Annotated in this window: 48 protein-coding genes and 3 pseudogenes (1 of these 51 running past the window's edge); 38 read left to right on the top strand and 13 right to left on the bottom strand. The window is 60.2% G+C overall.

Translation table 11 applies throughout. The annotated features are described in order from the left end of the window. The 7 genes from GQE99_RS10515 to GQE99_RS10485 form a co-directional block, all read left to right on the top strand. On the top strand, positions 1-172 hold the end of the coding sequence (locus tag GQE99_RS10515; RefSeq protein ID WP_161351569.1) for a GFA family protein. Its footprint begins 311 nt before the window's first position; the window shows 172 of its 483 coding nt (coding positions 312-483); its start codon lies beyond the left edge, outside the window; its stop codon occupies positions 170-172. 85 nt (positions 173-257) lie between these two features. Then, positions 258-1,979 (top strand): urease subunit alpha, encoded by a 1,722-nt coding sequence (gene ureC / locus GQE99_RS10510; protein WP_161351568.1) that lies wholly within the window; start codon positions 258-260, stop codon positions 1,977-1,979. Between the two features lie 8 nt (positions 1,980-1,987). Next, positions 1,988-2,461, top strand: a complete 474-nt coding sequence (locus tag GQE99_RS10505) for an urease accessory protein UreE (RefSeq protein ID WP_161351567.1) — start codon at positions 1,988-1,990, stop codon at positions 2,459-2,461. After that, entirely contained in the window at positions 2,451-3,089 is a 639-nt protein-coding gene (locus GQE99_RS10500) for an urease accessory protein UreF (RefSeq protein WP_161351566.1), read from the top strand. The genes GQE99_RS10505 and GQE99_RS10500 overlap by 11 nt, the downstream gene beginning before the upstream one ends. Beyond that, a complete protein-coding gene (ureG, locus tag GQE99_RS10495) occupies positions 3,086-3,721 on the top strand; it encodes an urease accessory protein UreG (protein WP_161351565.1) in 636 nt (211 codons plus the stop codon). Before GQE99_RS10500 ends, ureG begins: the two co-directional genes overlap by 4 nt. Positions 3,722-3,819: 98 nt before the next feature. After that, entirely contained in the window at positions 3,820-4,041 is a 222-nt protein-coding gene (locus tag GQE99_RS10490; RefSeq protein ID WP_161351564.1) for a hypothetical protein, read from the top strand. 255 nt (positions 4,042-4,296) lie between these two features. Beyond that, complete coding sequence (locus GQE99_RS10485; protein ID WP_161351563.1) at positions 4,297-5,496, top strand: thiolase family protein; 1,200 nt, start codon at positions 4,297-4,299, stop codon at positions 5,494-5,496. 72 nt (positions 5,497-5,568) lie between these two features. Here the strand turns inward: GQE99_RS10485 and GQE99_RS10480 are convergent, their stop codons facing one another. The 4 genes from GQE99_RS10480 to GQE99_RS10465 are packed head-to-tail and all read right to left on the bottom strand — an operon-like array spanning position 5,569 to position 9,578. Continuing rightward, positions 5,569-6,570, bottom strand: coding sequence for an MBL fold metallo-hydrolase (locus GQE99_RS10480; protein WP_161351562.1), 1,002 nt, complete (start codon positions 6,568-6,570; stop codon positions 5,569-5,571). A 13-nt stretch (positions 6,571-6,583) separates the two neighbouring features. Continuing rightward, a complete protein-coding gene (locus GQE99_RS10475; protein WP_161351561.1) occupies positions 6,584-7,897 on the bottom strand; it encodes a TRAP transporter large permease in 1,314 nt (437 codons plus the stop codon). After that, a complete protein-coding gene (locus GQE99_RS10470) occupies positions 7,894-8,448 on the bottom strand; it encodes a TRAP transporter small permease subunit (protein ID WP_161351560.1) in 555 nt (184 codons plus the stop codon). The genes GQE99_RS10475 and GQE99_RS10470 overlap by 4 nt, the downstream gene beginning before the upstream one ends. A gap of 50 nt (positions 8,449-8,498) precedes the next feature. After that, entirely contained in the window at positions 8,499-9,578 is a 1,080-nt protein-coding gene (locus GQE99_RS10465; protein ID WP_235917193.1) for a C4-dicarboxylate TRAP transporter substrate-binding protein, read from the bottom strand. A 104-nt stretch (positions 9,579-9,682) separates the two neighbouring features. Here GQE99_RS10465 and GQE99_RS10460 point away from each other — a divergent pair, with 104 nt between their 5' ends. The 4 genes and pseudogenes from GQE99_RS10460 to GQE99_RS10445 all read left to right on the top strand — a co-directional run bounded on the left by GQE99_RS10460 (position 9,683) and on the right by GQE99_RS10445 (position 13,533). Next, positions 9,683-10,354, top strand: a complete 672-nt coding sequence (locus GQE99_RS10460) for a TetR/AcrR family transcriptional regulator (RefSeq protein WP_161351559.1) — start codon at positions 9,683-9,685, stop codon at positions 10,352-10,354. Positions 10,355-10,382: 28 nt separating this feature from the next. Then, positions 10,383-11,354: a fumarylacetoacetate hydrolase family protein gene (locus tag GQE99_RS10455; protein ID WP_161351558.1), complete on the top strand. Its 972-nt coding sequence runs from the start codon at positions 10,383-10,385 to the stop codon at positions 11,352-11,354. 391 nt (positions 11,355-11,745) lie between these two features. Beyond that, a pseudogene (locus GQE99_RS10450) lies at positions 11,746-12,228 on the top strand (replication initiation protein); the annotation flags it as partial. 178 nt (positions 12,229-12,406) lie between these two features. Beyond that, positions 12,407-13,533 (top strand): annotated as a pseudogene (locus GQE99_RS10445) (IS3 family transposase). 88 nt (positions 13,534-13,621) lie between these two features. Here the strand turns inward: GQE99_RS10445 and GQE99_RS10440 are convergent. Next, positions 13,622-14,092 carry an acyl-CoA thioesterase gene (locus tag GQE99_RS10440; RefSeq protein WP_161351557.1) on the bottom strand — a complete coding sequence of 157 codons (471 nt, stop codon included), beginning with the start codon at positions 14,090-14,092 and terminating at the stop codon, positions 13,622-13,624. Positions 14,093-14,185: 93 nt separating this feature from the next. Continuing rightward, positions 14,186-15,832 (bottom strand): flavin-containing monooxygenase, encoded by a 1,647-nt coding sequence (locus tag GQE99_RS10435; protein ID WP_161351556.1) that lies wholly within the window; start codon positions 15,830-15,832, stop codon positions 14,186-14,188. 318 nt (positions 15,833-16,150) lie between these two features. Here GQE99_RS10435 and GQE99_RS10430 point away from each other — a divergent pair, with 318 nt between their 5' ends. Then, positions 16,151-17,641, top strand: coding sequence for an NAD-dependent succinate-semialdehyde dehydrogenase (locus tag GQE99_RS10430; protein ID WP_161351555.1), 1,491 nt, complete (start codon positions 16,151-16,153; stop codon positions 17,639-17,641). After that, a complete protein-coding gene (locus GQE99_RS10425; protein ID WP_328794087.1) occupies positions 17,638-18,876 on the top strand; it encodes an iron-containing alcohol dehydrogenase in 1,239 nt (412 codons plus the stop codon). Before GQE99_RS10430 ends, GQE99_RS10425 begins: the two co-directional genes overlap by 4 nt. Positions 18,877-18,924: 48 nt before the next feature. On the opposite strand, the gene GQE99_RS10420 is transcribed toward GQE99_RS10425, so the two are convergent. Then, positions 18,925-19,647: a GntR family transcriptional regulator gene (locus GQE99_RS10420; protein WP_235917192.1), complete on the bottom strand. Its 723-nt coding sequence runs from the start codon at positions 19,645-19,647 to the stop codon at positions 18,925-18,927. Positions 19,648-20,037: 390 nt separating this feature from the next. Here GQE99_RS10420 and GQE99_RS10415 point away from each other — a divergent pair, with 390 nt between their 5' ends. The 7 genes from GQE99_RS10415 (at position 20,038) to GQE99_RS10385 (ending at position 28,406) form a co-directional block, all read left to right on the top strand. Continuing rightward, the gene (locus GQE99_RS10415) at positions 20,038-20,958 is read left to right on the top strand and encodes an MBL fold metallo-hydrolase (protein WP_161351553.1); all 921 of its coding nucleotides are present in this window, start codon (positions 20,038-20,040) and stop codon (positions 20,956-20,958) included. A gap of 23 nt (positions 20,959-20,981) precedes the next feature. After that, positions 20,982-21,698, top strand: coding sequence for an SDR family NAD(P)-dependent oxidoreductase (locus GQE99_RS10410; protein ID WP_328794086.1), 717 nt, complete (start codon positions 20,982-20,984; stop codon positions 21,696-21,698). 99 nt (positions 21,699-21,797) lie between these two features. Next, positions 21,798-22,517 (top strand): SDR family NAD(P)-dependent oxidoreductase, encoded by a 720-nt coding sequence (locus GQE99_RS10405; RefSeq protein ID WP_161351551.1) that lies wholly within the window; start codon positions 21,798-21,800, stop codon positions 22,515-22,517. A 77-nt stretch (positions 22,518-22,594) separates the two neighbouring features. Continuing rightward, positions 22,595-23,788, top strand: a complete 1,194-nt coding sequence (locus GQE99_RS10400) for a substrate-binding domain-containing protein (RefSeq protein WP_235917191.1) — start codon at positions 22,595-22,597, stop codon at positions 23,786-23,788. A gap of 63 nt (positions 23,789-23,851) precedes the next feature. Continuing rightward, on the top strand, positions 23,852-26,395 hold the full coding sequence (locus GQE99_RS10395; protein ID WP_161351550.1) for an ATP-binding cassette domain-containing protein: 2,544 nt from the start codon (positions 23,852-23,854) through the stop codon (positions 26,393-26,395). 15 nt (positions 26,396-26,410) lie between these two features. Beyond that, the gene (locus GQE99_RS10390; protein WP_161351549.1) at positions 26,411-27,409 is read left to right on the top strand and encodes an ABC transporter permease; all 999 of its coding nucleotides are present in this window, start codon (positions 26,411-26,413) and stop codon (positions 27,407-27,409) included. Positions 27,410-27,524: 115 nt separating this feature from the next. Next, positions 27,525-28,406 (top strand): BKACE family enzyme, encoded by an 882-nt coding sequence (locus GQE99_RS10385; protein ID WP_161351548.1) that lies wholly within the window; start codon positions 27,525-27,527, stop codon positions 28,404-28,406. A 170-nt stretch (positions 28,407-28,576) separates the two neighbouring features. Here GQE99_RS10385 and GQE99_RS10380 read toward each other — a convergent pair whose 3' ends face one another. Next, positions 28,577-29,272 (bottom strand): TetR/AcrR family transcriptional regulator, encoded by a 696-nt coding sequence (locus GQE99_RS10380; RefSeq protein ID WP_161351547.1) that lies wholly within the window; start codon positions 29,270-29,272, stop codon positions 28,577-28,579. Between the two features lie 106 nt (positions 29,273-29,378). Between GQE99_RS10380 and GQE99_RS10375 the strand changes: the two genes are divergently transcribed. The 16 genes from GQE99_RS10375 to GQE99_RS10300 all read left to right on the top strand — a co-directional run bounded on the left by GQE99_RS10375 (position 29,379) and on the right by GQE99_RS10300 (position 50,213). Beyond that, complete coding sequence (locus GQE99_RS10375) at positions 29,379-30,164, top strand: SDR family NAD(P)-dependent oxidoreductase (RefSeq protein ID WP_202530723.1); 786 nt, start codon at positions 29,379-29,381, stop codon at positions 30,162-30,164. An 11-nt stretch (positions 30,165-30,175) separates the two neighbouring features. Then, the gene (locus tag GQE99_RS10370) at positions 30,176-31,378 is read left to right on the top strand and encodes an acyl-CoA dehydrogenase family protein (RefSeq protein ID WP_161351546.1); all 1,203 of its coding nucleotides are present in this window, start codon (positions 30,176-30,178) and stop codon (positions 31,376-31,378) included. A gap of 23 nt (positions 31,379-31,401) precedes the next feature. Beyond that, the gene (locus GQE99_RS10365; RefSeq protein ID WP_161351545.1) at positions 31,402-32,967 is read left to right on the top strand and encodes an AMP-binding protein; all 1,566 of its coding nucleotides are present in this window, start codon (positions 31,402-31,404) and stop codon (positions 32,965-32,967) included. Then, positions 32,964-33,971, top strand: a complete 1,008-nt coding sequence (locus GQE99_RS10360) for a phosphotransferase family protein (RefSeq protein WP_161351544.1) — start codon at positions 32,964-32,966, stop codon at positions 33,969-33,971. The genes GQE99_RS10365 and GQE99_RS10360 overlap by 4 nt, the downstream gene beginning before the upstream one ends. Before the next feature lie 271 nt (positions 33,972-34,242). Continuing rightward, positions 34,243-35,067, top strand: coding sequence for an IclR family transcriptional regulator (locus GQE99_RS10355; RefSeq protein WP_161351543.1), 825 nt, complete (start codon positions 34,243-34,245; stop codon positions 35,065-35,067). A gap of 142 nt (positions 35,068-35,209) precedes the next feature. Then, positions 35,210-36,364 carry a thiolase family protein gene (locus tag GQE99_RS10350; RefSeq protein ID WP_161351542.1) on the top strand — a complete coding sequence of 385 codons (1,155 nt, stop codon included), beginning with the start codon at positions 35,210-35,212 and terminating at the stop codon, positions 36,362-36,364. Beyond that, positions 36,361-36,717, top strand: coding sequence for a Zn-ribbon domain-containing OB-fold protein (locus GQE99_RS10345; protein ID WP_161351541.1), 357 nt, complete (start codon positions 36,361-36,363; stop codon positions 36,715-36,717). Before GQE99_RS10350 ends, GQE99_RS10345 begins: the two co-directional genes overlap by 4 nt. Before the next feature lie 4 nt (positions 36,718-36,721). After that, on the top strand, positions 36,722-38,785 hold the full coding sequence (locus GQE99_RS10340; protein WP_161351540.1) for an acetate--CoA ligase family protein: 2,064 nt from the start codon (positions 36,722-36,724) through the stop codon (positions 38,783-38,785). Positions 38,786-38,809: 24 nt separating this feature from the next. Then, positions 38,810-40,258 (top strand): NAD-dependent succinate-semialdehyde dehydrogenase, encoded by a 1,449-nt coding sequence (locus GQE99_RS10335; RefSeq protein ID WP_202530721.1) that lies wholly within the window; start codon positions 38,810-38,812, stop codon positions 40,256-40,258. Positions 40,259-40,286: 28 nt separating this feature from the next. Further along, positions 40,287-41,324: an alcohol dehydrogenase gene (locus GQE99_RS10330; protein ID WP_328794085.1), complete on the top strand. Its 1,038-nt coding sequence runs from the start codon at positions 40,287-40,289 to the stop codon at positions 41,322-41,324. A gap of 351 nt (positions 41,325-41,675) precedes the next feature. After that, the gene (locus GQE99_RS10325) at positions 41,676-42,755 is read left to right on the top strand and encodes a substrate-binding domain-containing protein (RefSeq protein ID WP_161351538.1); all 1,080 of its coding nucleotides are present in this window, start codon (positions 41,676-41,678) and stop codon (positions 42,753-42,755) included. 25 nt (positions 42,756-42,780) lie between these two features. Further along, positions 42,781-45,267 (top strand): ATP-binding cassette domain-containing protein, encoded by a 2,487-nt coding sequence (locus tag GQE99_RS10320; protein ID WP_161351537.1) that lies wholly within the window; start codon positions 42,781-42,783, stop codon positions 45,265-45,267. Further along, positions 45,264-46,340, top strand: coding sequence for an ABC transporter permease (locus GQE99_RS10315; RefSeq protein ID WP_235917190.1), 1,077 nt, complete (start codon positions 45,264-45,266; stop codon positions 46,338-46,340). Before GQE99_RS10320 ends, GQE99_RS10315 begins: the two co-directional genes overlap by 4 nt. Before the next feature lie 39 nt (positions 46,341-46,379). Then, positions 46,380-48,050 carry a flavin-containing monooxygenase gene (locus GQE99_RS10310; RefSeq protein WP_161351536.1) on the top strand — a complete coding sequence of 557 codons (1,671 nt, stop codon included), beginning with the start codon at positions 46,380-46,382 and terminating at the stop codon, positions 48,048-48,050. 20 nt (positions 48,051-48,070) lie between these two features. After that, the gene (locus GQE99_RS10305; RefSeq protein WP_161351535.1) at positions 48,071-48,979 is read left to right on the top strand and encodes an MBL fold metallo-hydrolase; all 909 of its coding nucleotides are present in this window, start codon (positions 48,071-48,073) and stop codon (positions 48,977-48,979) included. Between the two features lie 127 nt (positions 48,980-49,106). Beyond that, positions 49,107-50,213 carry an alkene reductase gene (locus GQE99_RS10300; RefSeq protein WP_161351534.1) on the top strand — a complete coding sequence of 369 codons (1,107 nt, stop codon included), beginning with the start codon at positions 49,107-49,109 and terminating at the stop codon, positions 50,211-50,213. Positions 50,214-50,521: 308 nt separating this feature from the next. Here GQE99_RS10300 and GQE99_RS10295 read toward each other — a convergent pair. The 5 genes and pseudogenes from GQE99_RS10295 to GQE99_RS10275 form a co-directional block, all read right to left on the bottom strand. Further along, positions 50,522-51,074 (bottom strand): annotated as a pseudogene (locus tag GQE99_RS10295) (CoA-transferase). Continuing rightward, positions 51,071-51,643 (bottom strand): 3-oxoacid CoA-transferase subunit A, encoded by a 573-nt coding sequence (locus GQE99_RS10290; protein WP_161351533.1) that lies wholly within the window; start codon positions 51,641-51,643, stop codon positions 51,071-51,073. Before GQE99_RS10290 ends, GQE99_RS10295 begins: the two are co-directional and overlap by 4 nt. A 213-nt stretch (positions 51,644-51,856) precedes the next feature. Then, a complete protein-coding gene (locus tag GQE99_RS21970) occupies positions 51,857-52,090 on the bottom strand; it encodes a WGR domain-containing protein (RefSeq protein WP_161351532.1) in 234 nt (77 codons plus the stop codon). 134 nt (positions 52,091-52,224) lie between these two features. Next, positions 52,225-52,899, bottom strand: coding sequence for a helix-turn-helix domain-containing protein (locus GQE99_RS10280; protein ID WP_161351531.1), 675 nt, complete (start codon positions 52,897-52,899; stop codon positions 52,225-52,227). A gap of 269 nt (positions 52,900-53,168) precedes the next feature. Continuing rightward, complete coding sequence (locus GQE99_RS10275; protein WP_161351530.1) at positions 53,169-53,684, bottom strand: hypothetical protein; 516 nt, start codon at positions 53,682-53,684, stop codon at positions 53,169-53,171. 336 nt (positions 53,685-54,020) lie between these two features. Here GQE99_RS10275 and GQE99_RS10270 point away from each other — a divergent pair, with 336 nt between their 5' ends. After that, complete coding sequence (locus GQE99_RS10270) at positions 54,021-54,263, top strand: hypothetical protein (protein ID WP_161351529.1); 243 nt, start codon at positions 54,021-54,023, stop codon at positions 54,261-54,263. 138 nt (positions 54,264-54,401) lie between these two features. Next, positions 54,402-57,257 carry a VapE domain-containing protein gene (locus tag GQE99_RS10265; RefSeq protein WP_161351528.1) on the top strand — a complete coding sequence of 952 codons (2,856 nt, stop codon included), beginning with the start codon at positions 54,402-54,404 and terminating at the stop codon, positions 57,255-57,257. Positions 57,258-57,671: the final 414 nt, after the last annotated feature.

The raw sequence follows: 57,671 nt of genomic DNA, 5'->3' as shown, positions 1-57,671 counted from the left end.
GAGCGTGATCGACACGCCGCTGCCGGTGCCGCCGAAGCTGACGCACATCTTCATGGCCGACAAACCCCACTGGGTCACGCCGGAGATCGGCGCCTGGGACGAGGTATTCGACGCCTACCCGGAGCTGTCGCTCGCCGACTGGCACGAGGCCAACGGGTGCTGGGTGGCGTGATGGACGCAATGACTGACAGGGCCGCGACCTCGCGGGGAACGGCGGCCGGGACGAACGAGATTTTCAGGTCCGAGGGGACAGAGTGATGCCAGCAACCATCAAACGATCCGACTATGCCGCGATGTTCGGCCCCACCACCGGCGACAAGGTGCGGCTGGCCGACACCGACCTCATCATCGAGGTCGAGCGCGACCTCACGGCCGATGCCGACGGCTACGGCGACCAGGTGAAGTTCGGCGGTGGCAAGGTGATCCGCGACGGGATGGGGCAGAGCCAGCATCCGCGTGCGGGCGGTGCGGTCGACACGGTCATCACCAACGCGCTGATCGTGGACCATACCGGCATCTACAAGGCCGACGTGGGGCTCAAGGACGGGCGGATCGCCGGGATCGGCAAGGCGGGCAACCCGGACACGCAGGGCGGCGTGACGATCATCATCGGCCCGGGCACCGAGGTGATCGCGGGCGAGGGGCGCATCCTGACCGCCGGGGGCTTCGACAGCCACATCCACTTCATCTGTCCGCAGCAGATCGAGGACGCGCTGCACTCGGGTCTGACGACGATGTTGGGCGGCGGCACGGGGCCCGCGCACGGCACGCTCGCCACCACCTGCACGCCGGGGCCGTGGAACATCGGCCGGATGCTCCAGGCGGTGGACGGGGTGCCGATGAACATCGGCTTCGCGGGCAAGGGCAACGCCTCGCTCCCCGCCGCGCTGGAAGAGCAGGTGATGGCCGGGGCCTGTTCGCTCAAGCTGCACGAGGATTGGGGGACCACGCCGGGCGCGATCGACTGCTGCCTGTCGGTGGCCGACGACCTCGACGTGCAGGTGATGATCCACACCGACACGCTGAACGAGAGCGGCTTCGTGGAGAACACGGTCGCTTCGATGAAAGGCCGCACGATCCACGCCTTTCACACGGAAGGGGCCGGGGGCGGCCATGCGCCGGACATCATCAAGATCTGCGGCGAGGAGCACGTGCTGCCCTCGTCCACCAACCCGACGCGGCCCTTCACGGTGAACACGCTCGAAGAGCACCTCGACATGCTCATGGTGTGCCACCACCTCGACAAGTCGATCCCCGAGGACGTGGCCTTCGCGGAGTCCCGCATCCGTCGCGAGACCATCGCGGCCGAGGACATCCTGCACGACATGGGCGCGTTCTCGATCATCGCGTCCGACAGCCAGGCGATGGGGCGCGTGGGCGAGGTCATCATCCGTACCTGGCAGACCGCCGACAAGATGAAGAAGCAGCGCGGGAAACTGGCCGAGGAGACCGGCGACAACGACAACTTCCGGGTGCGCCGTTACATCGCGAAATACACGATGAACCCCGCCATCGCCCACGGAATGAGCCATGAAATCGGGTCGATCGAGGTGGGCAAGCGCGCCGACCTGGTGCTGTGGAACACGGCGACCTTCGGCGTGAAGCCCGAGATGGTGCTGATCGGCGGCATGATCGCCGTGGCCCAGATGGGCGACCCGAACGCGTCGATCCCGACGCCACAGCCGGTCTATTCCCGCCCGATGTTCGGGTCGATGGGCCGCGCCGTGGAGAACTCCGCCGTGACCTTCGTGAGCGCGAGCGCGCATGGCTCGTCCATCGCCAAGACGCTGGGGCTGATGAAGAACACGGTGCCGGTGACCAACACGCGCGGGATCGGCAAGAAGGACCTCGTCCTGAACGACGCCACGCCCGAGATCGAGGTTCACCCGGAGACCTACGAGGTGCGCGCCAACGGCGAACTCCTGACCTGCGAACCGGCGACCGAACTGCCGATGGCGCAGCGGTACTTCCTGTTCTGAGGTGTGAGATGACCCTGCCGATAGCCCAGACCACGGTGCACGAGCACCACCCGGACCTAACGGTGGTTCTGACCTATGACGAGCGGTTCCTGCGGCGGAAGGTGCTGATCGCTGCGTCGGGCGAGCGGTTCCTCGTCGACCTGGCGCAGACCACAAGCGTGAACGCGGGCGATGCCTTCGTTCTGGAGGATGGGCGCACCGTGGGCGTGGCCCCGGCCGAGGAGGCGCTGCTCGAGGTGACGGGGCCGGACCTGGTACGGCTCGCCTGGCACATCGGCAACCGCCACACGCCGGCGCAGATCGCGCCGGGGCGCATCCTGATCCAGCGGGACCACGTGATGGCGGACATGCTCGCCCGGCTGGGGGCGACCACGCGCGAGGTGGTGGAACCGTTCACGCCGGAAGGCGGGGCCTACGGGCACGGGCGCACGCACGGGCACGATCATTCGCATTCGCACGGAGGGCACGAACATGCGCACTGATGCCGTTCTGACGCTGAACCAATGGCTGTCTCCGGCCTTTCCGGTGGGAGCCTTCACCTATTCCCACGGGCTGGAAGCGGCGTTCGAGGCCGGGTGGATCACCTCGGCCGCCGATCTGGAGACGTGGCTCACCGATCTGCTGACGCTGGGAAGCGCCAACGCGGACGCGCATTTCGTGGCCGCCGCCTATCATGGTCGCGCGGCCCTCTCCGAAATCGACGCGGCCGCGCGCGCCTTCGCCCCCTGCCGCGAGCGGTTGCTGGAGGCCGAGGCACAGGGGCGGGCGTTCTGCGACGTGGTGGGCCATGTCTGGGATGCCGACCTTGCCGGTCTCACCTACCCGGTGGCGCTGGGCCGCGCGGCGGCGATCGAGGAGCTGCCGCTCGATCTTGCCCTGACGCTCTACCTGCAGGCGTTCGTGTCGAACCTCGTTTCCGCCGCCCAGCGGTTGGGTCCGATCGGGCAGACCGAAGCACAGACGGTGATCCGGGCGCTCGCCCCCGTCTGCGCGGAGACGGCCGCCGAGGCTGCGGATGGCGAGCTCACGCATATCGCGTCGTCGTCGTTCCTGTCGGACATCGCGGCGATGAAGCACGAAACCCAGAGATCGAGGATCTTCCGCACATGAATGGACCGCTCAGAGTAGGCATCGGTGGCCCGGTCGGGGCCGGAAAGACCACCCTGACCGCAGAGCTCGCCCGCGCGCTCAAGGATCGATGTTCGATGGCCGTGATCACCAACGACATCTATACGCGGGAAGATGCCGAGGCGTTGACCCGGATGCAGATCCTGCCCGCCGACCGCGTGGTGGGGGTGGAGACGGGCGGCTGCCCGCATACCGCGATCCGCGAGGATGCCTCGATCAACCTCGCCGCCGTCGCGGACCTGACCGATCGGCACCCGGATCTCGACCTGGTGCTGATCGAAAGCGGGGGAGACAACCTGTCGGCCACCTTCAGCCCGGAACTGGCCGACATCACCCTCTACGTCATCGACGTGGCAGCCGGGGAAGAGATTCCCCGCAAAGGGGGTCCGGCGATCACGCGGAGCGACCTTCTGATCATCAACAAGCGCGACCTGGCGCCCCACGTGGGGGCCGATCTCGGGGTGATGGAGCGCGACGCGACCCGGATGCGGCACGGCAAACCCTTCGTATTTTCCGCGCTGCGGCATGGCGAGGGTGTTGCGGAAATCGTCCAGCATATTGAAAACATTGGGGGATTGAGGTTGCGTCCGGAGGGGTCTGCAAATGCTGCATAGCGGCATTGCCGAAGTGTCTGTTTTTCGGGAACGCGTGCTGACCTAGTTAGTTCGGCGAGGGGGGAAACCCTGAGCAACACTAATCTGAGGTTCCCAAGATGGCCTATACTGCAACCAACTCCGATTTCGCCGCGTCGCATCCGATCTTTGCGCGCATCGCCGACCGCCTGAAAGCGTTTGGCAAAGCCTACGTCGAGGCGCGCTCGCGCCAGGCCGAGATCGCCGCTCTCGAAGCTATGACCGACGACCAGCTGGCCGAACGCGGTCTGACCCGTGACGGCATCGTCCGCCACGTGTTCGCGGACACCTACTACCTCTGATCCCTGATCGGACGGTGAAGCGATGGCCGGGCATGATGCCCGGCTTTTTGCTTTTTCGGGGCCACGCGTCCCGGTCGGGCCGGCATCGGCTTGACATTAATGTTGGCTCTCAAACAATGTGCGCCCGCGGCGCATCCGGCGATGTGCCGGACGGGAGGATGAGGGGCAGATCCCTTGCACGGCCCTGTGCCGTGATCCTGCGCGTCACGTTGAACACCGGCGGTCACGCACGCGGACCCACAGACAGAGAGCGACATGACAGCATTCATTCCCTACGGGGCCTATTGGTCGACACCCTTCGCCCGCTGGCAGGGGTCCTTCGCCCACCTGCATTCGATCGAGTTCGCCGCGCACGTGGCCAAGTCGGCCCTGGCAGAGCGTGACCTTTCGGTCGAGGATTTCGATTTCGCCGCCTACGGCATGACCGTCCCGCAATACCGCAGCTTCTACGGCACCCCGTGGTTCACCGCGATGATCGGCGCCGAGCACCTGGCGGGTCCCACCGTGAACCAGGCCTGCGCCACCGGCGCGCGGCTCGTGGCCACGGCGATGGGCGAGATGGCGACCTCGGGCGTGCAGACCGCGCTCATCGCTTCGGGCGATCGCACGTCGAACGGCCCGCATGCCTACTACCCGGCCCCCGACGCGCCGGGCGGCACGGGTTTGGGCGAGAACATCGTGCTCGAGAGCTTCAACAAGGATCCCTTCGCCAAGTGCGCGATGGTGGACACCGCCGACAACGTCGCGCGCAAGGTGGGCATCTCCACCGAGGAGCAGCACGAGGTCGCGGCCTTCCGCTCGGAGCAATACGCCGCTGCCCTGGCCGACGACCGGGCTTTCCAGAAACGCTACATGGCGGCCGAGTTCGAGGTGCCGGACGGCCGGTTCCGCAAGACCGTCAAGACGCTCACGGGCGACGAAGGGATCTACCCGTCCTCGCCCGAAAAGATGGCGGCCCTCAAGCCGGTGATGCCCGAGGGGTCCGTCACCTTCGCGGGCCAGACGCATCCCGCCGACGGCTCTGCCGCCATCGTGATGTGCGCGACCGAGGACCGGGCGCGCGCGCTGTCGCCGAGGAAGGACGGCCCGGTGGTCGAGGTGCTCGCCGTCGCCCAGGGGCGTGACGAGATCGCCCACATGCCCGCCGCCCCGATCCGCGCGGCGAACCGGGCGCTTGAGCTGGCCGGCTTGGGCATCGGTGACATCGACGTGCTGAAGTCGCACAATCCCTTCGCGGTGAACGACATCGCCTTCGCGCGTGCTTTCGACATCGACTGGAAGACGATGAACAACTACGGCTCGTCGCTGGTCTGGGGACACCCGCAGGGGCCGACCGGGCTGCGCGCGATCATCGAGATGATCGAGGAACTCCAAATCCGCGGCGGCGGCACCGGGCTGTTCCAGGGCTGCGCGGCGGGCGACAGCGCGATGGCGGTGATCCTGCGCGTGCGCTGAGGGGCCAGTCCGGGAAGAACAAGCAAAGGCGGCGTGGGATCACGCCGCCTTTGTCACGCGAAGGTGCGGGTGTCAGTGATCGTGCGCCTGGCACCATTCGTCGTGCACCCGCGGCTTGCCCAGGTGGTTGCGCATGTCCTGCATCATCTCGAAGAACGGGACCGGCACGTGGACCGGCCGCTCGTCCGCCGCTTCGAAATCGTCGAACAGCGTGCGCATGGTCACGATGACCCGCTCGGCATCCGGCCAGTCGCGGTATTCGCCCAGGTCGATCTTGTAAGCGGCGTCGAGGAAGTCCATGCCCTGCTCGTAGAGCGGGCGGGCCATCTCGGTCACGTCGAGCAGGTAGTCGCGCATCCGGCGCACGTCTTCCTTCGTGGCGATCGGCCCGTGGCCGGGCACCACGACGTCGACATCCATGTCGAGGATGATGTTGCAGGCATTCACCCAGCGCGCGATGGGGCCGTACCAGGCGATGGGCGTGCCCTCGTTGAACAGGATGTCGCCGGTATAGACGACCTTGTCCTCGGGCACGTAGATCAGCGCGTCGCCCAGCGAGTGCGCCGGCCCGACCTCGATCAACTCCACCGTCTTGTCGCCCACCTTGATCGTCATCCGGTCGCGGAAGGTCTCGGTCGGCGGGGTGAGCTCGATGTCGGAGAAATCGAAGGGCCGGAAACACTCGGCCATGAAGGCGCCGGCGCGCCCGAACTGGCCGGGATCCTTCATCACCTGGTCCAGGAAGGCCGGGTCGAAGCGGTCGAAATCGCTGACCGTGCCTTCCGTCCCGATGATGCGCGCGCCCTTGACCAGCTGGTTGCCGAACGTGTGGTCGCCGTCGGCGTGGGTATTGACGAGAATACCGATCTTGTCGCCGCCGGGGACGTTCGCCTTGATGTCGTCCAGCATCTCGCGCGTGTATTTCAGGTCGAACAGGGTATCGACCAGCAGGTTCGCCTCGCCGTCCGCGATGATCCCCGCGTTCGACCAGCCCCAGGACCCGTCCGGTTGCAGGTAGGCCCAGACGCCGTTGGCAACTTCCTGAAGGCCCTTTTGGTTTTTCCAGTTCCGCATTGGTTTTCCTCCGTCAGAGCAGGGTGGTGGCGAGCGCCGGGAACATGAAGACGAGGACCAGGACGAGGACCATCATCAACGCGAAGGGGGCGGCGCCCTTGAAGATCTGGCCGAGCGTGATGTCGCTGTCCGGCCCGAGAGTTGACTTGATGACATAGACCGCCAGCCCGAAGGGCGGGGTCAGCAGCCCGATCTCGACGGCCAGGATCGCGATCACGCCGAGCCAGATCAGGTCGACCTGGAGCCCGGTCAGGATCGGCACCGCGATGGGCAGCACCAGAAGCATGATCGACGCGCTGTCGAGGATCGTGCCGAGGATGACCATCACCACGATCATGGAGATCACCACGCCGTTGATCCCGAAGCCCGCGCCCAGCACTGAGTCGCCCAGCCAGCCCGGCATGCCCGACAGGGCGAGCATCCGGGAATAGAGCGTCGCTCCCATGATCAGGAAACAGATCGAGGCGGTGGTGTGCCCGGTCTGGACCAGCACCTGCCAGAAGTCGCGCCAGCCCAGCCGGCGTTTCACGATCGCGATGACCAGCGCCCCGGCGGCCCCGGCGGCGCCCGCCTCGGTCGGTGTGAAGACGCCGCCGTAGATGCCGCCCAGCACAAGCGTGACGAGGATCACGATGGGGGCGAGCTTCGCCAGCATCTGGCCCGCCGACATGAGGGGCAGATCGGCGGTGGACCTGTCCTGTCCGCCGATGAAGCCGGGTGCCCACTTGCCCATCGCGACGATGCCGAAGGCATAGGTCGCCGATAGGAGGAGCCCCGGGATCACCCCGGCGATGAACAGGTCGCCCACCGATTGCTCGGTCAGTACGCCGTAGAGGATGAACAGAAGCGAGGGCGGGATCAGCATGCCCAGCACCGCCGATCCCGCGACCACGCCCACCGAGAAGTGGGGCGTGTAGCCGTGGCGGCGCATCTCGGGCACGGCGACCTTGGTGAAGACGGCGGCCGAGGCGATGGAGATGCCGGTGATGGCCGCGAAGATCGCGTTGGCGGCCACCGTGGCCACGCCCAGCCCGCCCAGGATCTTGCGGAACGCCTGTTGGGCCACGTCGAACGTGTCGCGCCCGATCCCGGCCACCGACACCACGAGCCCCATGAGCACGAAGAGCGGCACCACGCCGAACAGGTAGTCCGAGATCGAATCCTTGAAGGCCGCCACCATCAGGTTCGCGGCCAGGTCGAAATTGCCCCGCATCAGCCAGACGCCGACGAAGCTGACGAGGATCAGGGTGATCGCGACATGCAGGCCCGAGTAGATCAGGACCAGCATCGCGGCGATCGAGGCGAAGCCGATCTCCAGCCCGCTCATGCGTTCTCACCCCGCAGGTTCTGCCACGCCGAAGCGAGGTACTGAAACAGCGTCGCTACCATGCCCATCGCCATCAACAGGTAGAGCGGCCAGGTGGGGATGCGGAAGAAGCCCGGGTTGCCCATGAAGTTGCGCTCCGGGTGGGTCCAAGCCTTCGTCAGCGACGGCAGGAAGTACCAGACCGTCAGCGCCAGAAGCACGGCGCCCACCAGGTTGAACACCGCCAGCATGATCCGCGCGGCCCGGGGAGAGCGGCGCGCGACCAGCGTGAGCAGCAGGTCCGAGCGCGTCATCGCGCCGGAGCGCAGCGTATGGGCCAACTGGAGGAACACGATCCCCACGATGGAGAAGGCGACCATCTCGGCGACACCCGCGATCGGGGCGTTGAACAGGGTGCGCATGGTGATGTCGGCACAGACGAGGAGCATCAGCGCGATGATCCAGACCGAACCCAGTGCGTTCAGCCCGGCCACCACGGGCCCCAATGGTCCGTCCCCTCGTCCCGCGCGCCGCCAGGGCGGCGTGGGATTGGCGTCAGGTTCTTGTGTCATTCCGGGGGGTCCTTTCGGCCCCGGCACGGGTGCGCGCCGGGGCCGGTCGGTCAGTCTTCGAGGTAGTTGCGCGGGAACGTGAAGCCCGCGTCCGCGAGGTAGTCCACGTAGGACGACAGGATCTCGTCGACCGGCTCACCGCGTGCGGCGGCCGCTTCGCTCCAGGCCGTCGCCGGGTTCGCCATGCTCTCGATCCAGGCGTCGCGCTCGGCATCGTCGAATTCGACGATCTCGCCGCCGCCATCCAGCATCGCCTGCGTCGCGGCCTCGATGTTGGCCGCCTGCTCGTCGAAATAGGCATCCTGGTAAGCCTTGGCGGCCACGCGGAACGCCTCTTTCGTGCTGTCCGAGAAGCTCTCCCAGCGGTCCTGCGCCACGGCGAGGCCGCCCACGTACATCGCGCCGAACTCGACCTTGTTGTAGTAGGGCGCGACCTCCCAGAGCTTCGCCGGCGCGTTCGCCGTGATCCAGCCGATCGCGCCGTCCGACACGCCGGTCTTGATGTCGTTGTAGAAGCTCACGTAGCTGCCTTGCACGCCCACGGCGTCGGTCCCGTCGAGCCAGGACAGGTTCGGACCGGCACCGGAGATCTTCACGCCCGCCATGTCGGCGCGCGTCTCGAGCGGCATGGTGGTCGCGATGTTGTAGCCGTCGATGGCGATCCCGCCGCCGATGTAGACTACGCCGGTCGCATCCGCGAGCTGGTCGAGGAAGCCCTCGGTCGACATCAGCGCGTGCTCGGCCGCCTCGGTCACGAGCCGCGGATCGGTCGGGCCGAAGGGCATGGCGTAGGTCATGTTGAGGATGCCCATGTTCGCCGGGTCGAAGACGCCCATCGCCTGGCCGACATCCATCAGCCCGTCCTGCATCGCCTGTGCTTCACCGCCCAGTTTCACGAGCGTGCCGCCGTAGGCCTCGGTCCAGTTGACCTCGACCTCGCCGGTCTTGGCGAGCTCCTCGTTAAGGGTCGGGATGAAGGTCTCCCCGATGTGCTTCACCCACAGGAAGACCGCGGGGTGACCTGTCGCGATGGTCAGGTTCAGGGTCTCCTGGGCCAGCGCCGGGGCCGAGGTCCCGACCGCCGCCGCCGCGAAGGCGAGCGCGGACATATTCATCCGAATGGTTTTCATGTTTTCCTCCCTAATGGCTTTCGCCGATTTCCTCCGATCTCGACGGTAGTGGGGATTGAACAACCGTTCAAGATTATTATCATCATGATCAACAAGGAGCCCGCATGTCGGCGAAAGCCCATAAAAACAAGACCGATCCGGTTGAGCCGACGCGGGAGCGAATCCTCTCCGCGGCCGAATCGGTCTTCGCCCAGTTCGGCTATGACGGCGCCACGGTGCGCCGGATCTCGCAGGCGGCCGGGGTGCCGGTGGCGCTCGTGAACTATCACTTCGGGTCCAAGCTGGGGCTCTACCGCGCGATCTTCGAGAAGCGCACGCCGACGGTGATCGACAAGCGGGTCGCGGGCCTTCAGATGGCGCGCGCCGAGCCGGACCTCGACCGGCGCGTCGACCTGGTGGTGCGCGCGCTGATCTGGCCCATGTTCGCGCTGCGCGGCGACGACCCCTCGGCGGATTTCGGGCGGATCGTCACCCGCGAGATGTCCGATCCGCAGGCGGAGGCGCGCGGCGTCTTCAAGGAGATGTTCGACCCGGTCGCGGACATGCTGATCGCGGCGATCGGGGAGTGCTTCCCCGACTGGACCAAGGCCGAGGTGCACTGGGCCTATCACACGATGTTGGGGGCGATGACGATCGTCCTCACCGACAACGGCCGCATCGGGCGCCTGTCCGATGGCGAAGTCAGCTCGGACCGGTGGGAAGAGGCGGCGGTGCACGTCTGCTCGATCCTGTCGGCCGGATTGAAATACCGCGACCGGTCGCAGACGCGCGGCTGAACGCGGGCACCCACAGGGAGGAATTGGGATGAAACTGGTAACCTACGACACCGGCAACGGCATCGGCCGCCCCGGCGCGCTCGTCTCGGACGACAAGCGGATCGTGGATCTGGCCGCGGCCTCCGGCGGGACGGTGCCGTCGGTCCTGTGGATCGCGGAAGGCGGCGACGAGGCGCTGGCGCGGGCCCGGGAAGCGGTCGAGGGCGCCAAGTGCGACGCGGTGATCGACCGGGCCTCGGTCAAACTCATGGCCCCCATCGCGCCGCCGCCGCAGATGCGCGACTGCCTGTGTTTCGAAACGCACCTGGTGCAGGCGTTCCAGCAAGCCCGCAAGCTGCGCGCCCAGCAGTTCGACGACCCCGAGGCCGCCGAGCGCGAAATGGAGGAGAAGGGCATCCTTTCGGTGCCCCAGACGTTCTACGACCAACCGATCTACTACAAGGCCAACCGGTTCTCGGTCGTGGGCCACGAGCACGACGTGATCTGGCCGGGCTACTCCAACTTCATGGATTTCGAGCTGGAGTTCGGCGTCTATATCGGCAAGCCCGCCAAGGACGTGAAGAAGGCCGACGCGATGGACCACGTCTTCGGCTACACGATCTTCAACGATTTCACCGCCCGCGACGCCCAGACCGCCGAAATGGGTGGCTCGCTGGGGCCGGCGAAGGGCAAGGACTTCGACACCGCGAACCCGATGGGCCCGTGCCTCGTGACGGCCGACGAGTTCGGCGATCCCTACGACAAGGTCATGATCTGCCGCGTGAACGGCGAGGAATGGGGTCGGGGGTCGACCGCGACCATGCACTGGTCGTTCGCGGACCTGATCGAACACATCTCGGCCTCGGAAACACTCCACTCGGGCGAGTTCCTGGGTTCGGGCACCGTGGGCAACGGCTGCGGGCTGGAACACATGCGCTTCCTGAGCCCCGGCGACGTGGTCGAGCTCGAGGTGCAGGGCATCGGTATCCTGCGCAATCGTCTGGTCAAGCCGGGGGCCTAGACCCCTGCAGCCGTGCATGCAGCGATACCAGGCCCGTCGGGGCCTCTAGCGTTGCATGTACGTCCCGTCATCGCCGGAGACCGGACCGATGCGCGAGACGTGACCCATGAGGCTGCGCGCCATGGGCGGAAGAACAGAGCGTTATTTCGCGCCGTTGCTGTCTCTTGCATGTTGGAGTGGAGCGGGTAGCGGGAATCAAATTCCAATATTTTCCAGATATTTAAGTCAAGAACATTTCCAAAAGCCAACATTCGTACCAACGCAATGAAGAGCCGCTCAGGGCGTGTTTATTGAATGCTCTCGGCGGGCGCGTTGAGGTGACTTCAAGGCTTTGATGCGGCAAAGAAATGTTTTTGGCTCGAAATAAGTGCACGGTTCCACTGACTACTGGGAGCGCCGGTTCACGAGTGGGTATGCGCTGGCGCTCTACGAGAATTGCTACCGCTTCGTGCGCACGGGGAGCACGGGGTGGTGGTCGCTCGACCTGTTCCGTCGTTTGATGGGTGTGGCCGACAGCGCCTATTACGAGAGCTACAAGCATCTGAACGCCAAGATCATCAAGACGGCGGTTGCGGAGGTGGACAAGACCTCGAACATCATCGTGACCCCTGAGGTGAAGAAGATGGGCCGGCAAGTGACCGACATCTGGTTCCGGATCGAGGAAAACCCGCAACTGGCGATCCTCGACCTCGACGACGGCGAGGGACTGCGCAATGGCGCCGTCTGTGCGCGGCTGCGCAAGTTGGGGGTGAGCGACCGGCTTGACCGCCAGTGGATCACCGAGCACGGCGAGGCCTATGTCGCCCGCAAGGTCGACTATGTGTCGGGCCAGAATGGCGTGCGCAATCCGGTGAGTTACCTGTCGGCTGCGATCAAGGCGGGCGGTGCAGGGCGAAGCCGCGCCCGCGCCGTCGAGCGACCGGGCCCGGCGTCTGGCCCGGATCAAGGCGCTGGTCGACGCGCGCACGCCCACGCAAAGTGACGCCGACCGCCGGATGATCCTCCCCCACTATAGTGGTCCGCCGTTATGTTTAGGAAAACGGAGGATTAGAATGGCTACGAAGAGACACAAGCCGGAAGAGATTGTCACGAAGCTGCGGCAGGTTGAAGTGCTTGTCGGGCAAGGCATGGCGCGGGTGGATGCGATCCGCGAGGTTCGCATTACTGAGCAGACCTATTATCGCTGGCGCAAGCAATACGGCGGTATGGGAACCGACCAACTCAGGGAACTGAAGCGCCTCCAGAAAGAGAACGAACGGTTGAGAAAAGCCGTCTCGGATCTGACTTTGGACAAGCTGATCCTGGCGGAGGCGGCAAAGGGAAACTTCTGAGCCCCGCTCGCCGCCGTGCCTGCATCGATCACGTTCGCACCCGGTTCCATCTCTCCGAGAGACGCGCCTGCCGTGTCCTGGGTCAGCACCGATCCACGCAGAGGAAGGTGCCGCATGGCCGTGCCGATGAGGAGCGTCTGGTCGCGGACATGATCGAGCTAGCGAGGCAGTATGGCCGCTACGGCTATCGTCGGATCGCGGCTCTGCTGAGAGATGCCGGCTGGGAGGTCAACGACAAGCGTGTGGAACGGCTTTGGCGGCGAGAGGGGCTGAAGATACCGATGAGGCAACCAAAGAAGGGACGGCTTTGGCTGAACGATGGATCGTGCGTCCGGCTTCGGCCGGAGTATCGGAACCACGTCTGGAGCTATGACTTTGTCCACTGCCGGACGGAGGACGGAAAGGTCTTCCGGACGCTCAACATCCTGGACGAGCACAGCCGGGAATGCCTGGCGATCAAGGTGAAGCGCAAGCTAAACTCGGGTGACGTGATCGATGCCTTGAGCGACCTGTTCATCATGCGGGGTGTGCCGGATTACATCCGGTCTGACAACGGCCCGGAGTTCGTGGCTCAGGCCGTTCAAGATTGGATCAGGGCCGTCGGCGCCAAGACCGCCTACATCGCGCCCGGGTCACCTTGGGAGAACGGCTACTGCGAAAGCTTCAATGCCAGGTTCCGCGATGAACTGCTCAACGGAGAAGTCTTCTACAGCGTTCGGGAAGCGGAAATCCTGATCGAAAAATGGAGGAAATAATACAATACCAAACGACCACATAGTGCCTTGGGCTATCGTCCTCCCGCCCCGGAAACCATCGTCCCGATGGACCCGAGACCGGTCATGCACTAACAATCAAACCGGACCACTCAGGTGGGTCTGATCATGCAACCCTAGGCGGCTTCAGCTTTAAGGACTCAGTCGACCATGAAGCAGCCACTCACAGGCCGTCCAGGGCCGCGATCCGTTCTTTGAAGGCTATCGGCAATTGAATGGAGCCGCCGATGCTGATATTGCTCAAAACCAAAGTGAAAGTTGCAGTGAATGCTTTTCCGCTCTCTAGCCAAAGCGCATGTTCGGTATCAAAACTGGAATTGCCGAGTCGTGTCGTACGGCAAGTCATCAAACCGACTTGTCTGTACTCCATCGCCTTATGGAACTCGCCTGCCGCTTGGACTACCACTACTGATGGAGCGTCTCGGGCGGGAACTGGCAAGCCCATATCGATAACGTATTGAACTCTTACATCGTCACTCCAACGCCAAAAAGCGGAGTTGGTGACATGTCCTAGTTTATCGAGGTCGGACCATGCTGCCTCCACACCGATCCCGTAAGACCATTCAGGCGACACTGAAAACTTCAGCTGGCGCGGGTCGCCTTTCAAAAAATTGGATCGTGTGCGCATTGTCATCTTGCGAAAAGTAACGGGACAGAAGCCTAAGAAAGGCTATCTGCCCCGTCTTGTCAATTTATGCCAACGCGTTAGCGGCAGGCAGTATTTGGATCAAGCGATCTTGGATCCGCGGGTTTCTTCGATTGGCGAGATCTTGAACCCGCGATAGTCTTCGTCGCGGATCTTATTCATTTCGACCATGTAGCTGGACATACCACCCATATACCACATTGACGTCCGCGGTTTGCCTGGAATGTTGGCACCATTGATCCAACTATCAGTGACCTCGAAAAGCGTCCCCGCCATGCCCTCCTGACAAATTTTGACCCAATTTTCTTGGGCTTCTTCGTCCACGTCGATTACGCCACCCACTTCTTCGGCCTTTTTGACCAAGTCAGTGAAGTAGTCGACTTGCCACTCGTGAACTAGCGGCTGGCTTGTGAAAGGGCTGAACGGGCCGAAAACCATAAGAAGATTTGGGAAGCCGGACACGGCAAGGCCCGCGTAGGTATGGGGGCCGTCTGACCAAGCATCCCTAAGCTTCTTCCCGTCACGTCCGGTTGTATCAATTTTGAGATAGTTGCCGGTCATAGCATCGAAGCCCGTCGCCATGATGACCACGTCCAATTCGACTTCCTCGCCACCGATAATGAGCCCTTTCTCAGTGAAGCGTTCGATTTTGTTGGTCTTTACATCGTGCAGGGAGACATCGTCCCGATTGTACACCTCGTAGTAGTTATCTGCGGCCAATGGACGCTTGGCGTAGTAGTCAGTTGGCGTCAATTTTTTTGCAGTCTCAGGGTCCTTCACGATCGAATCGATCTTGGATTTGATGAAGTCAGTCGCGGTTTTGTTGGCTTCCGGCGTGACTGTCAGGTCGGAAAATGTTCCGAGAAGAAACTCGAAGCCGTTCCCTTTTTGCCAAGCTGCTTCGTAGATGCGCTGGCGCTCCTCCTCGGAAACCTCTAGGGCAGACGTAGTGCTTTCTTGGAAGCCGAACACCGTGCCAGTGTCGAGGGCCCAGTCACGGAAGCCTTTAGGATCCTTCTTGATCCGTTCACGGGTTTTCTGCGGGAAAGGCCCGATTCCAAGCGGCACGACCCATTGTGGCGTGCGCTGGAGAACGTGCAGGTGGCCGACTTTGCCAGCAAGTTCCGTTATGATCTGGATGCCCGTGGACCCTGTGCCGATCACCGCAACGCGCTTGTCAGACAGGTCCGGGTCATCTTTCGGCCACTTGGAGGAGACCAGAACGTCGCCTTTGAATTTGTCCTGATCGGGGAACTCCGGCGCATATGTCGACGATAGAAGGCCAACCGATTCAATTACATAGCGAGCGGTAATCCTCTCGCCGTTCTTAGTCGTCAGCAGCCACCGGCCTTCGTCTTCGAGCCAGTCGGCCTTCTCAATCCGGGTGCCAAAGTTGATGGCAGATTTCAGATCATGCTTGTCTGCGACCGCGCTCAGGTAGCCTTGCACTTCTTCTTGTTTGGCGTAGCGCTCCGACCAATTCCAGTTTTGGAACATGTCCAGGTCGAAGGAATAAGTGTATACTGTAGACTCAGTGTCGACGCGACAGCCTGGATAGCGATTCCAGTACCATGTACCGCCGACATCGTCCGCTTCATCGAAGCCCTGAGCTTTCATGCCAAGCTCATTTTTCATGACGTGAAGTGCGTACAATCCTCCTACGCCAGCGCCGATCACAGCCACATCAAGCTGCAACCCGTCAAGTGCTGCGGAATTCGAATCATTCATAGTAAAGCCTCCCACTTTGTCTTCCTTCGGCGACGCCGAAAGTCATCTGGCAACTCCACTTCCGGCCTCTGCATGCTCCGTAGGCAACCAAGGATGCTTGGCTTGGGCAAAGCTTGACCGAAAACGGCGAGTCTCGAATCTTGTTCCTCATACAGTATTACGGTATGACGAAGTCGCGTCAATAAGCTGAAGTTCTCATTTTTGTTCCATGCAGCTTGATAGAGCTATCTTGCGAATCCTAGAGTATCGTATTACGATATTATCATAACATTGAAATCTAGATCGAGCCCGTAGGGTCTCAGGGCACAGGAGGAAGTCATGACTAACAACTCGCCGCAGCCGGACCAGACGGCGCTCAATTTCAAGCAACCTGAAGGCCGCTTGTTCATTGCGGGGCAATGGCGTGACGGACCATCGAGCTTCGGCGTGTCGAACCCGGCGAATGGCGCAGAATTTGCGAGAGTCTCGAACTCCGGGGAAAACGAGGCGCTTGAGGCGCTCGGGGCAGCCGTCGCGGCTCAAGACGGTTGGCGTTCTGTCTCGCCGCGCAAGCGTGCTGAACTGATGCATCGGCTTCATGATTTGATGCTTGAGCGGGAAGACGATTTTGCGCGGATAATGACCATGGAGAGCGGCAAGCCCCTGACCGAATCGCGCGCCGAATTCAAACTGTCCTGTGATTTCCTGCGCTGGTTTGCAGAGCAAAGCGCACATGTCCACGGAAGTTATTCAGCTGCGTCGAATGGCGGCTTTCGGATTATGGTGGCCAAACAGCCGATTGGTCCTTGCCTTCTGATCACGCCTTGGAACTTCCCGCTGCTCATGATTGTGCGTAAGGGTGGTGCGGCTCTGGCGGCGGGCTGCACGTTGGTCGTGAAATCTGCACAAGAGACGCCATTGACCTGCGGGCTATTCGCTGAGTTGGTGCAGCAGGCCGGCTTCCCGGATGGTGTGATGAACCTCTTGCACACAACAGATTCTTCATCGATCTCGGGGCCGCTTATGGCCGATAAGCGGATCAAGAAGGTGTCTTTCACTGGCTCGACGCGTGTTGGCAGCATCCTAATGGAGCTCGCGGCAAAGAACATCACCGATTGCTCTATGGAGCTCGGAGGTGATGGTCCGTTTATTGTGTTGGATGACGCAGATGTCGACCTTGCAGTTGAACAGGCGGTAATCTGTAAATTCCGGAATGCCGGACAGGCCTGCGTGGCCGCAAACCGGATAATCGTAGACAAGAAAGTGGAGGGGGAATTCACAGAGAAATTTCTCGCTGCTGTCCGTGAGCTCAAAGTGGGCGACGGAATGACGAATGTAGATGTTGGCCCGATGATTTCGGCCCGGCAGCGCGACCGCCTTGGCGACACAATTGCTTCGCTGACATCTGCGGGTGGGGAGGTAATGATAGGCGGGACCCCTGTGGATGGGGCCGGCTATTTCTTCAATCCGACCGTGGTGCGGTTTGAGGGGCCCAATGATGTCATGTGTTCGAACGAGCTGTTTGCGCCGATCGCAACAATCTTTCCGGTGAAAGATACACTCGAGGCGCTCACCTTTGCCAACACGAGTGACTTCGGTCTTGCATCATATGTGTTCACGCAGAACGTGTCCCGGGCGATCACTTTCGGTGAACGTCTCGAGTTCGGAATGGTTGGTGTGAACCGCGGCATCATGGCGGACCCAGCCGCACCGTTTGGTGGAACCAAGGCCTCGGGTATCGGGCGTGAAGCCGGTCACGATGGCATTTATGAGTTCATGGAGGACAAGTACATTGCTCTCACCGTCGATGAGGATGCGGGAGTTGCATGATGGCAGATATAATGACTAACGCTCTGGGGCTCGGGCTCGTGCGTCAGCCGACCACAGTACTTTTCGGTCCCGGGCAAAGGCGACAGCTCGGGCGACTCGCAAGGCGTATGGGTAATACCGTTTTGATCGTAACGGACGAGCGGATGGCCAGTACCCAAATCTTCGCTGAGCTGAAGGCCGATCTTGAAGACCAAGGCCTTCGGGTGAGCGCGTTCACAAATGCGCTGCCCGAACTCCCCCGGTCGAATGTGACCGAAGTAGTCGCGCGCTTCTCCGACCCCGCGCCAGATTTGATCGTCGGGCTTGGTGGTGGGTCCTGCATGGACCTAGCGAAGGCATGTTCGGCGGTGTTGCGCTATGGTGGAGACGTCCGCGACTATTTTGGGGAATTCGCCGTGCCTGGTCCGACAGTACCTACCATTGCAGTTCCGACCACGGGCGGCACTGGGGCCGAGGTTACAAACTTGGCTATTGTGTTCGATGAAGAAAAGCAGATGAAAATGGCTATCGCGGACACGCATATTGTGCCGAATGTCGCTATCATCGATCCGGAACTCACAGTGACGTGTCCACCTTCGCTAACTGCAGCGACGGCGGCCGATGCGCTTTCACATCTTGTTGAAGGTTACACGGCGCGACCGAAGAACCCGAGCGCCGACCAGCTAGCATCTGAGGTCTATGTAGGCAAAAACCGAATTACTGACGTGTTTTGCGAAGAGGGCTTGCGGCTAATGAACCGGTCATTGGCGCGGGTGGTCGAAGCTCCTGAGGATCTGAGTGCGCGTTCGGACGTGATGTTCGCGGCCTATTGCGCGGGTATGGTCATAAACACGACAGGGACTGCTGCAGCGCACGCAATTCAGAGCCCGATGGCGGCCATTGACCACACGCCGCATGGGTTTGGTGTCGGTGCTCTGTTGCCATACGTCATGCGGGCTAATCAGCCGTATGCTCGTGAAGAATTTGCCAGGATGGCGGAGATTCTTGGCGTGTCCAGCAAAGGTGCAACGGACGATACCAATGGAATGGCCGCGATTGAGCGCATTGAGGAGCTTTTGGGGGCGGTTGGAGCGCCATTGGAGCTTGCATCCCTAGGCGTCCGGGAAGAGCATTTTGATCAGATAGCCAAATCTGCCGTGTCCGCGCGTAGGCTCGTTCTAAATAACCCGGCGGACCTGACAGAAGATCTGGTCAAAGAGGTACTCAAGAAGGGGGTCGCCGGCGACAGGAGCTAGTGGTCTACAATCTGAAAAGCATTTGGGGGCCGCGCAGTTTGCGCGGCCTCATGGGTCGATTACGTCCTTGTTGCGGCTCACATATTCTTTTTTCGCATAGATCGCGGCGAGATCAATGTGGTGGCGGCAAGCCTTCTCTGCCGCATCTCCATCACGCTTGTTGGCTGCGAAGTCTATGATCGCTTCAAGCTCCGAAATGGACTCTTCAGTTCTGCTTTCGTCGATGAATGCGTAACGGCGAAAGATCGCGATGCGCGCATGGATCAAGGCGAGTGTTTCGCGTAGCACGTTATTGTTCGCGCCGCTTATCAACACGTCGTAGAATTCCGCCTTGATGATTTCGCGGCTTTGGATCGTTCCGTGGCGGTATTCTTGATCCAGGCGGGAGGCGATCTTTAGCAGCTTTTTGCACTCGGCGTCGGTGGCGTTTTCGGCGAAAAGGCGCGCTGCAAGGCCTTCGAGGTTAGCGCGAACTACGTAGATGGCTTGGATGTCCTGTTCCGTCAGGACGGTTACTACAGGGCCGGAATTTGGCACAACTGTAATCAAATGCTCGGACTCTAGCTGGCGTAGTGCTTCCCGCACGACAGTGCGGGAAACATCGTACGCTTGGCACAACGCGCTTTCGACGAGGCGCTGCCCGGGCTTCAAGTTTTCTTGCAGGATGTCTTCGCGAATGAACTGCACGACTTGCTGTCGCAGCGGCGCCGCCGTTCTAGAGATCGCGCGTTGATTCGGCATGGAGTTCTCCCAAAAACCTACATATTCCATTCATATTTCCTATCGGCGGGCAAGTGCGATGCCGCACATAACGCCACTATGCTGCCAATCATATGATGATACCGTAATACAATCAACTTTAGCACCCCTCATCATTCCATTTCTGCAGTAGTTGATGGCGTGTGACGTAACGGCAATTGATCGCGGCATCAAATTGGGACTGAGCTTCTCACCATAAGGCGTTGGGGCGCCGCTATGTTGTCGCAGAAACTGGCCAACTGAAATCGCAAGCGTGGATATCGGCCATAGCATCAGAACTGCCAAAGATTATCTGTAGACGAATGCTGTCATCCTGTATTACGGTATGACCAAACTCGCGCGATACAATCGCTGTGGTGCTGTGCATGCTGCCGAACCGCGCGCTCAAGGAGGAGGGAAACAATGGTTGCGAAAAGGCTAAACACGCAAAATGCTGGCTGGTACCGTTTCTTGATTGGGGATTTTGAATGCACCTCACTCTGGGACGGATACATTCACCATGGTTATGAGGGCATCTTCCCGAACGCAGATTCTGAAGAAATGGAGCGTCTGAAGGCGGAATACCGCTTGCCGCAGGATTTTATCCCGATGGATTTGAACCCAGTGGTCGTGAACATGGGAGACAAGCTTGTACTGATCGATGCTGGTATGGGGAAGTACTCTGACATGTTCGGGGAAACCATGGGTCTCTTGGAAGAGAACATGGCGGCGGCCGGATTGGATCCGGCGGACGTTGATATTGTTCTTATGACTCACCTGCATCCAGATCATAGCTTTGGCTTGATCAAGTCCGACGGCTCCGCTGTCTTCCCGAACGCGGAAGTTCATGTCAGCCGGTTGGATCACGAAGAATGGACCGATCCTGCAAACTTGGACCGGAACGACCATAAGAAGCCGTGGACGGAAGGTACGATACAGGCGCTCAAACCATACGAGGGAAAGATCAAACTATTTGAACTTGGAGAAGAGGTGCTTCCCGGCGTTACCACGATGTCAGTCGTTGGCCACAGCTCAGGGCAGGCTGCCTTCATCTTTGAGAGCAAAGGGGACCAGGTCGTGTTCACTGGCGACGCTGCGCACCACCACATCTTCGATCCCATCCATCCAGAATGGTACTTCCATATGGATTTCGACACGGATCCGGAGCGTGGCGCGCAGGCCAAAGCCGACATTTTTGAGCGAGTTTGCGATGATGGCATTCTCTATCATGGCTACCATTTTCCCTTCCCAGGGCTCGGTGAGATCGTACCTGCAGGGGATGGTACTTATCGGTGGATCGGCGATCAGTTTACGCCTCGCCTAAGCGCAAACCGGAACCGCTAAACCATGGTCTTTAGGAGGGCTTCGTGTTGAGCGAAAGGTTTGTTGTCGTCACTGGCGGCGGCCAAAATATTGGCCGCGCCATTTCCAAGCGGATGTCAGAGGATGGCTGGCGCGTGCTGGTGCTTGATGTGGCTGAGCCAAAGGAAGCAGACTTCGTTGAGCGGTACTTTCAAGTCGACCTTTCAGATGCAGGTGCGACCCAACGAGTATTGTCCGAAATAGCAGGCGAATATCCTGTGTCCGGACTGGTGAACAACGTCGGCATCGTGAAGCCCGCTAGCTTCGAAGACGTGGACCCAGAGGATTTTGATCAAATGTTTCATCTGAATCTGCGGACTTCGCTACTATGCGCGAAGAAGTTGGTGCCCTTAATGCGTGAGCAGGGACAGGGGCGGATCGTGTTCAACACGAGCCGCGTTACAAGGGGTAAGGTGGATCGCACTTTGTACTCCGCGACGAAAGGTGCCGCGCAATCGATGGCTCGGACTTGGGCGCTCGAACTCGGAAAAGACAAGATCACCGTAAACTGTGTCGCTCCAGGCCCGATCGGAACGACAGCATTCTGGAGCAATAATCCACCCGATGCGCCCAAAACAAGGGACATTATTGACGGGATACCTGTCGGCAGGATGGGGGAACCGGACGACGTCGCGAATGCTGTCAGTTTCTTTTTGGATGACCGCGCGAGCTTCGTGACGGGTCAGACGCTCTTCGTTTGCGGCGGCGTGACAGTCGGCTGAGATCACTCAAACAAGATTGATTCACGCGCTGTAATACGGTATTATGATTAGACGATGGAATCGTGGAGGCGATCCGTCAAAAAAACAGGGGGGAGCGATATGCGCCTTAAAGGAAAAGTAGCCATCGTAACGGGTAGTTCTCGTGGAATCGGCCTCGGCATGGTGGAGAGGTTCGCCGAAGAGGGGGCTCATGTTTACGCCGGGAGTTCTAGTAATCCCGAAGGCGTCTACCCCGAGGGCGTGATCGGAGTTGAGCTTGACGTGACCAAACCTGAGCATTGGGATCGCGTGGTGGCGCAGGCTCTCGCGGATCACGGACGGATCGACGTGCTTGTAAATAATGCTGGCATCATTGTTTATGATCCTGTCTGTGAACTCGATATGGACGGTTGGAACAAGGTTGTGGCCGTCAACCAAACAGGAGTTTGGCTAGGCATGAAGGCGGTGATTCCGGAAATGCAGAAGCAAAAGTCTGGGTCGATCGTTAACGTGGCTTCTATTTGGGGTAACGCAGCAGTTCCGGGCGGTCATGCCTATCATGCAACAAAAGGCGCTGTCGTTATGATGTCCAAAAACGCAGCGATCACATACGTGGGCGACGGTGTTCGCGTTAACACTCTTTCGCCTGGTTTCATCGACACGCCGCTGACCCAAAGTCAGGACGCAGAAATCAACGAGTATGTCGTTTCGATCACGCCAATGGGAAGGGCGGGAACACCCCGCGAAATCGCAAATGGTGCCTTATTTCTCGCGAGTGACGAAGCGAGCTTCATGACCGGCGCTGAGTTGGTGATCGACGGCGGGTATCTCGCCCAGTGAAGTAGGCCAATTTTTGGTTTTGCTTAGCTGAGCTGGCAATAGCTCAGACGGAGAAGCTGTGCCTAAAGAAATCAAAATTGGAAATCAAAATCAGGAGAGGAGAGACTGAAATGAGGAAGACACTAAAAAATATGAGTGCAATCGCGCTCGCTACCATGCTGCCGTTGTCGGTGCTCGCACAATCAGGCGAAGACCTGATGGAAAGCCGGCTTGGTACGACAGATGCCAACCCGGCGATTGTTGACGCCTTTGAGCGCGCCGCTCGGGAGGTGACACCCGAGCTTCGTGAAAAGGCGCTCGAATGTTGGAACGAAGGGTCCTGCGATACGGGAACGGGGGGCGAAATGACCGTCGCGCTTGCCGACGGATTTGGCGAGAATGTGTGGCGCCGTGTGACGGCAATGGAATATGTACAGCAAGCGCTGACCTATCCCGAAATCGGGCGCATTTTGTACTCATCGGCTCGGGGTGACGCAGCCAAGGCTATTTCGGATCTGCGTTCCTACGTGGCCCAAGGCGTGGATGTGATCGTAATCTTTGCAGACCACGGTGAAGCGCTTGGTCCGACGGTGCGTGAGGCTCAAGAGGCCGGAATTCAGGTCGCAGTTTATGGCGGTACTGAGGTTGGGACCGCCGGCGAAGACTACGTGGCTAACGTCACGGAAGACATTTGCGAACTTGGCGCCGCATTCATCGATGCGATTGAAGAGAGTAACCCCGACGCTCAAAATGTCGTCGCTCTTGGCGGCACGCCAGGCAACCCACTGAGCGCCACCGTTCAGCGTTGTGCCACGGAGCGGACGGAAGAAATCGATGGGCTTGAGCTCGTTGCCGCTGAAGACACCAACTGGACGCAGGAAGGCACGTTCTCGGCAACATCAGCGCTTCTTTCGCGGTTCGACGACATCGACGCATACATTTCTGAGTATGCCGACGGCTTCCGTGGTGCACTGCGTGCCTATGAATCTGCCGATCGTCCGATGGATTTCACTCTTTCGGTGCGTACTGACGAGCAGGGCCTCTTCTGCGAATGGGAAGATTCGGGCAAGTCGTTCCAGATCTTCTACGCGTCCGGTCAGAACTACCAGTCGCGGATCGCACTGACGGCCGCAATGCGTGCAGCAGCGGGAGAAGCCGTCGATGCGCACGTCGATGTGCCGTTTGCGATGAGCCCCGTCGAGGAAGGTCTTTGTAACCGCGAACTTCCGATGGAAGTCTCGGTTTCCACTCTTGTCGACGAGGAAACTCTCAAGGCGATGTTCGGCGGCTAAATAGATCTATTGATCTCGGGATGCAGCCGAGTAATCGGCTGCATCCATTTACAGGAGAGCGAAATGTCCAATCCCGTTCTGACAATTGAAAACGTATCAAAAACCTATGGTCCGGTTCGAGCGCTGGATGACGTCAGTTTTTCCTGTAACGCTGGCGAAGTTCACGCAATTCTTGGAGAGAATGGGTCGGGCAAAAGCACGCTCATGAAGATCGCGAGCGGCACGGTAATGCCTGATAAGGGAACCGTGGAAGTTGATGGAACTTCGTTGCAACATGGAGACGCGCGCGCGGCGCGTGACCTTGGCCTGGCGACAGTGTACCAGGACGACTCACTAGTACGCGAGCTGTCGATCGCGCAAAATCTCTATCTTGGAACGAAGCAAGGAGACGTGCCGTACGGCGCGATGTTAAGTTGGGCGCAGGAACAGCTCGATCGATTTGAACTGCCGTTGAAAGCCGACACCGCAGTCGCCGCATTGACGCCAGCGCACCGGCAATTCGTCGAGATCGTGAAAGCGCTCTTGCACCAGCCGCGCGTTCTGCTTCTGGACGAACCAACTTCAACGCTCGATCTCGAAGGGGTAAAAAAGCTATCGGCGATGATCCGGGATCTGAAAGAAGGCGGTACGGGCATTATCTACGTAAGCCACCGGCTCCCTGAAATTCTCGATCTTGCTGACAGAGTTACGATCTTACGCGATGGCGTCTTCCGCGGCACATATCCTGTGGAGAAAGAGTTATCTGAGCATCGGCTTGTGGAATTGATGATCGGGCGTGATATCGAAGGCGAATATCCTCCAAAGCCGCAGATTGGCGATAAAGTTCCAGTGTTGGAAGTCAATGATTTTAGCGGCACGCATTTTCGTAACGTCTCGTTTTCAGCTTATCGCGGCGAAATTCTTGGTTTCGCCGGAGCGGAAGGGAACGGTCAGCGGGAAGCGCTGCGTGCATTAGTCGGGCTTGAAGATGCGACCGGATCGGTCTCGTGCAACGGCACCCAAGTCAACTTCCTGACCCCGCGCGAGGCGCTGGAGTCAGATGTGCTCTTTCTAAGCTCCGATCGCATGGGTGAAGCGGTTTATCCGGAGCTGAGTGTTCAAAAAAATATGACGCTGACGCGCTTACGCGAATTCGTCAAAGGCGGGTTTCTACGTACTCGAGCTGAAAATGAGAACGCGTCAAAAATGGTCGACGACTTTGGAGTCGTTACCGCCTCCCTTGACAAGCCGATTAACCGTTTGTCGGGAGGAAACCAACAAAAAGCGGCGCTGGCGCGTTCGTTTCGCTCGGGTGCCAAGGCGGTGCTGATCGACGAGCCTACGCAAGGGGTGGATGCCGGCGCGCGGTTCGAAATCTACCAAGCCGTGCGCGAAAATATCCGCGACGACGGCACGTGCATTGTTAACTCGTCGGACGCGATGGAACTGGCCGGCATATGCGATCGGGTACTCGTTTTTTCGCGCGGACGTATAGTCCGTGAGTTGGAGGGTGATGATGTCACTGAAAGCGCGATCGTCGGGAGTTTCTTGACGGATCGGCAAGTGAACGAAACTTCTAGCGATACGAGCAGTGACACTGGTGCTGGCGCGAAATTATTGCGCACGCTTTTCAGTGGCGCCACCACCTGGTGGGTGCCATTGGTGTTCCTGGCGATACTGACTTTGGCAGTTGGCACCTATGCTGCATCGCAAAGTGACGTGTTTTTGAAAACGGTGAACATCCGCCATATTTTGCTTGCCGTGGCGCCAGCTGGAATGGTCGCGATGGCGCAACTTCATGTACTTTTGGTCAGGGGGCTGGATGTGTCGGTGGGCTCAATCATGAGCCTGACGGTCGTGGCGTCTTCATTCCTGATTGCATTCCAGGCCCCTCTGACTTCACTTGTACTGGGAGTTGCTTTGTGCCTTTTACTTGGCATTGTTGTCGGGCTTGTTAATGGCGCATTGGTGCGTTTCGCGCACATCAATGCGATCATCACTACGATCGCAATGCTCAGCGTTCTGCAAGGCATCGCATTGATCTTTCGCCCAACACCCGGCGGCCTGATCAGTCAGGACTTTACCGAGCTCCTGCGTACACGTGTCGGGTTTCTCCCAGTGTCGGTGTTTTTCTTGCTCGCCGTCGCTTTCCTACACGATATTTGGTTGCATCGCACTCGCTCTGGTTTGGAAGCCAAGGCCTGCGGGTTTCGGGAAGAAGCCGCGCGGCGCAATGGGGTTCGAGTAGACCGCGTTCAAGTGCGAGCATATGTGTTCGCTGCTCTACTTGCGACCGTCGCGGGTTTCTTCTTGGGATCGGAAGTCGGTGTCGGTCACCCGACCGTCGGCCAGAACTATGCTCTGACTAGTATCGCCGCGGCCGTTCTAGGTGGTGCCGCTTTGTCCGGTGGACGAGGCTCGTTTTCTGGGGCTCTGTTCGGCGCATTTTTCTTCACGCTGACAATCAACGTCATTTCAATCCTTGGGTTGAGCGCCTCGGTCGGTGTCATCGCAAGCGGGCTTATGACCCTTTTGGCGGTGTTCCTTTATACCGGTGTGTCCCAGATCGAACACATCGCTCATAACTTCAAGCGGCGCCGGGCATTCCATGTCCGCGCAGCCCAATAGCGAAAGGTTCGCGATATGCAAAGTCATGCTAGCGAAACCGTAACACGGCATCCTTCCGAGAAGCCGGGACTGAGGGTTCCCACTATTCAGATGCGCTTTGCGGCAATTTGGATTGCGTTCGTGGTATTGGTGCTAATCGGCGCGGTATTTTTACCGCGAAGCATTCAACCTTCGGCTCTACAATCCGTACTTCCTTTTGCGGCCTTTCTGGCCATCGCGTCGATGGGTCAGTCGCTTGTAATCATGGTTCGGGGCATCGATCTTTCAGTGCCCGCGATCGTGACCCTGTCAAGTACACTGCTTCTCGGCATTTCCCGCGGCGCGGACGAAATGATGGCCGCCGGCGTGATAATTGGCCTTCTGGGCGCTGCAGGAGTAGGGATGGTAAACGGAATCTTGGTTGCTGTATTCCGTTTGAACGCTCTGATCGTTACGATGGCGGTGGGTTCCGTGGTTGCCGGTCTGACGCTTTGGTACCGCCAAGGTTTGCCAGCAGAAGCGTCAGTACCGCAAAGCCTTTCAAAGTTCGGAAGTCAAACGTACCTTGGGATAAATACTTCCGTATGGATAGCTCTGATTTTGACTTGTGTTATTACCATCGTCCTCCGGAGGACTTTGATAGGGCGCCAATTCGAGACCGTGGGTTCCAATCCCGATGCTGCACACGCCACCGGAGTACGCAGTGCGAGCTATCAGGCCGGTGCTTTTGTAGCTGCAGCAGTGCTCTACGGTATAGTCGGCATTATTCTGTCGGCATTCATCCGCAATCCGACGCTCGAAGTCGGCCAGCCATATCTCCTTGCGCCTATCGCGGCAGCGGTACTTGCTGCAACCTCAATAAATGGGGGAATTGGCTCTATGATCGCTGTATTGGGTGGTGCGCTATTCTTGACGCATCTCGGGCAGATGCTGAAGTTGATTGGTCTCGAGACCTCGTATCAGATGATCATCCAGGGGGTCGCTATTGCAGTTGGAATGTTTCTTTCAAGCTTCTTTGAGGGCCGGAAACGATGAAATGCCGCAACGTGCGAATTCAACCAAGTCCTCTTCATTCATCCTGTTGGATTGATCTCCAAAAAGGTGATGCTTTAAAAGACTTTTTCCTGGTGAAAGTTGGAGGTTAAGTGCGATGAAGCATGCTTCAGCCATTTTGTCCTGCGCGATAACCGGAAACCTCACCAGCCCAAAAATGAACCCGAACTTACCGGTTACACCCGATCAGATTGCTGACTCTGCACTGGAGGCAGCCGAAGCTGGGGCAGCTATGGTTCATATCCATGTTCGCGATCCCAAGAACGGTACGCCTTCAATGGAGATGAGATATTATCGGGATGTGGTCGAGCGCATCCGAGCTCGAAACACCGCTGTGATCATTAATCTTACCACCGGCCCCGGAGGCCGCTTCCAGCCTGGTGAGGAGGATCCAGCTATCGCAGGGCCGCGTACGAACCTACTTCCGCCACTTAAACGGGTCGAGCACATTCTAGAGCTTCGTCCAGACGTTGCCACTCTGGATTTAAACACGATGACCTTTGGCAGTGAAGTCGTGATCAATACGCCTCAGAGTGTTAGAACGATGGCGGAAGCGATCTATTCTGCGGGGGTTAAGCCGGAGCTTGAGCTCTTCAATTCCAGTGATCTACATCTAGCCGCCGATTTGTTCGCGGATGGGACGCTGTCCATTCCTGCGGTCGCGTGCCTAGTGCTTGGCGTGAAGTATGGTTTTCCTGCGACGCCGCAAACTATGGCCTACGCGTCCTCGCTTCTTCCGCGGAATGTCGAATGGACCGGGTTCGGTGTTGGCAAGACCGCGTTTCCGATGCTTGTGCAGTCATGGCTCCTCGGGGGTAACCTGCGGATTGGCATGGAAGATACCGTCCACGTAGGAAAGGGGCAACTTGCGGCAGGGAACGCTGAACTGGTGGACAAGGCCGCCTGGCTTGTTAGGGAGCTTGGCGGGTCGATTGCCAGTGCCGAAGATGCGCGGGAGCGGCTAGACTTGACTGGATGACAATGTAGCGGATTTTGGTGGGGACTAGTTTTCCGCCCTTTGCCCCAAGGGAAAAAATCAGGCACGTGTGGTCCCTCACAGGTAGAGCAACACTAAAACTAGCACAATTGGAGATCAGCGCTGTCCGTCGTGGGCAAGGAGTTGCGGATGAAATCTGGAGGTGAAATGCGCTACCCTTGCGTGGATCGGATGTCGTCGCAAGGAGTGCAAGCGCTGCGTACCAGTCTTTGGACTGTCTCGATGTAAACATCGATCTTGACACCCCGGCGGCGGTATTTCGCGCGTTTGACGTACCAATCCTGCAAAAGTGGTTTGATCAGCGCGGGTAGTAACGGCGAAGTATCCGGCCCGAAATCCCCAGATTTCATCCCGGCCGAAATTACGTCGGCAAAGATCGCTTCGGTTAGCTTTTCACTATCTGTGGCCATGCGGCGTTCGGCAAGGGGAAAATTTTTGGCTTCGATGAAGGCAAAAGTGAACCACGGCAGCATCGCCTCAGTTAGCCGAATATGTGTCTCGATCAGCCAATCGAGATGCGCGGCCGGCGTTTCGGTCACGTCTGGCGACGCCTCGGAAAGGACGGTCCGAACCTGTTCGGTGACTTCACCTAGTATCATACCGAGTAGCGTGGTCTTTGAGTCGAAGTAGGCATATAGCCCGCCCATCGATACGCCGGACTTTGCGGACAGGTCTCTAAGCGACATGGCTTGAAACCCTTTCTGGTTGGACAGCTCCAGAGCGGCGGTAACGATCAAACTGAGCTTTCTGACCGCAAAGGCCGGCTTCTTGACTGCGATGGTCGAGCGGTGCCGTTCAAGAATTTCGGCGCAAAGCGCTTCGGCCGTGAACCGATCAGTGTCCAACATGACAGCTTTTTTACTGCACCGGGCACTTTGTCGCAATCCGGCTTGTAACGGAAACCGGTATCGTATATCAATTTTTCGAGCGGACGCTCGAAAAATGGAATGTCGAATGATGGATATGGATAATGCAGCCCGGGTGCAGCCCATGAATTGGCCCGGACTCGCGGGAAAGACCGCCCTAGTCACTGGAGCCTCGTCGGGTCTTGGCGCACATTTTGCCGAACTGCTGGCGGGGCAGGGCGTCGCGGTCACGATTGCTGCGCGGCGTGTAGACCGGCTCGCCGCTCTTTCCGAGCGGATCGTTGGCGATGGAGGAGATGTCACCGCAATCGAGATGGATGTAGCCAATCCGGCGTCAGTAGCGAACGCGCAGGAAGGGCGCGTATTCGACATGGTCATCAACAATGCTGGGTCTACGGTTTCCGCTCCTGCGTTCGAGCACAGAGCGGCCGACATTGACGCCATCATCGATACCAACCTCAAGGGAGCGTTCCACGTCTCGCGCGTGACCGCTTCGGCCATGATCGCGGCCAAGGCGCCTGGCAGCATCGTCAATGTCGCCTCGATCCTGGGCATCCGTGTTGCGAGCCATGTGTCGGCCTATGCCGCTTCGAAAGCGGGGCTCATGCAGCTGACCCGGTCGCTCGCCCTTGAATGGGCCCGCCACGGTATCCGCGTGAACGCGCTCTGTCCGGGCTACATCGAAACTGACCTGAATCGCGATTTCTTCGCGACCGAGGCTGGAGAGGCGCTGATCCGGCGTGTGCCTCAACGCCGGCTTGGGCAGCCTTCCGACCTCGATGGTCCGCTTCTTCTTTTGTTGTCCTCTCTCGGCGGCTTCATGACCGGCTCCGAGATCGTCGCGGATGGCGGCCACCTAGTAGCATCTATCTGAAAAGGCCCGATATGGATTTCACCATCACACCCGAGGTCGAGGATTACCGCGCGCGCATCGCCCGGTTCGTCGAGGACGAGATCTTGCCGGTTGAAGCTGATCGGTCCAACTGGAACGAGCACGAAAACATCGCGGAACATGCGTTGACGCCCTTGCGTGAGAAGGCAAAGGCCGAGTGCCTTTGGGCGCTTCAGGTGCCGAGAGAGGATGGCGGGGCGGGGCTGCCATTTACGACACTTGCGCTGCTGTATGAAGAGATGAATCGTTCAATCTTTGGACCGGTCGTCTTCCATGGCGCGGCCCCCGATGACGGGAACATGCGGTTGATGTCGCAGGCGGCGTCTGAGGCGCAAAAGGCGCGTTGGTTGGCTCCGGTCGTCGAGGGTAAGGTTCGGTCTGCCTTCGTCATGACAGAACCACATCCCGGGGGAGGATCGGACCCCGGGATGATGCTGACCACAGCGAAGAAGGTTGGTGAGAACTATGTCGTGCGGGGGCGCAAATGGTTTATCACAGGCGCAGAGGACGCTCAGCATTTCATCTTAGTTGCCCGCACTTCAGACGATCCCCGTCGCGGACTAACCGCGTTCCTTCATTCCGCAAACGAGCCTGGCTTTCGTATCGAGCGGCGCATCCGGATCATGGGGCCGGAAGAACATGGCGGCCATTGCGAACTGGTCTATGAGGATATGGAACTGCCCGCTGACCGGGTGCTGATGGGCGAGGGTTTTGGGTTGAAGCTGACTCAAACTCGATTGGGACCGGCGCGTTTGACGCATTGTATGCGATGGTTGGGCCTATCCAAGCGGTGCATGGAGATCGCCAAGGAATATGCTGCGAACAGGTATGGCTTTGGAGTCAGGCTGGCGGATCGTGAGAGCATCCAGATCAAGCTGGGCGATCTTGCCATGGGCATCGAGGTCGGTCGTCTTTTGGTGATGAAGGCGGCGTGGGAAATCGAGCGCGGCCAGTTCGCCAAGAAAGAAATCTCGATGGCAAAGATCCACGTCGCGAACCTGCTGCACAAAGCTGCCGATGTCGCAATCCAAATCAACGGCGCGCGAGGGTATTCACAGGATACGGTTCTGGAATGGATCTACCGTTATGCCCGGCAGGCGCGTCTGGTGGATGGTGCGGACGAAGTTCATCAGATGGTGCTGAACCGGCACTTCAACGATGCAGATCGTGATTTTTGGAAGTGGGCCGTGTCCTGAGAGATCATAACGGAGAAAAGGCCATGTTCACTGTTGCCCATCTCGCGCCGTGCAAGGCGAATACCACGCCCCTTACGCCGCTTCGGTTTCTGGAACGGACGTTGGAAGTGCATCCGGACCGTCCCGCAGTCGCTTGGCGGCAAGATAGGTGGACGTATCGAGAGTTTGGCGAACTCGTCGCCCGTCTGGCGGATTGGTTGACCGGGCAAGGGGTCGGACCCGGTGATGTCGTGTCCATGATGCTGACCAACCGCCCCGAGCTTCTGGCAGCCCATTTCGCGGTTCCGGCGGTCGGTGCGGTTCTGAACGCGATCAACACGCGGATAACGGCGGAGGAGGTTGGGTATATTCTGGATCACGCCGGATCGAAGCTGCTCATCGTAGAGGCATCGACCGATCCCAAGGTAACCGTGGACGTTCCCGTTCATACGCTGTCGCAGGATCCGGAGTCGGGCGAGGGGCTAAACCTGTTCTCGGGGGCAACGTCGCCGCTCGATCTTACGCGCTTTCCACATGCAGAAACCGACGCCCTCGCGTTGAACTACACCTCCGGGACTACGGGACGGCCAAAGGGCGTTGTTTATACGCATCGAGGGGCCGCGCTGAATGCGCTTGGCAATGTTCTGGCCATGGGGTTCGGGCCGGACAGCAGGCTGCTCTGGACCCTGCCGATGTTCCACTGCAACGGGTGGAGCCAGACATGGGCCATTGTTGCGGCGGGCGGGCTTAGCGTATGCCTCGACAGGGCGGACCCGGCACTCATCCTAGAGGAGATCGGGCGGCACGGCGTGACTCACATGAGTTGCGCGCCGGTCGTTCTCTATATGCTTCTGAACACGGCGCCCGAGGATATGCGCGTCTCGGTCAAGGTGGCCACGGGTGGGGCGGCGCCAACGCCAACACTGATCGCCGGGCTTGGCGCGCGCGGGTTCGAGCTTGTTCATCTCTATGGTCTGACCGAAAGCTACGGTCCGAACACGTTGAACGATCCGATGGACAAAGCGTTCGGTTCGACCGAAGACAAGGCCGCCTATCTGGCCCGGCAGGGCCACGGCCACATCCTTGCCGGACGCGCACGCGTCGTGGATGAGACAGGCGCGGACGTGCCTGCGGACGGTGCGACGATGGGTGAGATCGTTTTGACCGGCAACACCATTATGGCGGGATATTACCGCGATCCGGAGGCCACCGAAGCGGCATTCGCCGGGGGTCATTTCCACACCGGTGATCTGGCTGTGAAACACCCCGACGGTCAGATCGAGATCCGCGACCGGGCCAAGGACGTGATTATCACGGGTGGCGAAAACGTGTCATCGATTGAGATCGAGAATGTGCTCCATGCCCATCCGGATGTGTTGTTGGCCGCCGTGGTGGCCGTACCGGACGAGAAATGGGGCGAAACGCCCTGCGCTTTCGTCGAGACCCGGACCGGCGCAACCGTGATACCCGCCGATCTGGATGCCTTTTGCCGGGGCCATCTCAGCGGGTTCAAACGACCCAAGCACTACGTTTTTGGAGAGTTGCCCAAAACAGCGACGGGCAAAATCCAGAAATTCGTGCTTCGTGAACAAGCAAAGGACACGCTATGAGTGCGCTCGACCTTCCGGTGCTGGAGCGTTGGCTTTCTGTTAAATTGCCGGGTCATTCCGGCCTGACGACCGAACGGATCGGCGGCGGGCAATCGAACCCGACTTGGTTCGTCGATTTTGGGGGCACGCGGATGGTCCTGCGTAAAAAGCCGGACGGACCGATCCTGAAAGGCGCTCATGCGATCGAGCGGGAGTTCAGGGTTTTGCGGGCGCTGGCGGACACGGCGGTTCCAGTCCCGCGCGCACTTTGGCTGGAAGAAGATGACAGCATTCTGGGCACGCCGTTTTACGTCATGGAGCGGCTCGACGGGCGGGTGTTCGAAACCAACAGCCTGTCGGGCGTATCCCAGACGGATCGCCGCGAGATGTACCTGGATGCCGCGCGAACGCTTGCCCGGCTACATGTGGTTCGGCCCGATGAGGTGGGCCTTGGCGACTTCGGTCGTCCGGGAAATTATTTCGAGCGGCAGATTGCGCGCTGGTCGAAGCAATACGCGCAGTCGGACGGGCCGCGCATTCCGGCGCTTGACCGTCTGATCGACTGGCTGCCGGAAAACATGCCGCCGGACGATGGCGCGACGTCCATCGCGCACGGCGATTTCCGGCTTGGCAATCTTATGTTCCACCCGACCGAACCACGGGTGATCGCGGTGCTCGATTGGGAGCTTGCGACGCTGGGCCACCCGCTGGCAGATCTTGGCTATGCCGTGATGCCGTGGCGGACAGCCACGGACGAATACGGCGGGGTGCGGGACACTGATTGGAAGGCGGCCGGAATTCCAACGGAACAGACGTTCGTTGAAGAATACATGCAGCACGCTTTGCCGACGTCCCCGCTTCGGCCGTTCCACGTCGCCTTCGCGCTCTTCCGGTTCTCGGTTATATTCGTCGGGATCGCGGACCGGGTGCGGTCAGGCAGTGCGGCATCTTCGGAAGCGAGCGAGTTGGGGCCTCTCGCAGAGCGGTTTGCAGAGCGGGCGTTGGAAGCCGCTGGTCTTTCCTGATTGGACGGACGGCATTTGTTTGCCCTCATTCGCGTGGACCTTTGTGTCCAAGCCGCCTCCAAACCACGCGAGACATCTCTGTGTTTTGGGAGATTCCCGCGCGCTGGACGCTCCGCGCGCACTCGTTTTCATCTGCGTTGATGGGTGTGATTCCCTCGAATGACACCCGGCGTCACTGTGTTGCGGAGAGCGAAACAGAAGTGCAATCCGTTTCAAAAAACCATGATTTCATGTTTATTGGGACGCATCCTTGTGTTTCATTCTGGGGGACATGATCGAAATGGAAGACGATAAGCTGACATCTCGGGGTGCCGAGGCGGGCCCTCTCCACAGCGTTGGGCGGGCGATTACCGTCTTGCGGTTGATCGGCTCTGCGCCTGAGCCCGGTTTGCGGTCGCGGGATATTTCGGAAGCGCTGGACTTGCACAAGACGACGACGTCGCGCATGCTTTCGACCTTGTGTTCGCTGGGCGCCATCAGCCGGGATCGGAGTATGTGCTACCGCGTGTCCGATGACTTCCGTGCAAGCCTGGGGGTGCCGCCATCGACGCGATACCTGCAGCAGATTGTGCGGCCTGTGTTGGGGGTTCTGACCGAAAAGCTGGAGGACGTGTCCTTCATGTCCGTGCCGAACGGGCTCGATTCGTTGTGTGTCGAGCGCAACATTGGCACCTATCCGGTGCAGGCGCTGTCGCTGAACGTGGGCGGGCGTCGTCCGCTTGGCGTGGGTGCGGGGAGCATGGCTCTTCTCGCTTGGAGTTCGGACGAAGAACGGCCACGCTTGATTGAGCTTCAGCGCGATCGGTTGTCGCTCTACCGGCCGACGGTCGAGGAAATTGCGACCGAGGTCGAGCGGTCGCGCGAGCTAGGATTTACCGATTTGCCCGGCTTCGTGGCCAAGGGCATGTCCGGCATGGGCATCGCGATACGCAACCCGGCTGGCGAAGTTCTTGCGTCTCTGTCGGTTGCGGCCATATCGGACCGCCTGTCCGGCGAACGCCGCGATTTGGCAATAAAGGCGCTGCGCAGCGCCCGAGACGAAGTGGAGAAACGTCTCAGACTGCCGGCCGCTCAAGTGGCGGACGCGATTGCGTAAGTAAAAGGGCAGTGCGGCAACGACCGCTCTGTTTGAGGGAGGGATCTTCACGGATCCGAATTGCGAATGTCCGGGCTTCGTGTCTGGACGAATGACGTGCCGCGCGCCCAGCCGTGCGGGCGAATGGGAGAGGTGTGTCGCAATGGGCGCTGCCTACATTTCTGGTGTCGGACTGACGGCGTTTGGGCGCCACGAAGGCCTCGACAGTCTGGATCTGATGACCCGCGCGGCAGGGCAGGCGCTGGACGACGCGAGCGTTAAGCGCGCCGATGTCGATGGGCTGGTGACCGGCTATTCGACAGCAATGCCGCATCTTATGATGGCGACGCGCTTTTGCGAACATTTCGGGTTGGACCCGGCCTATGCCGTATCGCTTCAGCTTGGCGGTGCGACGGGCGCGGGCATGGTCATGCATGCAAAGCTCTTGGTTGAAGCCGGTCGGTACCGGAATGTGCTGGTCGTTGCGGGCGAAAACAGATTGACGAATGAAGGCGGTCGGGATCAGGCGATCAAGACGCTGGCGCAGGTCGGACATGCGGATCACGAGGTGCCTTTTGGTGCGACGGTTCCCGGTTACTACGCTTTGCTCGCGTCCCACTACCTTGCTCACAGTGGAGCCACGCGCGAGGAGCTTGCCCACATCGCGGCCTACATGCGCCGTCACGGCGGCATGACCGAAGGTGCGCATGTTCCTGACCCGATCACGGTCGAGGAGGCGATGGACACGCGCGTGATCGCCGACCCCTTGCGGCTTGCCGATTGCTGTCCGATTTCCGACGGCGCGGCGGCCTTGCTGATTTCGGCCAAGCCGTCTGCGCAGGGCGCGGTGCGGCTGGCCGGCGCCGGGCAAGCCCATCGTCATCAGCACGTGACGGCGATCAAGGACTGGAGCGGCTTCGGTGCCCGCGAAGCGGCGGATCGTGCATTCGCCGAAGCTAAGATTACGCGACCTGATGTCGGCATTCTGGGCATCTACGACAGTTTTACGGTTACCTTCGCGATCCTGCTGGAAGCCTGCGGATTCGCTGCGCCTGGGACGGCCGGGCGGCAGATCGCCGAAGGCGCGCACGACGATGATGGACTTCCGATTAACACGCATGGCGGGCTTTTGAGTTACGGCCATTGCGGCGTTGCGGGCGGGATGGCGCATCTGGTCGAAACGACGCGGCAGCTACAGGGCCGCGCGGGCGACCGTCAGGTCCGCAACGCGCCAGAGGTCGGGTACGTCCACGCTGATGGCGGCGTGCTGTCGGCCCATGTCGGCCTCGTGCTTCGAGCGGACCAGGGGGCGAGATGAAGGCTATTTTCGAACACGTTGGCGAGGTGTTTGCGTGTGGTGACGTCGCATTCCAGCATTGTACGTCCTGCGGCAGCAATCAGGCCTTTGCGAGGCCGTTCTGCGTGGTCTGCCAAGCGGACACACTGGACTGGCGGACCGCCACCACGGGGCGTGTGGCTGCGGTGACGATCATGCATCGTGCGCCCACGCCCGAGTGGAAAAGCAGACTGCCCTACGCCATCGCCCTGATCGATCTGGACGATGGTCCGCGCATCATGTCGGGGTGCGAGACCGAGTTACGGGTCGGTGACCGCGTCTGTTTGCTGCCGGATGGCCAATACGGGCTTCCGTACTTCATGAAAGAAAGGTGAGGCTATGTCGTTGCAGGCCCTTTTGAATCCATCCAGCGTCGCGATTTTCGGCGCGTCTCAGAACCCCAAAAAGGTCGGCGGGCGACCGATCCGCTTTATGCTGGAGCAGGGGTTCAAGGGCGATATCTATCCGATCAATCCGGGCCGCGAGGTCGTGCAGGGACTGACCTGTTATCCTGATCTCGCCTCAGTCCCGACGGTGCCGGATGTCGCCATCGTTGCGGTAGGGCAGGATCTTGTGCTTGGCACGATCAGGGATTGCGCGGATCGGGGGGTCAAAGCCTGTATCGTCATGGCCAGCGGTTTTGGCGAGACGGGCGAGGCGGGGCGCGCCGCGCAGGCCGAAATGCTGGAGGTCGCACGGGCCGCGGGGATGCGGATCGTGGGGCCGAACAGTCAAGGGCTTGCGAACTTCAACAACGGCGCCATCCTGAACTTTTCGACGATGTTCGTGGAAATCCCGCCCGAGACGGGGCCTATTGCCTGCATCAGCCAAAGCGGCGGGATGAGCGTGGTGCCGTATCACATGCTGCGCCAGCGTGGGCTGGGCATCGGGCATTGCCACGCGACGGGGAACGACGCGGACGTCACGGTCGGGGAACTTGCGGCGGAAGTGGTCGCTGACCCAAGCGTGAAGCTTTGCCTGATCTACCTTGAAAAACTTCAAGACCCCACACACCTTGCCCGCGCCGCCAAGATCGCGCGCGAGCGTGGCGTGCCGATCATCGCGTTGAAGTCGGGCCGGTCCCCGGATGGGCAACGCGCGGCGCAGTCGCATACCGGAGCCATTGCAAGTGAAGACCGGATCGTTGACGCGTTTTTCGAGCGCCACGGGATCTGGCGTGCAGAAGGCACCGAAGCCCTGGTGGAGGCAGCTGAGATTTACCTGCAAGGGTGGGCCGCAGGTGGACGCCGTGTTGCGGTGGTGTCGAACAGCGGGGCGACCTGCGTTCTGTCGGCTGATGCAATCGAACGATATGGGCTTGAACTGGCCGTCTTCTCGTCCGAGACCGAGGCGGCGGTGCGCGACGTACTTCCCGATTTCGCGGCCAGCCGGAACCCGATCGACATCACGGCGGCCTTGCTGACCGACAGCGGTCTGCTGGGTAAAGTCCTTCCTCACGCCGGGGGAGACGATGGCGTGGATATGATCATCATCGGGATCCCAGTCAGTGGAGAGGGATATGATGTGGACAGTTTCGCGCGTGACACCGCTGCTTTTGCAAAGAAGGCGAAAAAACCCGTCGTTCTTGCCGCCCCACAGGACAAAGTGAGAAAGGCTTTTGCCGCCTACGGGATCCCCACGTTCGAGACCGAGGACGCTGCCGTACGTGCGCTGGCCCAGTTTTCAAATCATCGGTCGCTTATGCAAAAAGCCGCAGGGGGCGACATTGTCGTCATGACCCCCGGAAAGGCTGGCGAAACACTGGACGAGAACCGGTCGTTGGATAGAATCGCCCAGCGGGGTGTCGCGGTCGCGAACCGCGAAATCTGTAAGGATGTTGCGCAGGCGCTTGCGTTCCTCGAGGTCGCGCCAAACGGTATCGTATTGAAGGCGAACTCGTCGCTCGTTCCGCACAAGTCTGAGCATGGGTTGGTGCGCGTCGGGCTGAACACAGCGGACCAGGTGGAAAGCAATTTCCGCGCAATTCAAGACAAGCTCGCGGACATGAACGTGCCATTCGAAGGCATCTTGGCGGCCGAGATGGTACCCTCGGGGCACGAGATGGTGGTCGGCGGATACCTCGACCCCGTCTTCGGCCCCGTGGTTGTCGTCGGCGAAGGCGGGATCGCGGTCGAAGCGATGCCAGACAACCGTTTGCTCCTGACGCCCTTCGACGAAAACGATGTCGCGAGCGCCCTGTCAAAGCTGCGGATCGGGCCGCTTTTTGCCGGTGTGCGCGGCGCGGCACCACTGAACACTGAGGCCGTTTTCGCGGCAGCGCGTGGCGTGGCCGAATTGTTGACCGAAGGATCGGTGCAGTCCGTGGATATCAACCCGCTGATAACGACGCCCCAAGGTGCCATCGCCGCCGACGCGCTGGTCGAACAACGTACGCCGATCTGACGGATCAAGGCGCGAGACCTGAAATTGGAGGATCTTGTGAAAATGACGACATACAAGAACCCGGAACTCTTTGTGAACGGACGGTGGGTGAGCGCCACCGACGCTTCGTCTCCGGTCTGGAACCCTGCGACCGGTGAACAGATCGGCGCCTGCCCGGCAGCGACCCCGGCCATCATCGACGAGGTGTTGAGCGCCGCCGAGACCGGGTTTGCGATCTGGAAGGCATGGAGCCTGAATGAGCGCGCGGCTCTGATGTCGAAAGCGGCGGATCATCTGCGCACGATGCAGGAAGAAGCGGCAACCCAACTTGTGCTTGAGATGGGCAAACCGCGCGCCGAAGCGATGACCGAGATCGGCAATTGCATCGCGATGTTCGAATGGGCGCCGAATGCCGCACGCGACATTGCCGACCGGCTCCTTCCGGCGCGCGACGGATTTCGCGATTTGCGCGTGAAACATGAACCGGTCGGCCCGGTCTTGGCCATCGCGCCGTGGAATTTCCCGACGTCGCTGGCCGCCCGCAAGATGATCTCGGCCCTTGCTGTCGGATGTTCGGTCGTGGTGCGGCCCGCGCCGGAGACGCCCTCGGCCTTTGGATACGTCGTGCGTGCGCTGGACATGGCGGGTCTCCCCGCGGGTGTCGTTCAGGTCGTCTATGGCGATCCGGACGAGAGCGTATATCCGCTGATCGACAGCCCGGTCATCCGCAAGGTCGCCTTTACAGGTTCGACCCGCGTTGGGGCCTTGCTCGCCGAACGGGCAGGGCGTCTGGCCAAGCCATGCGTCATGGAACTGGGCGGCCACGCACCTGTCATCGTCTGCGAGGACGCGGGCATTGACGAAGCGGTGTCGGCCTCGGTTCAGTCGAAGTTTCGCAACAGCGGCCAGGTCTGTGTGTCGCCCACCCGGTTTCTCGTGCATGACAGCATCGCCGACCGGTTCATCGACAGCTTCGTGGCGCAGGCAAAAGACGTGTCCATCGGTGACGGCCTCGATCCGGACGTGACGATGGGTCCGCTGGCCAATAAGGCGCGCGTCGATGCGATCGAGGGCCTTGTGCGCGACGCGGAAGCGAAGGGCGGCACCATTCGTCTGGGGGGGCGCAGGCTGAACCGCGACGGCTTTTTCTATGAGCCGACGGTGGTCACGGACGTTCCCGACAGTGCGGACGTGATGTCGGTCGAACCCTTTGGCCCGCTGGCGATCATAAACAGGTTCCGCAATCTCGACGATGCGATTGAAGTGGCGAATGCGACCCCTTTCGCCTTGGGCGCCTATGCGTTCACCGCGTCGGACGAGACCGCCAATGACCTGTCGAACCGGTTGGATGCCGGGATGGTCGGGATCAACAGTTTCAGTATCGTTTTCGAAGACAGCCCTATCGGCGGGCGCCGTCAGTCTGGCTGGGGCAGCGAAGGCGGGCCGGAGGGGCTGGCGGCCTATTGCATCCCCAAATTCGTCAGTCTCAAGTAGGGAGGTTTCGATGCATTGTCAGTGTGTTGTGAAATTCGGTACGCCACTCGTGCCGGAAGATCGGGAAGACATGGTCCCCGAGGGGTCCGAGATTATCATGGATGTCTTGGCCGCCGGGGTGTGCCATTCGGACCTGCATATCCGCGATGGCGGCTATGACCTTGGGCATGGCGAGCGCTTGTCGTTCGAAGAGCGCGGGATGCACTTGCCGCATATCATGGGGCACGAACCCGTTGCGCGGATCGCGCGGGTGGGCCCGGATGTGCCGGGCGATCTTAACCGGGACGCCAATTACCTTGTCTATCCGTGGAACGGCTGCGGCGATTGCGACCTGTGCCGTGAGGGCAAAGAGAATTTCTGTGCGACGCCTCGGTTTCTTGGTGTGCACGTGGACGGCGCCTATTCCACGCAAGTTCGCGTGCCGCATGAACGGTATCTCTTCCCCATCGGCGACATGGCCCCGGAACACGCCGCGCCGCTTGCCTGTTCGGGGCTGACCACCTACAGCGCCCTTAAGAAAGTCGAGCACCTGCTGGACCGGACGCCTGCGGTTCTGATCGGCGCTGGTGGGCTTGGCCTGATGGCGGTCGGGCTGGTCAAGGCCATGGGCGGGTTGCCCCCGGTCGTCGTCGATATCGATCCGGCTAAGCGGCAGGCAGCGTTGGATGCTGGCGCCGCGGCGGCCATCGATGGGGCCGCGCTCGATGCACAGGATCAGATCACGAAAGCCGTGGGCAAAACGCCCGAAGCCGTTGTCGATTTCGTCGGTGCCGAGGCGACGACGAAGCTGGGGTTCGAGTGCCTTGGCAAGGATGGCACGATGGTTGTCGTCGGCCTCTTCGGCGGGGCCAGCCCATGGCAATTGGTGATGATCGCGATCAAGAGCGTGACGATCCGTGGCAGTTACATGGGCTCGCTTCCTGAATTTCGCGAGTTGATGGAGCTGGTGACGAGCAAATCGGTTCCATCGCTTCCAACCATCACCTTTGACCTGGACAGCGCCAACGCCGCGCTGGACCGGCTGGTCGAGGGGAAAATCGTCGGTCGCGCCGTGTTGATGCCCTGACGGACGCGGGCGAGCCGGGCATGTTCCGGACGCGCCGAGCTTCAAGTTCGCACCCATGTGTTGCGCGATGGAGAATAGGAATCACTAAGAAAAGAATGAAAAAAATCCAAAAGAATCGTTCTGTACCGCTCTGCGCAACCGCAAATTTGACTCAAACGTAGCGTCATGGTCGGCTCGTTTCAGCGCCTTCAGATCGGTACGCCGGATGAGCGCTTTGGGAGGGCTAGGAGGCCTTGGAATTGGAACATGCAGCCCCGTCCATGGGCGGGCAGCCGCAAGCATTCGCTGCTTGTAGGCCCGGTAAGCTTGTTCCGTTCGCACGGCTTTGACCTGGCAAAAAGGAGGAAAGAGATGAAGAACCCCAAACAATACGCTGGTCTTGTGGCCGGCCTTGCAATGGGCTGCATTTCATCCGGCGCCTTGGCGCAGGACGTGCAGGCCGACATCGGCGCAGATATTGCCCCAATGTGTGGAGACAAGCCGGTCACCGTCGCACTGACCGACGGGTTCGGCGGCAACACCTGGCGTCTGACGAGCTTGGCCGAATTCCGGCACGAAGCGTCTAAATGCGCCAACATCGAAGACGTCATCTATATGGATGCGTCCGGTGACGCGCAGAAATACAATGGCGACATTTCCAGCCTGGTCGCACAGGGCGTCGATATCATCGTCACCTTCACCGATTTCGGCGAAGCGTCCATTCCGGCCTACCGTTCCGCAATGCGCGACGGTGTTACCGTGGTGCCGTATTTCTCAAAGATCAACGGTGAAGCCGGTCGCGACTTCTCGGAAAACATTTACATCGACCAACAAGAAACCGGCAAGCTCTGGGCCGATTGGGTCGGGAACAACATCCCCGATGCCAACGTGCTGTTCCTTGGCGGTCTCGCCGGTTCGGCGTCGTCCCAGGGTTTCCTTGACGGGTTCAAGGCGGGGTTGGAGTCCTATGAGGGTGTCAGCCTGCTTCAGGACAATTACGTCGTCACCAACTGGTCCGCGACGGATGCCCAGCAGGCCGTATCGGGCGCGATTTCGCAGTTTGACGATATTGACGTGGTGGTGACCGACTATGGCGTGACTGCCGTGGCTGCCGTTCGTGCGTTCAAACAGGCGGGCCTTGATGTTCCGGCTATCGCGACGGTTGCAAGCAACAACGAACTGAACTGCATGTTCGTCGAAGACGAAGGCACCGACGCCGAATGGGAATACTTCTCGGTCGACGGTCTCAACCGTCTGGCGCGGTATGGTCTGCGCAAGGCGATGGCCATCCACCAGGGCACAGAGAACGACGAGTCTGTGTCGGTTTCGTTCCCGGCCTTTGCCGACAGTTTTGGCGGTCTGACGCCTGCCTGTGATCCCAATGCGCCGCCGGATGCCGACCTGTCTGCCGCTCTGACTGAAGAGCAGCTTCAGGAAATCTTCAACCGGTAATCGGGCACTCAAGGAACGGCGAGTCATGTCGAATGCGCAGGAAACATGCCTTGAACTCAAGGATGTGAGCAAATTCTATCCGGGTGTTAAGGCCCTAGATGGCGTGAGCTTTTCTGTCCTCGCCGGTGAGGTACACGGACTTGTCGGCGAAAATGGCGCCGGCAAGTCCACCCTGATGGGAGTCGCCTCTGGCGCTACGTTGGCAGAGGAGGGGCGTGTGTCCCTTCTCGGTCAGGATGTGGCGGGCAACCCGGAGCTTTGCCGCAAACTCGGTTTGACCATCGTGCGGCAGGAGCCGCACCTCTTGCCCGACCTGACTGTTGCCGAGAACATCTTTCTGGCCTTGCCGCAGGATGCACGGCCCCCGGTCCGAAAAATGCGTGACTTCGCACGGGACGCAATCGCGTCATGGAGCGAGCATTGCGACATCGATGTGGATACGCGGATCGAAACGCTCAATCCAGAAAAGCGGTTCATCGTTGAGATCGTCAAGGCGCTGTCCGGCGACGTTCGCGTGCTGGTTCTGGATGAACCGACGGAGCATCTTGTCGCCGAAGACGTGGCGCTGCTGTTCGAAAAAATCCGTGCGCTTGCCGCGTCGGGCTGCGCGATTGTTTATATCTCGCACCGGATCAAAGAGGTTCAGGCCATCGCCGATCGCCTGACGATCCTGCGCGATGGCCAGACGATTGACACCTGCGACGCCAATGGGCTGTCTGAGGCGGATATCATTGAAAAGATTGTCGGAATGCCTCTGGACGAGGAATTTCCGGCCAAGGTCGACATCGAGGTTGACGCGCCACACGTGCTGGACGTTCAGGGGTTGACTGGTCGTGGGTTTCATGACGTATCGATGTTCGTACGGCAGGGCGAAATCGTCGGGCTTGCCGGGATCGATGCAAACGGACAACGCGAATTCCTGCGGGCGCTTGCCGGTCTGAACGCGCCGTCGGGTGGTCAGGTCGTCATTGGCGGCAAGAAGGTGTCAGTTTCATCGCCGAAAGCCGCGCTGCGCGCCGGGTTTTCTTTCCTGCCCGATGACCGGTTGCGCGAAGGCATGGCGCCAACCCTGTCCGTGCGCGAGAATTTTTCGATCCGGTCGATTGGCCAGAACGCAGCGGGTCCGATCCTGCATTCGCAGCGGGAAGTCGAACGGGCGCAAGAGGCGATCCGGGCGTATTCCGTCAAGACGCCCGACGTTGAAACGCTGATCGGGAACCTGTCTGGCGGCAATCAGCAGAAAGTCATTCTGGCGAGCGTCATCGCGCGCAGACCTTCGGTCCTTTTGGTCGATGAGCCGACGCAGGGTGTGGATGTGGGAGCCAGATCCGAAATCTACGGCATTCTGAGGCAGATCGCGGCCTCGGGCGTCGCGGTCATCGTGCTGTCTTCGGATTCAAGCGAACTTGCCGGTCTGTGTGACCGGGTGAACGTGTTCTCGCGCGGGATGATCCTTGAGCGTTTGGACGGCGAGGGACTGAGCGACAATGCGATCACCGGCGCGATCCTGCGCGCCACGAGCGAACGCAAGCGGAGCGAAAAACGGGTGTCGCCTCTCGTGCACTGGGCGGCTGGCGACTGGGCTCCGGCTGCGATTGTCGGTGTCGCGATCCTTTTGCTGGGAATCGTGGCCGTATCGATCAATCCGACCTACCTGACCCCGCGCGGACTTGCGGCGATGATGACGCTGGTCGCGACGCTGGCGTTCGTATCGTACGGGCAGCAGATGCTGATGCTTGTCGGCGGCATCGATCTGTCCGTCGGTCCGCTGATGGGTCTGGTTGGCGTCGTCGGATCGTTCTTCTTGTTTGATGATGCGTCTACCGCGATGCAGATGCTTGGATGGGGCGCAATCCTTGCGACCGCCGTCGGCGTCGGCGTCTTGAACTTCGCCCTGACCGATATCGTAAGGCTACATCCGCTGATCGCGACTTTGTCAACCTATTTGGGGTTGCAGGCCGTATCGCTTCTGCTGCGACCGATGCCGGGCGGCATGACGGATTTCGATATTCTCGACGGGATCGCAGCACGCGTCTGGTTCATTCCGATCGGTTTTCTGGTGGCCGTTGCGTTGGGTCTGCTGCTGGAACGCATCTCCAAAGGAGCGCCGACCGGGCTTCGGCTACGCGCACATGGATCGGCGCCCGAAGTGGCGCGGGTCATGGGCGTGTCTCCGCGCGCCATGCGGCTGCTGGCCTATGTCGGCTGTTCCATGCTTGCGGGCATCGCGGGGATCACCTTGATCGCGCAGGTCGGGATCGGCGACGCGCGGGCCGGGCTTGGCTACACCCTGTCCTCGATCGCGGCGGCTGTTATCGGTGGTGCGTCGCTGTTTGGCGGGCGGGGGTCATTTTTCGGCGCGTTCCTGGGCGCGGTGCTGATCGTGCAGGTCAATCAGGTCGCATCGTTTATCAGGCTCGACAGCGCGTGGAGTTCTTACCTCCTTGGCGTCATGATCCTGGCCTCGGTCGCGCTTTATTCGTTCAGCCGGAAGAGGGTGTTGGCGTCATGATGTCGGATGCGCGGAATACTGAAAACATGCCTGCAGCGACTTCGGGTTCGAGGACCCGACACCGGTCCTTTAAGGTCGGTGATTTCGGGTGGATTTGGATCGCGACGGTGGCGCTGTTTTTGGTGTCGCTGGTCATTGCACCCGGCACCATGCGCCCCACCTCACTTATGGCGATGCTGCCCTTCGCGTCCCTATTGGCCATTGTCGCGATCGGGCAAACCGTCGTTATTCAGTTGCGCGGGTTGGACATGTCGGTGGTAGCGCTTGTGGCCCTCGGAGGCGTCATGGCGGCTCGGTTCGGTGCCGATTTAGGCATGGACGGTCTTGGTGTGGCGGTCACGCTGCTGGCGGCCCTTGTTCTTGGGGCGTTCAACGGCGTCCTCGTGTCGCGTATCAACATTATGCCGATTGTCGCGACGCTTGCCTCCAATGCCATTTTCCTTGGTCTGGTCCGGATGATTTCCGGGAACCGGGTCAGCGTGACGCCACCGGGGATCGAGGCGTTCGCGTCGAGCAAGCTGCTCGGTCTGCCCGCGACACTTTGGGTCGCCGTGGCTTTTATCGCTGTCGTCGCGTTTGTCATGAACCGCACGAGGCTTGGTCGCGAATATCGGTTTGTCGGCGCCGCGCCGCGTATGGCGCTGGCCGCCGGGATCAATGTGAATGCGTACATCATCGGGACCTATGCCTTTGCGAGCGCCTGTTTCGCCGTCACGGGTATCCTGCTGTCCGGCGTGATTGGCTCGGCCTCGCATATCGCCGGGCCCGAATACCTGCTGCCGGGGATCGCCGCTGTGGTGGTCGGGGGCACAGCTTTCGGCGGTGGCACGGGGAGCGTTCTGGCAAGCGCGGTCGCAGCGCTCTTCATGGTCCAGCTTGGCCAGCTTGTTCTGGCCATGGGGGCCGGCACGGCAGGGCAGTTGTTGGTTCAGGCGGTTGCAGTCGTTGTGGCCACCGCGCTTCGGAATTTCGACGATATTCTTCGCCTTCTTAAACGCAACCCACGACTGGCGGCAGGCGCAAGCGTCGCTGCCAGCAAGCAAGATTTGGAAAAAGGGACGACGCAGTCCTGACACCGATACGATCGGTGAGAATTAAAAAGGGAGTGAGACATGACACGAGAGGCACAAGGACTTAACGGTCTCGAACTAGACGTGGCCGTTATCGGCGCGGGGTTTGCCGGGCTGTATGCACTGAAGAAGGTGCGCGACGATCTTGACCTCAACGCGCAGGCCTTCGACGACGCTGGCGGCGTGGGCGGTACCTGGTACTGGAACCGTTACCCCGGCTGCCGCGTCGACACGGAAGCGCATGTTTATCAGTACTCGTTCGATGAAACCCTGATGAAGGAATGGGAGTGGAGCGAACGGTATCCGCTTCAGCCTGAAGTGCTGTCCTATATGAACGCGGTTGCGGACAAGCACGATCTGAAACGGTCTATCAATTTCTCAACCCGCATCGTGAAAGCGGAATGGATCGAAGACTTGGCCAAGTGGGAGTTAACAACAGCCGGTGGCCAGACCTTCCGCGCGAAATTCGTGATCGAGGGCGTGGGGCTTTTGTCCTCTACCAAAGTCCCCTCTTTTCCGGGCGAAGCCGACTTCAAGGGCATCGTTCACCACGCCGCCCGTTGGCCCGACGACGCAGACCTCTCCGGCAAGCGGGTGGCCGTGATCGGCACCGGCTCGACTGGGACGCAGATGATCGTAGAGCTTTCCAAAAGTGTGGACGAGCTTTTTGTCCTGCAACGGACGCCACAATACGTCGTGCCCCTTGGCTGTGGCCCGTTCCCCGAACACGAACGCGCCCGGATCAAGGAAGACCCGGCTGCCTTCCGGGACTGGCAACTGGATACGGCTGCCGTCTTTGGGTTTAAGGAAGCCACCATCTCGGCGCATGACGTAACGGCAGAAGAGCGCGAGCGCGTGTTCGAAGACGCCTGGCAAAACGGCAACGGCTTTGCCTTCATGTTGAACACGTTCTCGGACATCATCGTGGATGAAGCCGCCAACAAGGCCGCCACCGATTTCGTGCGCAAGAAGATCTCCGAGATCGTCGACGATCCCGAGACCGCGGAAAAGCTGATGCCGAGCGATTTCTATGCCAAACGGCCGCTCGCGACAGACGACTATTACGAGACCTTCAACAAGGACAACGTCACCCTTGTCGACGTGAAGGAAGATCGGATCGACCGGATTTTGGCGGAGGGTCTCAAGCTCCAGTCGGGCCGCGTGATCGAGGTCGATGTGATCATCTACGCCACCGGGTTTGACGCCATAACCGGCAATTACCTGAAGATCGACACGACGGGACGCGACGGGCTTGCCCTGGCGGACAAGTGGAAAGACCACCCGACCGCAATGATGGGCCTGTGCATTTCCGGGTTTCCGAACATGTTCATGATCTTTGGACCGTTTAGCCCTTTCACGAGCCAGCCGCTGGTACACGAATGGCAGGTGAACTGGATCGCCGGAGCCATCAAGGAAACGCTGGACCGCGGCGCTGGAAGTTTCGAGGTCACGCAGAAGGCCGAGGATGAGTGGGTCAAAGCGTGTGACGAAGTTGCAGCCATGACGCTTTTCTCCAAAACCGATAGCTGGATCAACGGCTCCAACGTCGAAGGCAAGTCGCGCCAGAACTATTTCTACATGGCAGGCATGGCCCAATACATGAGCGACGTGAAGGATATTACCGATGCGGGCTACAAAGGCTTCGCGTTTGGCGAAGAACCCGGCACGAATGCAGAGTCTGCGACGCGCCCGACAAGCGTCGCGAATTCTTAGGGCAATAGGGGAGGAACATCATGGCAGCGCCACTGAAAAAGGATCAGAATGCCGGCTGGTATCGGTTCAGCATCGGGGCTTTCGAAGGCACGGTTATCTGGGACGGCTGGATTCATCACAGCTATGAAGGGATCTATCCGAACGCCGATGCGCAAGAAATGGACCGGCTCAAGGCGCAATACCTTCTTCCTGCCGATTACATCCCGATGGACCTGAATCCGGTGCTCATGAACACGGGCGACAAGGTGTACGTGATCGACGCCGGGATGGGACGTTCGATTGACTGGTTCGGCGACATGATGGGCCGGATGGTCGAAAACCTGAGGGCCTCGGGCTATGCGCCGGAAGATGTCGACGCGGTTCTGATGACGCACCTTCACCCGGACCATGCCTGTGGCCTGATCAATCCCGACGGCACGGCGGTCTTTCCAAACGCCGATCTCTATGTCTGCGAGACGGATTGGGAAGAGTGGACCAACGAGGACAACCTCAAAGAGACCAATACGCATCTCGGGCCGTGGACGCAGGTGGCGCTGGACGCGGTCGCGCCCTATCGGGATCGGCTGAAGCTGTTCAAGATGGGGGACGAGATCGCGCCGGGTATCACGACCTTCTCGGTCGCAGGTCATGCGTTGGGTCAGACGGCTTTCCTGTTCGAAAGCGACGGGGAGAAGATGGTGTTCACGGGCGATCTGGCACACCACGAGGTCTACGACCCGCACCATCCGGAATGGTACTTCCACATGGATTACGATTCCGACCCCGATATGGGGGCGAAAGCGAAGGCAGACATTTTCGACAAGGTCGTCGCGGAGGACATCACCTTTCACGGCTATCACTTTGCGTTTCCGGGCGTCGGAACGATCGTGGATGCCAAAGACGGGACCTATCGTTTCGTCCCGCAACCGGTGACGCCGCGCGATCCCTGAAACGGGATCGGCGGACGCTCGATCCACGTCTGGGCGTGGTGGACCGGCTTTGTCCGGTCCAACCGGGCGAATTCACATGCGACATTTCCGGATGCCGCCGCGGGCGCCGGGCGAGGGAGGTATTATCATGACCGGAACCGATCTTTTCGGACCAGCGAAGCTGGGCGCTTTCGACCTGCAAAACCGGGTTGCCATGGCGCCAATGACGCGGCACCGCGCGCTCGATGGTGGGTGGACGCCCGCAGATTATGCGCCGGACTATTATGGTGCTCGCAGCTCGGCTGGGCTGATCATTACGGAGGCCACCCAATGCAGCGCGGGCGCGGCAGGGTATCCCCGCACGCCGGGGCTGTGGTGTGACCGTCACCTCGATGTCTGGACCAAGGTTGTCGCCGCCATTCAGGCAGGCGGGGCCAAGGCGGTTCTTCAGGTCTGGCATTGCGGGCGTATCTCGCATCCAGACAATCTTCCCACTGGGCATGACGTCATCGGGCCGTCGCCGGTTGCGGCCGACGCGTTCAATATCTCTGACAAACAGGGCGGCGTGCAGGTCCAGATGCCGGTTCCCATGGAAATGTCGGAGGCCGCCATCGAACAGGTGATCGCCGAATATGCTCAATGCGCGCGCTATGCGAAGGCGGCCGGATTTGACGGGTTGGAGATACATGCCGCGAACGGGTACCTGTTGGAACAATTCGCCTCGTCCAACACCAATCTTCGCACCGACGCGTGGGGCGGGTCGGTCGAAAACAGGCTCAGGTTGCAAGATCGCGTAATCGCGGTGGTGGCAGAGGTTTTCGGCCATGATCGCGTCGGCATTCGGTTTTCGCCTTTCGGCACGTTCAACGACATCCATGACGACGATCCTCTCGGCATCTACATCGCCAAGTTAAAACATGCCGAGCGCAGCGGTGTGGGCTATGTCCACGTGATACGCCCGAGCGTGTCCGGTAACGTCGACAGCGACGCTCCGATGCCAAAGGCAGATGTCGTGGCAATTGCGCGCGAGTATTTCTCGGGCCTCCTGATCGCGGCGGGCCAATTCGACCGTGCCGAGTCCGAGGCGGAACTGGCGGCAGGGAAGTGCGACATCATCGCCTTCGGACGGCCATTTCTCGCCAACCCTGACCTCGTCGAGCGCCTGAAATCAGGAGCGCCGCTCAAACAGCCACGTACTGAATTAATTTATGCTGGTGGGCGCGAAGGCTATGTCGATGACATCGCAGCAGTTTGAAGGCTGTACGTCGACGCGTTAGAGATGCCAGGCGAAGACAAGTTTCTGGATCGTTTTGCATTGTTTTGTGCGCGGCGCCACACCACGAGGATTCTGCCTGAACTCATCCGGCGCAATGGGCTTCATTTTCGGAGTTTGTAGGTTGACAGCGCTTTTGTTGTCGCTCAATCGGTTTTTTTGTCAGCGTCCATGAAGCTGGATCGCTCACGATATCAAGCGGCATCAGGGTCTTCTTTGAACTATCCGAGATTCGGTTGTGCGGTTGGGCGCATGTGCGAACAGAATGTCGACATAACCACAGACGTCGTTCATGCCAGCTCCTTTGGGCAGGTGAGGTCGGCCACGGGGCCGTCGGTGTGAAGCGGGGCGCCGGTCAGCGCCCGGAGGTCGTCGAGAGAGAGCGCGGGGATCTTCTCGCGTAGGATGAAGCGCCCGTCCGCCACGTCGATGACGGCGAGCGAGGTATAGACGCGGGTCACGCAGCCAACCCCGGTGAGGGGCAGGGTGCAGGCTTCGACCAGCTTGGACGCCCCGGTCTTGGTCACGTGGTCGGTGAGCACCGCGATGCGTTTGGCGGACTGTACCAGGTCCATCGCGCCGCCCACGGCCGGGATGCCGCCCTTGCCGGTCGACCAGTTCNCGCGCACCATCGCGAAGCTTTCGGCCTGGTCGAAAAAGGACGTGCCGGGCTTCAGGGTGATCGCCTTCTTGCCGGCGTTGATCAGGTCCCAATCCTCGTCCCCGGGCTCCGGCGCGCGGCCGAAATCCAGCACGCCGTTCTCGGAGTGGAAGNTCGATGTCCTGCGCGGCGCGCCAGGCGATCTGGGCGTTGGAAAGCTTGATGTCGGCGATGTCGGTCATGGATAGACGGCCTCCGCCCGGTTCAGTGCTTCTTCCTGCGCGGGATCGGAGATCTCGACCACATGGTCGACGTAGATGCCGGGTGTTACGACATGCTCGGGCGCGATCCCGCCCAGGGGGACGATCCGCGTCACTTGAGCGATGGTCGTGGCGGCGGCCGTCGCCATCAGCGGATTGAAGTTCCGCGCGGCCATCCGGTAGGTCAGGTTCCCGTGTGGATCGCCGAGCTCGCCCTTGATCAGCGCGAAATCCGCCTTGAGCCAACGCTCCTGCACGTAGGAGCGTNTCCTGCCGGCCTTGTAGCGTTCCACGAAAACCGTCGGGTCGGCGGAGCGGGGGAAGGAACAGATCAGCTTGTCGACGCGGCCCTGCTCGATCAGCGCGGCGAGCCCCACGTGGCCGTTGCCGGCGTTGTTGTTGATCACCGTCAGGTGGCGCGCGCCCTGGTCGATCAGCGCGTGGATCAGCTCGATGGGAGAACCGGCACCGCCGAAGCCCCCGATCATCACCGTCGCGCCGTCCGCAATGCCCGCGACCGCCTCGGCGGTGCTCGGGGTGGTCTTGTCCATGTCCGCTCCTCCTTCAGCCCTTGGGATAGAGGCGCGGGCCGGGGCTTGCCAGCGGTTTCGTTCGCAGCTTGACCTTTGTTCAATTGGCGGCTTTTCCTGTGCGCATGGTGAACAAACCGGCTGAGTTAAATGGATCGGCGGCACTGTTGGAAATGGATATAACACGCCCATTACACAATCTTTATTGTGCGGCAGGCTTTTTCGAAGTCTCGCCTACGCAAATTCGGCGTAGTTACGTCTGATCTTAGCTTGCTTACCCCGGGCCAAAGCAGCCAACGCTTCCAGTTCTGATCCGTAATTCACGGTCAACGACTGGCCACCGGAAGATCCTATCCGGCCCCACCGGTGCGTGAGGGTCCATTCTTCAAATAGCGTCCGGCTCACTTCCAGGACGTAGAAGCGCGCCTGGTTGCGGCTGGGATCGACTTTCTGGAGGCACACGACCATACGCGGCAACTCCCCATATGCGCGCGCATCGGGTGTGCTGGCGCGCGCTCCGCATAGGGTCAGTGTCGCACAGACTGGCTGTCGGACAAGCCACAACGCGACTTGCAAGTTGCAGGCTTTGTGCCCGCTCTTGGTCAGCTCACGATCTTGGTCTGGAAGAAGGTTGGGATCTCCTCCCCCGCCTCCGTCTCGTATTGGCCCGCCCCAACGGCGTTGATCTTCGTAACCGAGAAACCACCGAAGGTGCGACGGGGGACCTCTGTGAGGTCAAGGAGGCGGGTGTCTCCATCTTGAATGACCGCCACAACGCGCGCGTCTCCAACGGGCTCGGGGATAACGAAGGAGATGGATGATCCATCTTTCGCTTGCGGTAGGACCGCGACTACCCCGAACTGCTCGCCGTTCCAATTCACATGCAAATGTGGCGTGCCCTCCGCTTCTGCGTCCGGGAAAGTAACGCGGCCGCCGTTGACCTCCACCATGCCCGCGACAAGGAGCACGACCCCGTGCGCGCGCTCAGGCGTAGGCGGCGCGGCTTCCCCATGATCGACGGGGCGCCGCCCCATGGCGAGCCATAGCTCATCAACCATTAGCACACGGGCCAATGCCCGCATGTTATCCTCTCTCGGGCGCGACACGCCGTTCACCCATTTGTGGACCGTATTCACACTAACCTTGACGCCGGCTTTCTTCTCAAGCGCACGTTTAAGCCAAGTGAGTCTGCCATGAGACGTCGGTGGCGCTTCTGGGAAAGCTTCGAGTGCTTGCGCGAGTCTTCGTCCGAACTGTTCTGTCGTTTCCTGAACCATGTCGCCCTCCACACATAACAGCGCCCGTGAAGCTTCACCTTTTAGGAGAAGAGATACACATCCTCAATGAAAAAAGAAGGCCGGTGCAAAGGGCCTATCTCCCTCGCCGGAAACGCCTGGTGGCGCCCCGAAAAACGGTCAAGGCTGTCGCCCGCAGGAAGAACATCCTGCGGGCAGCGAGAGCTTGCGCCACATGCTTCTGCAGGTCAGTGCAAGGTAGGTTCGCGTCCCTCTCTCGCTCCCAAGTCGTGACCGAGCTCGTCGGGTTCCTACACCTGGGGCGGCGTGCTCGGCGTTTCTGGCAATCCGTCTGGGAACACGACGTGGAAGTCCAGATTGTCACGGCCGGGGGCCCAGTTCACGAGAAAGCTCCCAAAAATCCCACGGTCAAGGTCCGTGCGAATGTCTGCGTGGGACTCGACCCGAAATTGCGCAACCAGCTCTTTCAAGAACTGCTGCCGCTCGAGCTGCAAGGCTTCTTCATCGTCGGTGGCAAGAAACGATTCGACCAAGGCATCGGCCTGACAAGGGGTCAGCTCGAAGTAAAAATAAGGGCCGTCGGTGTCGTCTGTCGAAGTCGTCGGCACAGCAGAGCCCGTCGTATCCCGTTCGACTATGATATCTGCCCATCTCTCGGCAGGGGACGCCTCAGAAGCCCGGCGGGCTTTTTCTGCCACGCGAGCGAAGTGCGCGTGCTGCTTCGTGTTTTCTTCGACTGCGTGGGTGAGTCTGCTTATAGCCTCAAGCTGCTCTGCAATGAGGTCCTCTAGCGCCATGTCCGTCATTCTGGTTCCTTTCTGGTTTCTGTAGGTCTTCGAGGTGCCAGCCGGGCGCCTGACGCTACTTCACATCCCTCAGGGACCTCCGCTTGTCTGGTGGCCGCCTCCCTCTGACGCGCACCGGGGACCTCGCAGGTCCTGGCAAACAGGTCGGCCTGACGATTGGCGTGCGGGTCTTTGGGCATCGTAGGGGCACCTCCGTGTGTTTGGTGTGTGAGCGGCGAATCTGCCGTTGCTCCACTTTCTTACCGGCTAAGTTTTCATCTTTCAAGTGAAAATATTTATGTACCTGAGTGAGAGATGTTGATACGCAAATGGGGCCCATCTGAAGGGAGAAGAGACATGCAACCCAAAGTCGCCCTGACGACCGACACCGACGCGCGAAGCAATTCCAGCACTCGCGCCGCGGTCTACTCCACCAAAGGAGAATTTGCTCTGCCGGCCTCTCAATGCAGTCGCACGGTGGTGCGGGGACAGGTTGGCCGGGAAAGCCGTTCTGGCAGCCCGAAGACGCATCTGGAACGCGGGCGCGACCGCGTTGAGTGCATTCGTTCATCGTTGCTCGACCTCAACCTTGCAGCGTGAGCGCGTTTCTTCAGCCCTGATCTTGGAGGCCCGCGCCACTGCAACGGGCATTGGTTCGGGGGGCTTGGCGCTCACAATATCAGCCTGGGCTCGTAAGGCCCGCCGCATCACGCAGAAACACGAGACTGGAGAGACTAAATGGCGAACCTGGAAATCCACAGCCCGGAAAAGGTCAAACCTCGGGTCAAACTCAACGTCGCCCATGGCACGCACCGTGGCGAGTGCAAGAACGAAGTCTGGCCGGACTCCAAGCTTTACTGGGTGCTCAAAAACCCCATGGTCGATGACCGCTCGTTCGGCTCCTACAAAAAGATGGACGTAGATCAGAAGGCCAACGTGAAGGCGTCCTCGGGCTACTACAAATTCGGGCACTACGAACGCGGTGTTCGCAAGATCACGCATCTGAAGAACATCTCGGCTATTGCCTTCGATCTCGACAACGTGAGCCACGAACAGATTGCGTTCATCATCAACGGCGAGGCCGAGATTAACAAGTTTCGGTATTTCGCACACACCACTCGGTCGCACTCGCCCGATAGCCCGCGCTGGCGGATCATTGTGCCGCTTGCAGAACCGGTCGGGCTTGAGGAGGCGCACGCGATTGCCCGCTCCCTTGCCCTCATGCTGGCCGACGATCCGGAAGAGGCCATCGAAATCCCTGATCGGGTCTCTTTTCGTAACAACCAGATCGCCTATAGGCCCGCACATTGTCGGGATCAGGAATACCTCGTCCACTTCAGCGACGGCGAAGTCCTCGACGGCATGGATTTCTTGGACGCGCAGAACGTGGATTGGACGGACCATTACAACCTGCCCAAGCAACGGGGAGAGACGTCTGCCGGGCTGCCCGATCCGAACGTGAAGATGGAGGATCCGCGCGAAAAGCCGGGTTGGATCGGGGCCTTCTGCCGGACCTACTCCATCTCCGCGGCCATCGATGCCTTCCTGCCCGACGTCTACGTCGAAGGCGAAGCGGGGACGGACGAAGCTCGCTACACCTACACCGCAGGCTCCGCGTCGAACGGTGCAGTCGTCTACGACGGCGACACGTTCATTTACTCGAACCATAGCACCGACCCGCTTCAGGGGGCCGCGAACGCGTGGGACATGGTCCGTCTGCACAAGTACGGGCACCTCGACGCGGAAGCACACGGCAACACCGCGATCGGCAATCTGCCGTCCTCAAAGAAAATGATGGAACTCGCCGAATCGATCCCGGCTGTTGCGAAAGAAGTCACCGCCCCGTTGATCGACCAGTTCGTGGACTACAATGAAGATGACTTCGAGGACGACGACGAGGATGAGAAACCGGAGGAGGAAAGAACCGTTCACGACGAGACGGCGCGGCACCTCGCTGACATGTTCGATGATCTGCCGGACGACGACGGTGACGACCCGGATGAGCCGGACGCCGGGGACGAGGAGGAAGACGTCGAGGAGGACGACCCGGATGCTTGGCAGACTCGTTTCTTGCGCAAAGGCGGGAGCCCGACTGGCGAGATCAAGCAAGTAGCGCATAATATCTCCCTTATCTGCCAGAACGATAGCCGGATCACGCAGGCTATCGCCTATAACGAGTTCACCTTTGACCCGGTGTGCTTGATTGGGCTGCGCTCCAAGGGGTTGCACCTGCCGTCCACGCCCGTCCGCAAGAGCCAGCGCGCCTATGGGCGGCGTTGGGAGGACTCGGATGATCAGTCGATTCTGCTCATGTGCTCGGCGCCCAAAAGCGAAGGCGGCTACGAGGTCGATTTTTCCAAGCAGAACATCGAAGCTGCTGTGATCGCGGGGGCGAAGCGCAACACGATCCACCCGGTCAAAGAGAAGATCAAGGCACTGCATCGGAAGTGGCTCAAGAAGGGACAGCCGACTGGGCTCCTCGACCGGCTTCCGCAGGAGTTCCTGGGTTGCCCGGATGATGAGTTCCATCGCGAGTCCTCGGCGATGTTCTGCATCGCTGCGATTGCCCGCATTTTCGAACCGGGCTGCAAGTTCGACCAAATGGCTATCATCGAAGGGCCGACTGGCTCTGGGAAGTCCACATTCTGGTCCTACCTCTTTCTCGGCTTCATTGACGAGTTGAAGTGCGACCTGCACCAGACCGACCGGGTGATCGAGCAACTGCGTGGCCGTTGGGCCGTCGAGATGGCCGAAATGACTGCTGCGAAGAAAGCGGACTCCAACACGCTCAAGATGCAGCTCTCCTCCTCGTCGGACACGCACCGGCTCGCCTACGCCAAGCGCGAAGCGACTTTCGATCGGCAATCGGTGTTCGTGGGTACGTCAAACGAGTCCGACTATCTTACGGATCCCACTTCGACTCGGCGGTATTGGGTCTGGAGGACCGAGAAGAGCGAGAAGGATCAAATTGACCGGGACCACCTCAAGGACAGCTTGTGGATGATCTGGGGCGAAGCCTACCAGCGGTACATTGACTGGCGGGACAAGCAGCCCAAGGGCGAACTCCACCTCGACCTGCACTCGAAAGAAGCGACGCAGATTCGCGACGAGATTGCGTTTGGCAGTCGCAAGCTGACCCCTGCCGAGATCATGGCTGGACGGATTGGCGAACTCCTCGATGAGCCGGCGGCCGCATCCGAATGGGTCCACATTGACGACGACCTGTTTGACCAGTGCGACAATGACCATACGCCTATGGTCTGGAACATGATTTCGGCCGATATGGTGTTCGAGAAGTATTCCAGCGACCCGGTACTCGGCGGCTTTCGCGATGCCAACGCAATGACCTACGGCAAGGCGATGCAAAAATTCCTGCCGGGCTGGACCTACGACGATAGGCAGCTTCGGCGGCATGGCCTAAAAAAACGGTGGTATACGCGGGACGACGGCCCGGGAGCTGGCACCTCGGAGGAGCCCGGCCCGTTGACTGTACCGGCGCATAGTGTGCGCCTGCCCGGCGAGGAACCTGAAAACGACAAATCCGAACGAGAGCTCGATCTCGAGGAGTTCGATTTTGGGCTGGACGACCCGTAGCCAACGACCGCGGTGAGAACCGTGTAAGCACATTACGCTCCTCCCAGTGAAACCGCGCCGTTGCCCTACGCCTGGGCGTGAGACGCAGAAAGCCGCACGGCGTACATGTCAGAAAGGATATGACGTCGCGTCTCGCCGAGCGCGGGCGCGACGCCACCTGGGGCTATGGGTCCGGACGACCCGCGCGGACTCTTCAACGAGGACGAGGGTGCTAGCGTCGTGACCCCGATTACCTTCGCAAGCTATGGAACTCGGTTCGTTTGAAGTGCGGCTTCGGCCAGCAATGCCCCTTGAAGTCATTAGAAGACCGCTGGCCGGTGACCTAGGCTCCAGACTCGTTAATTTTCAAAGCCAGAAGATGACAGTTGCGGCGAGTGCGACGGCGGACAGAAAGACCTTCGGGCACCTGTCGTA

Source organism: Maritimibacter harenae (assembly GCF_009882975.1).
Classification (GTDB): Bacteria; Pseudomonadota; Alphaproteobacteria; order Rhodobacterales; family Rhodobacteraceae; genus Maritimibacter; species Maritimibacter harenae.
Note: the sequence above shows the minus strand (reverse complement) of the source record. Positions and strands in the feature narration are given on the sequence as shown.

Excerpts from the sequence above, each read along its gene's own strand:
- GQE99_RS10470 (WP_161351560.1), bottom strand. The coding sequence starts at position 8,448 with ATGACACAAGAACCTGACGCCAATCCCACGCCGCCCTGGCGGCGCGCG.
- GQE99_RS10435 (WP_161351556.1), bottom strand. The coding sequence starts at position 15,832 with ATGAATGATTCGAATTCCGCAGCACTTGACGGGTTGCAGCTTGATGTG.
- GQE99_RS10500 (WP_161351566.1), top strand. The coding sequence starts at position 2,451 with ATGCGCACTGATGCCGTTCTGACGCTGAACCAATGGCTGTCTCCGGCC.
- GQE99_RS21970 (WP_161351532.1), bottom strand. The coding sequence starts at position 52,090 with ATGGTCGTGTGCCTCCAGAAAGTCGATCCCAGCCGCAACCAGGCGCGC.
- GQE99_RS10370 (WP_161351546.1), top strand. The coding sequence starts at position 30,176 with ATGGATTTCACCATCACACCCGAGGTCGAGGATTACCGCGCGCGCATC.
- GQE99_RS10380 (WP_161351547.1), bottom strand. The coding sequence starts at position 29,272 with ATGTTGGACACTGATCGGTTCACGGCCGAAGCGCTTTGCGCCGAAATT.
- GQE99_RS10480 (WP_161351562.1), bottom strand. The coding sequence starts at position 6,570 with ATGCGGAACTGGAAAAACCAAAAGGGCCTTCAGGAAGTTGCCAACGGC.
- GQE99_RS10300 (WP_161351534.1), top strand. The coding sequence starts at position 49,107 with ATGACCGGAACCGATCTTTTCGGACCAGCGAAGCTGGGCGCTTTCGAC.
- ureG (WP_161351565.1), top strand. The coding sequence starts at position 3,086 with ATGAATGGACCGCTCAGAGTAGGCATCGGTGGCCCGGTCGGGGCCGGA.
- GQE99_RS10350 (WP_161351542.1), top strand. The coding sequence starts at position 35,210 with ATGGGCGCTGCCTACATTTCTGGTGTCGGACTGACGGCGTTTGGGCGC.
- GQE99_RS10425 (WP_328794087.1), top strand. The coding sequence starts at position 17,638 with ATGATGGCAGATATAATGACTAACGCTCTGGGGCTCGGGCTCGTGCGT.
- GQE99_RS10420 (WP_235917192.1), bottom strand. The coding sequence starts at position 19,647 with ATGGAATATGTAGGTTTTTGGGAGAACTCCATGCCGAATCAACGCGCG.
- GQE99_RS10305 (WP_161351535.1), top strand. The coding sequence starts at position 48,071 with ATGGCAGCGCCACTGAAAAAGGATCAGAATGCCGGCTGGTATCGGTTC.
- GQE99_RS10455 (WP_161351558.1), top strand. The coding sequence starts at position 10,383 with ATGAAACTGGTAACCTACGACACCGGCAACGGCATCGGCCGCCCCGGC.
- GQE99_RS10385 (WP_161351548.1), top strand. The coding sequence starts at position 27,525 with ATGAAGCATGCTTCAGCCATTTTGTCCTGCGCGATAACCGGAAACCTC.
- GQE99_RS10465 (WP_235917193.1), bottom strand. The coding sequence starts at position 9,578 with ATGAAAACCATTCGGATGAATATGTCCGCGCTCGCCTTCGCGGCGGCG.
- GQE99_RS10270 (WP_161351529.1), top strand. The coding sequence starts at position 54,021 with ATGCAACCCAAAGTCGCCCTGACGACCGACACCGACGCGCGAAGCAAT.
- GQE99_RS10415 (WP_161351553.1), top strand. The coding sequence starts at position 20,038 with ATGGTTGCGAAAAGGCTAAACACGCAAAATGCTGGCTGGTACCGTTTC.
- GQE99_RS10360 (WP_161351544.1), top strand. The coding sequence starts at position 32,964 with ATGAGTGCGCTCGACCTTCCGGTGCTGGAGCGTTGGCTTTCTGTTAAA.
- GQE99_RS10505 (WP_161351567.1), top strand. The coding sequence starts at position 1,988 with ATGACCCTGCCGATAGCCCAGACCACGGTGCACGAGCACCACCCGGAC.
- GQE99_RS10355 (WP_161351543.1), top strand. The coding sequence starts at position 34,243 with ATGATCGAAATGGAAGACGATAAGCTGACATCTCGGGGTGCCGAGGCG.
- GQE99_RS10280 (WP_161351531.1), bottom strand. The coding sequence starts at position 52,899 with ATGGTTCAGGAAACGACAGAACAGTTCGGACGAAGACTCGCGCAAGCA.
- GQE99_RS10375 (WP_202530723.1), top strand. The coding sequence starts at position 29,379 with ATGATGGATATGGATAATGCAGCCCGGGTGCAGCCCATGAATTGGCCC.
- GQE99_RS10345 (WP_161351541.1), top strand. The coding sequence starts at position 36,361 with ATGAAGGCTATTTTCGAACACGTTGGCGAGGTGTTTGCGTGTGGTGAC.
- GQE99_RS10405 (WP_161351551.1), top strand. The coding sequence starts at position 21,798 with ATGCGCCTTAAAGGAAAAGTAGCCATCGTAACGGGTAGTTCTCGTGGA.
- GQE99_RS10490 (WP_161351564.1), top strand. The coding sequence starts at position 3,820 with ATGGCCTATACTGCAACCAACTCCGATTTCGCCGCGTCGCATCCGATC.
- GQE99_RS10365 (WP_161351545.1), top strand. The coding sequence starts at position 31,402 with ATGTTCACTGTTGCCCATCTCGCGCCGTGCAAGGCGAATACCACGCCC.
- GQE99_RS10460 (WP_161351559.1), top strand. The coding sequence starts at position 9,683 with ATGTCGGCGAAAGCCCATAAAAACAAGACCGATCCGGTTGAGCCGACG.
- GQE99_RS10315 (WP_235917190.1), top strand. The coding sequence starts at position 45,264 with ATGATGTCGGATGCGCGGAATACTGAAAACATGCCTGCAGCGACTTCG.
- GQE99_RS10325 (WP_161351538.1), top strand. The coding sequence starts at position 41,676 with ATGAAGAACCCCAAACAATACGCTGGTCTTGTGGCCGGCCTTGCAATG.
- GQE99_RS10320 (WP_161351537.1), top strand. The coding sequence starts at position 42,781 with ATGTCGAATGCGCAGGAAACATGCCTTGAACTCAAGGATGTGAGCAAA.
- GQE99_RS10440 (WP_161351557.1), bottom strand. The coding sequence starts at position 14,092 with ATGACAATGCGCACACGATCCAATTTTTTGAAAGGCGACCCGCGCCAG.
- GQE99_RS10485 (WP_161351563.1), top strand. The coding sequence starts at position 4,297 with ATGACAGCATTCATTCCCTACGGGGCCTATTGGTCGACACCCTTCGCC.
- GQE99_RS10275 (WP_161351530.1), bottom strand. The coding sequence starts at position 53,684 with ATGACGGACATGGCGCTAGAGGACCTCATTGCAGAGCAGCTTGAGGCT.
- GQE99_RS10310 (WP_161351536.1), top strand. The coding sequence starts at position 46,380 with ATGACACGAGAGGCACAAGGACTTAACGGTCTCGAACTAGACGTGGCC.
- GQE99_RS10430 (WP_161351555.1), top strand. The coding sequence starts at position 16,151 with ATGACTAACAACTCGCCGCAGCCGGACCAGACGGCGCTCAATTTCAAG.
- GQE99_RS10340 (WP_161351540.1), top strand. The coding sequence starts at position 36,722 with ATGTCGTTGCAGGCCCTTTTGAATCCATCCAGCGTCGCGATTTTCGGC.
- GQE99_RS10475 (WP_161351561.1), bottom strand. The coding sequence starts at position 7,897 with ATGAGCGGGCTGGAGATCGGCTTCGCCTCGATCGCCGCGATGCTGGTC.
- GQE99_RS10390 (WP_161351549.1), top strand. The coding sequence starts at position 26,411 with ATGCAAAGTCATGCTAGCGAAACCGTAACACGGCATCCTTCCGAGAAG.
- ureC (WP_161351568.1), top strand. The coding sequence starts at position 258 with ATGCCAGCAACCATCAAACGATCCGACTATGCCGCGATGTTCGGCCCC.
- GQE99_RS10265 (WP_161351528.1), top strand. The coding sequence starts at position 54,402 with ATGGCGAACCTGGAAATCCACAGCCCGGAAAAGGTCAAACCTCGGGTC.
- GQE99_RS10395 (WP_161351550.1), top strand. The coding sequence starts at position 23,852 with ATGTCCAATCCCGTTCTGACAATTGAAAACGTATCAAAAACCTATGGT.